Source organism: Flammeovirga aprica JL-4 (assembly GCF_012844305.1).
Taxonomy (GTDB): Bacteria; Bacteroidota; Bacteroidia; order Cytophagales; family Flammeovirgaceae; genus Flammeovirga; species Flammeovirga aprica.
The window spans coordinates 1-41,048 of the sequence record NZ_JABANE010000080.1; the positions used below are offsets into that span (position 1 = coordinate 1).

Here is a 41,048-nt window from a genome sequence, read left to right on the forward strand (position 1 = left end):
AATAATTTTACGTAAAACACAGAATACATGAAAGTTATAAATGATTAACATTCATTACGAGGAACTCAGGAAAAAGGCTGTACAGCTTCATGTTTTTGGGTATCAAAAAACAAGCTCAATTAAAGAAATAATCTTTTATATAGAGTAGTTCATGAAAAACAAAAACTTATAGATTTTCTCACTGATAAATTTGATCAATAATTCTAAAATAGCATACGATCTTTTGGTTGTGATTTATGGACTTTTAAATCTATAAGTACAAAAATATTTAATACTAATTCTGTTTATTGTTTTGCGATTACTTCCTTCAAAAAACTTTAAATAGAACCACTATTGATACGTTTTTCAGCATCGTCCTCACAAAAAATAATTCAGAATTAGTTATCATCTATTTTTGGCTTAGTACTTAGGTCAATTAGGTATTATATAAATTTTATAGGCTAGTTGCTTGTTTGTTTTTTACATGAACAATTCTAATAAATTTTGAAATCAATGTATATGAAAAATCTATTATTACTTTTGTTGTTTTTGCCTTTTTCATTAATGGCACAAACCAACTTAAAGCTTCAAAAAGGAGAAAAATATTATCAGAATACCTCCAATACTATTGCGCTTCAACAGACTATAAATGGTCAGGAAATGAACATTAATATAGATAATGAGAGTAAAACATCTTTTCTCTTAGAGGATGTAAAGGGAGACAATTATACTTTTAGAGTAACTTTTGAGAAGCTGATATTGGGACTGGAAATGGGACCGCAGATTCAGACGTTTACCTCAATTGATGGAGTTGATCCTCTCTCTAAATTTTTGAACTTACTGACCCAGCATCACTTTGTGATTGTAATGAGCGACAAAGGCAAACTGTTAGAGGTGAGAGATATGGACAAGCTTTGGGCTGAGATAGAAAAAGAACCTTTAGAGATTCCAGCAATGCAGAAAATGCAGATGATAAATCAATTGAAGCAATCTTATGGACAAGAACAGTTGAAATCGAATTTAGAATTGATGTTTGGAATTTACCCAGCAAAAGAAGTTGAAGGAAAACAAAAATGGGTAATCAACTCTACGCTTAAAGGTGGTATTACAGCAGATTTGTCAAGAACATTTATGATCACAGAAACGAATGATGAGACTGTTGTACTAAAGGAAGAATCAATTCTATCCACTGATCCAGAGAAAAAGGATTTCAACGAAGTGAACGGAGTACCCACTCGTTTTGAGGGAGAAGGAACTATGAATTCTACCTTTACATTAGATAAGACGACAGGATGGGTGAATAATGCCTTGATTAAGTTGAATGTTAAAGGGAAAAGTATTGTTCAGATGCAGGGGCAGGAAATGACTATTCCTATGGTTATGAAATCAATCACAGAGGTAAAAAATAATGAAAAGATCAAATAGGCTGTAACATATTTAAACACCCAAATTCTTTCTATTTCAATAGTAAACTTAATACATTAAAAAGTGGGGGAAGGTGATTCAAAAACAATTAGAACATGATTGGAATATATTTTTTACTAAAAGAGATGTTTCAAACATGTTCTTAAAATAAATGAAAACTAACTAGATTCGAAGTAGATGACTTTTCAAAAATAATATTGATAGTCTTGACGATAGTAACTTTTGTAATCACCCTTTCACCACTTTTTAATGTACATTTCAATCAATACTTAGTGGGTGCGTGTTATATTATTCTTTACTAATAAACAAAAAGACGAACAGGTAAATGTAAATTGTGTTTCAGGCAGTTGTACCGTTGAAATCCAACATCCCTCGGTTTTTAACACTCAACTGTTTTGAACAAAGTAAGATTCTTTACTCCCCGAAAGTCCAAGTAATGCCAGATTCAAAATGGTAGAGCTTGGACTTTTTTTAGAATAGGCTAAAATGTAAGGTGTCACGAAATGTCACTGTAAAAGTTAAACCTTAATTTTTCATTCACGTATATTAACGAAAACCAGAACTACTACTAAATTAAAATAATCAGTCTCCTAACATTCAAAAGAACAATTGCAGTCATTTAATATTTTACATTTATATTTCAACTAACTGTTTGATATATAGAGGTGAAAATTTAATGGGTAGGATTTTTTTTGTTTATTGTTTAGGTAGTCTGTTGAACCTTTGATATGATTAATAATAAATACACTATACTCTTCTTCTTTTTATTAGGCTTGTGCCTAGTCGTAAATGTTGCAAACGCTCAAGTCGATTCATTTACACAAATTGGAAGTTCTCCTACTCAAAGTGTCATTCTCTCATGGGACCTTGAAGTGACATCGCTTTCACCTACTTCTTCTGACTTTACAGTGACAGAAGATGTAGGAGGTACGGTTACTGATGTTACATCAAGTTGTGAAATTACGGTTGTAGAAGTAAATCCAAGTTCGGATTATAGAATTTATGTGAATGTTGGTGATAATTATGCTGATGGTACAATATTCACTTTAGAATACCACCTTATGCCACATGCTGCCACTTCTTCTGATACCTATACTATAGATACAAGTGCAGGATTAGAATCGGATGTAACAACATTTTCTATGAGTTCTGCCTCAGATTTAGGTGAATTGAATAACGATGGAGTGACGAGTTTAAACAATATATTATTTACAATTAACTCTACAGCAACTAACATCATTTATTTAAAATCAGGGCTGACAACAATAGGAACTACAATCGCAACAGGGTCTGCAGATTTATTAGTTACTTCTACATTATCAGATGGAGATCATCAAATTTATGCCTACGGTGTAGATACAAATGGAGATTTAACCTTTACAAGCGAACCGGTGAGTGTGACCATTGATACTTCAACACCTGCTACACCTAACACTTTAGATTTACTAGCAACAAGTGATACAGGTGATGATGATGAAGATGAGATAACTAATGACAATACACCAGAAATCAATGTGGCATCACTTACTGTAGAAGCCGGAAATGAATTGGTTTTTGAAAGTGATATAGATGGTGAAGTAGGCCGTTTTAATTATAGTGCTACCCCTGCCGATTTTACATTAAATGCTTTAACCAATGGTACCCACAGTATCACGTGTATGGTTATTGATTCAGCCGGAAATGAGGGTGCTTCTTCTTCTGCATTATCGATCACAATTGATACAAGTGCACCATCAGATCCTGTATTAACTTTTAAATCAACTTCTGATTCAGGACGTGATGATTCTGATGGGAAAACGACAGATGATACGCCAGTCTTAAATGTAGTGGGTGAAGCAGGGACAACCATTGAACTGTTTGTGGGAATGAGTTCAGAAGGTACTTTTAGTAATGGATCAGGTGATACAGACGTAACAGCGACTACATTAACTTCAAATGCTGTTTATACCTATTCTGCAACTGTCACAGATGTAGCTGGAAATGTTTCTAACCCATCCAATGATGTTGATGTAGATTATAAAGTAGTATCAATTAGTACTCTTACAACTCCTACATTAGATGCCGGATCTGATTCAGGTACTACAGGTGATAATAAAACCAATGATGAAACACCTACCTATTCTTTTACGAGTTTGGATGATTCTGATGATAAAGAACTTATTGTGAGTAGTAGTTTAGATGGAGAAGTGGCAAGGGTTACAGTTAGCGGTACCACAGCAAGTGTGACTTTAAGTACTTTATCAGAAGGAACACATACTTTAACGTACAATGTGGTTGATGTTTATGGAAATGTAGGAGCTACTGCAAATGTGAGTTTAGAAATTGATATTACGCCACCAACTTTAACTAGTGTTACTATCGTTTCTGATAATTCAGATAACACGGCAATGGTGTCTAATGGAGACGAATCTACATTGACTTTTGTGAGTGATGAAGATTTACAGGCTTCCTTTAATGTTACATTAGGGGGTGTGACAGTAACACCATCAAAATCAGGATTGACTTATACGGCATCCAATACATTTTCAACACCAGGAGCCTATACCAATGTCGGTTTTTCAATACCTGTAGTGGATGAAGCGGGGAATGCAGCCTCAGCCGTGACAACAACAACCAACAGTTCAACCAATACGTTTTTCCCTACCTTGACCAATACTATTACTGCTCCAGGTACTGTAAATTACTGTAATTCAGAAAGCTACACATATAACGTTTCGGGTGTTACAGCATCAGGAGGATCAGGGACCTATTCTTATTCATGGCAAAGGAAAAAAGATGCAGGGACTTATTCTGATTTAAATTCTTACGGCGAAAGCTATACAGAAACATCTGGCCTTTCAAGTGGTGTCTATACCTATAGAAGAGTTGTGACGAGTGAAGGGATTCCTTTAAATTCAAATGAAATTTCAGTCAATATTAACCCAGATATTGCCAATAACTCCATAAGTTCAGGAAGTGCTACGGGCTATTGTGCCTCCATTAGTGGAAGTACTTTAGTATTTACAGGCACAACACCAACGGGAGGAAATTCATCTTATAGCTATCAATGGCAGATGAGCTCCAATGGAGGAAGTTCTTGGTCCAACCTTTCCACTGCATCCAACGCCTACACACATACACCAACAATATCTTCAACAGGCACATACCTTTTTAGAAGAAGAGTGACATCAGGAGGATGTACTGATTTTTCGAATGAACTGACTTTTGAGGTAACACCATCAATAACTAGTAATACGGTGACGAACTCCACAGGAACTTTAGTTTGTATCAACGAGCCTCTAATTGTAGCAGGTTCATTGCCTTCAGGAGGGGATGCATCCTATACTTATCAATGGCAACAAAGTTTAAATGGAGGCAGCTACACCAATATATCAGGAGGTACATCACAAAACTACTTCTTGACTAGTGTGACAACCGCGGGTAATTACACCTTTAGGAGAGTAGTAACATCGGGAAATTGTACTTCTACATCTTCTGCAACACCAACAATCACTGTGCCTTCAGTACCTAGTGGTTATACACTTTCGCCAACCACTACTAACTATAGTGATCAGCAATCAACAGGTGTAGCATTGGCGGCTTCAGGTTTAGGAGCAGGAGAAGATTTTTATTGTTCAGGTCCTGGTGTAGTGAGCACAGGAAGCGGAGCAGGCGAAAATACATTCTATCCCAATTTAGCAGGGCAGGGTACGCACGTTGTCAATTATCATATTACAAAAGGCGGTTGTGAAATTGTTGACCCTGTTTCTTTTACAGTATATGATGGTTCAAGTGTAATCAATCTTAACCCATTGTATTGTGAAGATGATCCAGCAGTTGCTCTATCTATCCCTGGTGGAACACCTTTATTTGTGGGTGGACTTCCTCCTTATACATTAATTCGTTTTGAAGGAACAGGTACATCTGGAGGGGGAGTGCCTTCTGGATCTACTTTTACGCCATCAACCGTAGTGACTTCTACCGCAGATGGACAAGATGAAACCGTGACAATTACAGCGGTTTATAGAGATAATACACTTCCAGTACCTTTGGAATTTAGTGTTTCACAAGCAGTAACTGTTACAAAAAATCACGTGGCTGATATCAATATGAGTCAGTTGAATTATTGTATTGATGCGGCTGATTTTAATGTTGATGCCAATGTAGATGGATCATTGACTACCGATGGTACATTCCAGCTTGATTCCAATGTGCCCACTTCTAGTCCTATCACAATATCACCTTCAAGTTTATCTTTAGGAAATCATACATTGACCTATACTTACACAGATGGTAATGGATGTTCCGCTTCTGATATGTTAAGTTTTTCAGTAAATCCATTACCTACAGTGAGTTTTGATTATATAGAACCTACTGATGATGGAGATTTCTGTTTTGATGCCGACACCGTTTTTCTACAAGGAAAATCAGGTGGTTCCAATGTCACATCAGGTGTTTTCTCTTCACCTGACGCGATGGCAGGGGCAATTATCAGTTATGGAAATGGTAAAGGTGCTTTTATTCCCTCAATGGGGAATGGAAATGAATTTGATTTGAATAAAGATTTCACGATTACATTTACCTATACAGATGGCAATTCATGTGTGAATTCTGTAGACTCAACAGTCTCAGTTTATGGATATGATGAAGTGGAATTAGCACGAAGTTCGGCCTCTGATTCTGTATGTTATAGTGATGGAGATGTGAGAATTACACCAATGCAAATGGGAGTACTTTACAGTGGTACAGGCGTATCATGGAGTGTGGATACTGGTGCAAGCAGTTTTGCAGTCCAAGGGGATGGAACCATACTTTTCCGTCCTTCAGTTGCCGCAACAAATGCAGGAGAAACAAGTACAAGTGATTACTCTACACACGTCATTACTTATTCTTATGAAAATACAGAAGGTTGTACAAGAGAGGTGAAAGATACATTATATGTAAAGCCCCTGCCTATAGCTCCAACTTTGATTTCTACAGTGCCGTCTTATTGTTCTCAAGATACAGGACTGAGTGATTTAGAGGTTTCAGGTGTAACAGGAGCACAGTTTGCATGGTCTGCAGATGCCTCTTTTTCTACCATATTGAGTTCTACAAATACACTCACTCCAGCCGATGCACCAACGGTGTCTACGGTGACAACAGTATCTTATTGGGTAAGACAGACCAATGCAGAGTCTTGTACTTCTGCTCCATTAAAAATTGATATTACGATTTATCCAAAAGCACCCGCTCCAAGTTTATCAGCATCTAATCAGACTACTTATTGTTCAGGGACCTCAATATCCGCACTGTCAGTGGCTACTCCAGGCAATAGTATAAAATGGTATTCTGATGCAGGGTTGACCACTCAAGTAGGTTTTGGTGATAGTTTTACCCCTGCCATCAACACAAATGTATCGGCAGATTCAACAGTCACTTTCTACGTTACAGAAACTACAAATGGCTGTGAAGGGTTGCCAACTTCCACTACTTTGACCATTTATAAAACACCAGATCCACCAACATTCAATCCTGTAGCATTATTATGTTCAGGTGATGCTTTATCAAGTTTAAGTATCGCCTCAGGTTCTAATGTAAGATGGTATTCTGATGCTTCAGCCACTACCTTATTAGGTACGGGAAATAACTATTTACCTTCTTTTGCTACTGATGTTGTCAATGATTCTACAGTTACAATTTATGCTACAAGTAGATTGAACGGTTGTGAAAGTGTCACTTCATCTGTTGATATTAATATTAATGCACTCCCTTCTCCACCTACAGTTCCTGCCATTTCACCTTATTGTGAAGGAGATGTGATAACATCCATGACGGCAAGTGGTGAAACAGGAGCAACCTTTGAGTGGTATTCTGATGAAACACTGTCCACTTTGGAAGCTACTACCGCTTCTTATGACCCTATGATGAATGCACCAAGCTTCCCAACTTTAGATACTTTGAATTTCTGGGTGATTCAGATTGCAACAGATGGATGCGAAAGTGAACCTTTAGAAGTGGATATTCCAGTTTATCCAAGGCCAGTGGCACCTACCTTATCCGCAAGTAATCAGTTGGTTTATTGTTCCGGTGAAGTGATTAATCAATTATCGGTTGCTACAGCTGGTAATAGCATAAAATGGTATTCTGATGCAGGATTAACAAATCAAGTAGGTTTTGGAGATAATTTCACACCTGCGGTTAATACAAATGTATCAGCAGATTCAACAGTGACCTATTATGTCACAGAAACCACAAATGGTTGTGAAGGAGCATCAACATCTACCACATTAACGATTTACAAAACACCTGACGCTCCAACATACAATCCAGTAACATTAGTATGTTCAGGCGATGCACTGTCAAGTATTTCTGTGGCTACAGGCTCTAATGTACGATGGTATGCGGATGCTTCAAAAACGACATTATTGGGAACAGGAAACAACTATTTGCCTTCATTTGGTACAACTGTAGTCAATGATTCTACAGTCACTATTTATGCAACTAGTACATTGAATGGCTGTGAAAGTGTGGTTTCATCCGTTGATATCAATATCAATGCATTACCTGCAGAACCAACTGTCCCGGCGGTATCTCCTTATTGTGAAGGTGTGACATTAGCGGCAATTACAGCCTCAGGTGAAACAGATGCCAATTTTGAATGGTATTCTGATGAAAGTTTAACGACAAGAGTAGCCACTACAGCCACTTTCGACCCAATGCAAAATGCACCAAGTTATCCTACTTTAGATACCTTGAATTATTGGGTACTTCAAATTGCAACAGACGGCTGTATCAGCCCAGCCTATAAAGTGGATATTCCAGTTTACCCAAGGCCTTTAGCTCCTTCACTTGATGTCAATAATCAATTAATTTATTGTTCTGGAGATATCATTGCATCATTATCAGTAGGCGCTCCGGGAAATAATATCAAGTGGTATTCAGATGCTGGGCTTACCAATCAGGTGGGTTTTGGTGATAGTTTTACCCCTGCAATAAATACCAATGTAGCGGCGGATTCAACGGTCACTTATTATGTCACAGAAACTACCAACGGCTGTGAAGGAGGAGCAACATCAACCACCTTGACCATTTTCAAAACACCTGATGCTCCAACTTTCAATCCGGTTGCACTTATTTGTAGTGGAGATCCATTGCCAAATTTGAGTATAGCTACTGGTGTAAATATCAGATGGTATTCTGATGCTTCAAAAACAACACAACTTGGATTGGGAAATAATTATCTACCTACATTCTCTTCAGTAGTGTCAGAAGATTCTGTGGCTAGTTTGTATGCAACAAGTACCCTGAATGGTTGTGAAAGTGCAGTAGGTCAGGTAGATATATCCATTAATGCATTGCCGGAAGCTCCAGTAGTCCCAACGATTGCACCTTATTGTGAAGACGATATGATCCAGTCCATTACAGCTTCAGGGGAAAGTAATGCGAACTTTGAGTGGTATACAGATGAAGGTTTGACATTAAGAATTTCTACTGATCAAGTTTTTGACCCAGGCATCAACGCACCTAGCTTCGCAACGCTTGACACCATTAATTACTGGGTGGTTCAAATCACACCTGACGGTTGTAGTAGTTTAGCCACAAAAGTGGATATTCCTGTCTACCCAACTCCATCAAAACCAATCGTTGATAACAGAAGCCCTGTATATTGTTCAGGCGATGAAATTCAGCCGATCACAGTAACATCAGGAAGTAATATAAGATGGTATGATGATGATCAATTGTCAAGTATTGTATCTACCAACACTTCTTTTACACCTCCTGACCCTAACAGTTTACAGGACTATACCAAAACATATTATATTACTCAAACCGTAAATGGCTGTGAGAGTGATACCACAGAAGTGACCATGACCATCAATAGAAGACCTGATATTCCTACAGTGGCAGCAACTCTAAGTTATTGTTCTGGAGATGTGTTGCAGCCCATGATTGTATCAAGTATAGCTGAAGATGTGACTTGGTATTCTGATGCGTCTCTAACGAATGTTGTTGGAAATACCAACTCTTTTACACCGACAGATTCTACAGTGGTCACTGAAACCACAACCTATACCTATTATGTCACAGATGCACATTTAGGTTGTGAAGGACAGCCACTTCAGTTGGATATTGTCATTCATCCTTTGCCAATTTTTGATTTATTCGGTATTGAAGAAGGGCAGGTGTTTTGTCAGAGTGATGATAATCCATTGGTGATTACCACAGTTTCGGGAGGCGTGCTAACCTCTTCAACAGGGGCATTAATACGATCAAATAATGAAGTAGTATTAGAAAATTCACCTTTAGGAAACCACACCGTACGCTATACTTATACCAATGAAAATAGCTGTGTGAATTATGTGGAAAGAAACTTTACCATTGTCGATATCCCAGAAGTAGACTTTGATTATGAAGTGTTCTGTGATACCAAAGTGGTGCAGTTCAGAGATTTGACGACTACCGAAGATTCAACATTTATTACAAGTTGGTTCTTTGATTTTGGTGCAGGTGAAGGCTCTAAATTTATTACAAGTGCTGATTCAGCTGCATCATATGAACATACGTTCACTACTAGTGGCTTTAAAACGGTGACTTTAACAGTAGAAACCAATGCAGGTTGTACAACAATTTCTACTTCTAAAAGTGTGTTTATAGGTACACCTCCTCAAGCTGACTTTGAATGGAAAATATCAGAATTTGGAACTGATATGGAATTTGAAGAAATGTCATCTGCGGTAGATTTTGATACTTTATCATCATGGGAGTGGGATTTTGGAGATGGAACCAATGTAATGATTGATGCGAATTCTAATTCTAACGGAAATATCACACATAGATACAATCAGATAGGTTCTTATAATGTTGATTTGACTGTTACCACAAAAAGAGGTTGTTCTAAAGTAGTTTCCAAATCAGTTTACGTTATTCCAAGAGTTTATCTTACCAATGAAGAAGATCAGTACTTTGAAGACTTCAATGGTACCGATGGAGGCTGGGTGCCAAGAGGTACAGCGTCAAGTTGGGAACACGGCGTAGCACAAGGTGAAAATATTATCACTGATACCAAAGTGTGGGTTACCAATCTTACCACCAACTATAATGTAAGTGAAGATTCTTACCTCAATACCCCTTCTTTTGATATATCAGGTTTAAGTCGCCCTGCCATAATTTTTGATATGCAGTTGGATGCAGAAGCCCATATTGATGGTGTGACCTTACAGTATTCACTTGATTCAGGCCAAACATGGAATGTACTCGGAGATGTAAATGATCCTATTAATTGGTACAACAGTTCAAATATCCTTTCAGACCCTGGTAGTCAGGTAGGCGGAAGTAGTACAGATTCAAAAGGATGGACCGGTAATACTGCAGAATCGGGAGGTATATTTAGAGAAAATAGATCTATCCGTCACAATTTAGATCAGTTTATTGGAGAAGAGCATCTAAGATTGAGATTTGCATTTAAATCAAACTCAGACCTTGAAGATGAAGGGGTATCTATTGATAATGTATTTATAGGAAACCGTCAGAAAGTAGTGGTTGTGGAAACGATGACCAATGCTGGGCAACAAGAAGATAGTAGAGAATTACCAGATTTAGATTCCGTACTGAATACGATTGATTTAGACGTCTTAGCCATTAATTACCATATTAAAGTGGATGGAAGAAGTGATTCTTTAAATATTGATAATCCAGAGCCATCAAGTGGGCGAAGATTTTATTATGGTATCACTGATGCTCCAAGTACTATTATAGACGGTAATGGCTTTAACGGACATACCGAAGACTTTATCAATGACTATCAGAATATTATTGCCAAAAGAGCATTGTTAGACCCTGAATTTGATATCAGTATTAGTTTGCCCAACCCTTCAGAGCCAGATGAAATTCAAGTTACGTTAACCTCAAATGGTAGTTTCTCGGCAGATTCATCAGAAATTGTAGTCCATGTGGTCACTGTTGAAACGGAGATATTTGGGGTAGAAGTAAGTGAGGGTGTATTTACACATCATAGTGTAATGAAGTCGATGAGTCCTGCACCTGGAGCAGAAGGAACCAGTTTCTTTGGTAGAAGTTGGTCGCCGGGAAGTCAGGAGATCTTCACCGTGGCTTGGGACAATCCTCAAGTTTATGACACCGATAAGGCAGAAGTAATCGTCTTTGTACAGGATAATAACACCAAAGAAATTTTCCAAGCCATAAGAAGGGATGTCTCTCATTTAGTATCAACCGACCCTAAAAACGTGACAAGTAATGACCCTTCTACTGATATTGAAATGAAAGTCTACCCGAACCCAACATCCGGTTTAATCACTGTGAGTTGCCCTACAACATTGCTGAATTGCCAATGGGTGCTGACAACACTGGAAGGAAGACAAGTAGGAGAAGGATCATTTACTGGAAATAAGTACACTGTAGATTTGAAACATCTTCCTTCAGGAATTTATTATCTGAACCATTTTGATGAAAAGGGACAGGTTGGTAAAGCACAGAAAATAGTGGTGAATTATTAGTCTATTGACAAAGCATTTAATTGTTCTGGAGAAATAATTTTTAATAGGAGGCACTGTAGATGTTCAATGAGAACCTTCTATAAATGCCTCCTAAAAAACATCTAAAAACCTTATAATGAAAAGTAAGGTTGTTGCATTTAGTGTTACTAACTGTATTATATATCTGATATTGTGTTGGCTATAACATTGAACATCGATGGGTTTTTAAATATTAAAATGTGTTAAAATTAATTTAATGATAACTCCCTAAAATTGAAACATCATTTTATAACAGTTTTAATAAATTATAAGAATGAAAGAGATGATAAGAATATTAAATAACCATTGTTTATTGTGTTAAATTGTACTATTCTTAGATTTATACTTTGTGGTAGCTCTATTTTTTGAATGGAAGTAAAACCCAATGATTTTTTAATTTGAAAATATTATCATAACATTGCTGGCACAACAATCTCATTACTAACTTCCATATTCTAAAACACAATTAAATGATTAATTCAATTATTAAACGCAGTTACATGTTACTCATTGGCATGTATATGATTTCTTGTACAACCAGCGAAGAAATCACTCTAAATGAAACTAACGACCAAGATTTGCTTAGTATTGTCGAAGACAACTATGTCGTTTTTTTAAAGGAAAGTCCAAATTCCAATCTTCGAAAATCCCAATTCACGTATCTTGAAAGACAAGAAATGATGACGGTAGAAGCAAACAGTTTTGCTATGGAATACAAGATTCCAAACCTTGATGTTCATAACATCTATGGTGGCGTTCTTAATGCTTTTTCTATTAAAATCTATAACAAGTCGACATTGGATCAAATTAGTAATGATCCAAGAGTGTTAAGAGTTATAAAAGATGAAATAATCACGCTTGACAAGCCAAGTACAAACCAAGTTACAGTCTCTTCTTCTCAAACTACCCCTTGGGGAATCAACCGTGTAAACGGAGGAGTAAGTTATAATGGTAACAGTGTAGCTTATGTTTTGGATACAGGTATCGACCTTGATCACCCAGACTTAAATGTGAATGCATCTTTAGGGTTTAACGCATTTTGGTATGGAAGAGATGGTCGTTCTTTGGATGATTATAACAGTCACGGTACACACGTTGCCGGAACAATTGGTGCAATCAATAACAGTATCGGTGTAATCGGTGTAGCAGCAGGCGCTACAGTTGTCCCTGTAAAAGTGTTGAATTCTAGAGGAAGCGGTTCTTACTCTGGTATCATTGCAGGTATTGATTTTGTTGGTGCCAACGGTCGACCTGGAGATGTTGCGAACTTAAGCTTAGGCGGAGGCGGTAATACAGACCTCGATCAAACGGTACAAGCAGCAGCTCAATCTTCAGGAGTAAAGTTTATTTTAGCTGCAGGAAACGAATCTCAAAACGCAAATAATGTTTCGCCTGCAAGAGCAAATGGCCCTAATGTCTATACAATTTCAGCTTCAGACGTCAACGATAACTTTGCTTCATTTTCTAACTATGGATCACCAGTTGATTGGTGTGCACCAGGGGTAAATATCTTATCCACAGTTCCTGGCGGACGTTACGCGTCTTATAATGGTACATCAATGGCAGCTCCACATGCTGCAGGCGTCTATCTACTAGGAAGTGCAAAAACTTCTGGCACTGTAAATAACGACCCTGATGGTAATCCAGATCCAATAATCAGTAGATAAGTACTTGAAAAAAAGTTATTCAACTTTTTTAATGAAGAATTAAGAATGTAGAAAAATGGACCGTGTCGTGGTTCTTAAAGTGCTTTTTTTATGATGCTTCAGCGGACGTTGCAATGCAACATCCCTCTAACGGTATCCATCATAAATGATATTCTACAAAAAATTGAAAGTAGAATATAGAAACGTTGTAATACAACGTCCACTAAACTGCAACTAGAACCTTAATTTTCCATTCTTCATTAGAAAGTTCGTTTATTCTTGTATTGGTACTTCAATATTAAATAACCTATTAGTTAGTAATGAGGAGTAAAGGCAGCATTTCGCTGCCTTTATTTTTTGTAAGCAATAGAATAAAAAAATGATTCGTAGACCCATAATTGAAATAATAGGCTTTTGGGAGGATTTTTCCCACTGTTCCAAGTGTTAAGCACTAGTGTCACTCGGAACTAGTCAATTGAATAAGTTTTCAACTTATAACTAGAAACCAAAAGAAGAGTAGGTAAAGGTTCGTTATTCAGAACTTGTCAATTGTTGAAATTACCAACTTAAAACAAACTTTACATTCAATCAAGCAGGTTTATAAGAAAAATCACTTTCCTTTTTTCGAGTAAATATTATTTTCTTGACAAGAAATAGAAGTATTTTTATGCTTAACTTTGCGTTTGGAAATACAATCATTTCCTCAAAAAAGATGAGCTATTATGAAGAATGATTTAATACGTTTTGATTGGGCGATGAAACGCCTTTTAAGAAATAAGGCAGATCATATAGTTTTAGAAGGTTTTCTTTCTGAATTAATGCAGGAAGACATCACTATTGATAGTATTTTGGAGAGTGAAGGAAACCAAGAAACGGCTTCAGATAAATTCAATCGAGTCGATATTTTAGTGAAAAACCAAAAAGGAGAATACGTTATTATTGAGGTTCAAAACCAATTGGAATACAATTATTTCCAACGTATGCTTTATGGTACATCGAAAGTCCTCACCGAATACATATCTGTTGGCGAACCCTATCATCATGTCAAGAAAATTTATTCTGTCAATATTGTATATTTTGATTTAGGGCAAGGTGCTGATTATATCTATCATGGCAAAACCAATTTTAAAGGTATTCATCAGAATGACGGTTTAGAATTATCAGGCAAACAGAAAGTCTTTTTAGGAGAAGATAAGACACCATCAGATTTATTTCCAGAATACTATATTATCAAAGTCAATCAATTTGATGATATAGCCAGAAATACCCTTGATGAGTGGATATACTACTTTAAAAACAACGAAATTAAAGATAATTTTAAAGCGAAGGGACTAGAACAAGCCAAAGAAATTTTGAAAGTAGATAAGATGTCAAAATCTGAGCAAGTGAGTTACAAAAAACACATTGTCAACCTTATGGAAGAAGCAAGCCGAGAGCGAACTTTAGAGATGGAAGCGATTTTGAAAGAAAGAGAAATTGGGGAGAAAAAAGGCAAGGAAATAGGGAAGGAAGAAGGAAAAAAAGAGCAGGCTATTGAAACCGCTAAAAATTTGATCCAGATGGGCTTGTCCTTAGAGCAAGTAGTCAAAGCTACAGGATTATCTATCCTTGAAGTTGAGAAATTGAAATAAAATCAATTTCTTCTCTAAATTAATTCTATTTTCTTATTCCCTCTAAATTCAATAATCCTTAATTCCCTCCAAATAATTTCCCAATTCTTCACCTCATTCCTAACCAAACCATTAACTTTGCCAAAATTTCAAGATTTAAAATGACAGCAGAATTTACTCCTGAGCAAGTGAAACTTCAAAAACGCTTGCATAGAAATGTTTGGAAAGCTATTGATGATTATAAATTGATAGAAGACGGTGATAAAGTGATGGTTTGCTTATCGGGTGGAAAAGATAGTTATACTATGTTGGATATTCTGATGCATATTCAAAGTACAAAAAAGTATGACTTTGAGATTATCGCTGTTAATTTAGATCAGAAGCAACCTGGGTTTCCAGAGCATATTTTACCGGAATACTTAGAGAAGGTAGGGGTTAATTATAAAATTCTGAATAAAGATACTTACTCCATCGTAACTGAGAAGTTGGGTGAAGGGAAGACGATGTGTAGTTTATGTTCACGCCTAAGAAGAGGTACATTATATACAGCTGCGGAAGAATTAGGAGTTACAAAGATTGCATTAGGGCATCACCGAGATGATATTGTAGAAACATTTTTGCTAAATATGTTTTTCAGTGGAAAGCTGGAAGCAATGCCGCCTATTTATAAGACAGATGATCAAAAGCATGTTGTCATCCGTCCATTGGCGTATTGTAAAGAATCTGATATTGAAGTTTTCTCAGAATTAAGAGAATACCCTATTATACCTTGTAACTTATGTGGTTCACAGCCCAAGTTGCAAAGGAAGATGGTCAAAAGTATGCTGAGGGAGTGGGAAGAGAATTACCCAGATAGAACAGAGATTATTTTTAACTCTATTAAAAATGTCTCACCATCCCATCTGATGGATAAAGAACTTTACGATTATGAGCTCTTTAAGATGATAGAGCCACCAATCAAATCATAGATCATAAAAAGGTAGTCAGTTATATTTGAAACGGCTACCTTTTTTTGTACTTTATTATAAAGAGAAAGTAATCACAAGTAATAAGAGTAGTCTTTTATATTGTAAGTTTTTACTTATTATTACGACTAATAAAAACGATTACTTAAGTACTTAGTACATAGAAATAAAAAATGAGCTTCTTTATTAAAGGTAAGAGTGAAGGTGGTATGTGTTGTGGATCAAGAACCATAACAAAAACCATTTTTCTTAAATCTTACTTGAAAAAAGTCTCATTACTTATCTGAATTCAATCAATTAACAATATGCAAGAATTTTGGGAAATGCATAATTTTGATCTCTATTCAATCTTATGCCCAACTAAAATAGACAACTATTTTAAGAAAAACGGTTTACTCTTTAAAAAAGGCGATATTATATATTTTCCAGAGGATGAAGAACAGAAACTATTTCTAGTGAGCAGAGGGAAGGTGAAGCTTTGTAAATACAATGCCGATGGAGAAGAAATGGTGAAGATGATTTTATCTAAGGGGGAAATCTTTGGGGAGAAAGTATTATTAGGACAAGATAAAAGAGAAGAATATGCCATAGCAGAAGGAAATGATACTGCTTTATGTCTGTTGTCAATAGATAAAATGCAAAACCTAATGCGAAAAAATGAACGCTTTGGACTCTATATCTATAAGCTGATTGGCCTTAGAGTAAAGAAGATTGAAAGACGTTTGGAGATTCTTGTTTGCAAAGATGCGGAGTTACGATTATTGGAATTTGTGAAAGATCTTTTTGAAGGTAACTTTAAAGATGAACAAACAGTAAAGCATCATTATTCTCAAAATGATATAGCTAAACTAATAGGCACTTCAAGAGAAACGGTATCAAAATCTATGAGCAAATATAAAAAAATGAATATACTGGATTATACCCGATCTACTATTACGCTTTTAGATAAGGATAATTATGTTGCATTGTTAGAAGAAGAGGGGTAATTAATAAAGTTAATATTTGAAAATATAGCGTAAAAAGTACAATTTTTTATTCATAGCGTTTGCTGTTATATATATAACGCCAATACGTTCTTTTGTGAAAGAATAATCAATTAATGATAAATTTTCATAGAAAAGCCACTTTTTTTGATGAATTAATAAAATATACTCTTATATTTGAAAGTGTTGTGAACGGAAAACTTTGATACGATTGTCGGAATTACTTGAATGTATCAATACTGTTAGTCTTGATATATTGCAATATTTTATTCTACAGCTAACAAACCGACTATCAAAGACCAACAATTATCGAAAATCGGAAGACGCTTTATTATGGAACACAGATTAACCGCCTTTAAGGACAATTGTGGTTTTGGTATGATTGCCAACTACAAAGGGAATCCTTCGAGGCAAATGACTTTAGACGCTATTGAAGCTTTGTCACGTATGATTCACCGTGGTGCGATTGCAGCAGATGGTGTGAGTGGTGACGGTAGTGGATTCTTATTTTCAATGCCTGATCGCTTCATGCGTAAAGAAGCAGAATTAAACGGTATTGATCTACCGCAACGTTATGCAGTGGCAATGATGTTCCTTACGGAACCTGAAAAGCAAAAGGAAGTATTTGCAGAATACTGTGAAAGAAACGATTTAAAAGTACTATTCTTTAGAAAGGTACCTTTAAATACAGAGGTTTTAGGAAAGCAAGCATTTGAACTATTACCGGAGATTGTTCAAGCATTTGTAGTACCAAATGCATTGATGTCTACCAAAAGATTCTCAGCGCTTTTATATCTAACAAGAAAAGAAGTAGAGCACGCTTTAAAATTGGATGAAGGATTCTATATCCCTTCTTTCTCAGAAAAAGTGATCTCTTACAAAGGTTTGGTAATGCCGACGCATATTAAAGAACTTTTCGAAGACTTAGGTCAAGAAGAATTCGAAGTGTCGTTTGCAGTATTCCACCAACGTTTCTCTACAAACACATTACCTCAATGGAGATTGGCACAGCCATTCAGATGCCTTGCGCACAATGGTGAGATTAACTCCATCCAAGCCAACCGCTTCAACTTCTCTATTAAGCAAGAAGTATTGAAGTCTGAGGTATTTACAGAAGAAGAATTAGACAGAATTTTCCCTATCCTAGTACCAGGTGGTTCAGATAGTGCATCTTTAGATAATGCATTTGAATTCCTTGTTACTTCAGGAATGGACTTTTTCCAAGCGGCTCGTTCATTAGTGCCTGCACCTTGGCAAAACGTTCCAAACTTGGATGCTAAATTAAGATCATTCTACGAGTATGCGGCAAGCAACTTCGAAGCATGGGATGGTCCAGCGGCCTTGAACCTTTGTGATGGTCGTCACTTAGCATGTATTTTGGATAGAAATGGTCTTAGACCAGCAAAATATATTGTGACTAATGACGATAGAATTGTTATCAGTTCTGAGTACGGTGTAATCGATTTAGAGGAGCCTAACATTAAAGAACAAGGTAAACTTCAGTCAGGTCAAATGATTGGTATTGACTTACGTTATGGAACTATCTTAAAGCATGACGAAATCAATACTTACTTGAAAGAAGCTCGCCCTTGGGGTAAGTGGATTCACGAAAACAGTGCTTATCTAATGGAGCACGTTGACAAGAACTTCTTGTCAATGGAAGACTACAGATATGATGACATTGTAGACAAGCAAAGATACCACAACTACACAAATGAGGTATTAGAGCAAGTGATTCGTCCAATGATTGAAACTGGTAAAGAAGATACTGGTTCAATGGGTGATGATACGCCACTAGCTTGTTTCAGTAAAGTACAAAGAAACTTCACGGATTACTTCCGTCAAAAATTTGCCCAAGTAACGAACCCACCGATTGACCCACTTCGTGAGAAGATGGTAATGTCAACTTCAGTTACTTTCGGTAGAAATAATAACGTATTGATTGATGGACCGATGAACGCTCATCGTTTGAAGTCAATGTCTCCAATCTTAAGTTACGAACACTTCGACGTATTAAGAAGATTCGGTACTGAAGGAGATTCATTGTATGACTATCAATACAACTCAAAATCATTCAGCACGGCATTCACTTCTGACTTAGAAGCTTCATTACACCGTTTAGGTGAAGAAATTGAAGTAGCAGTTAGAGACGAGGATGTTGCGAATGTAATGTTAGATGATCGTTCTTTATCTAAAGAACAATTCTTAATCCCTATGCCAATGGCAGTAGGTTATGTAAGTAATTACTTAGCGAAAAAAGGATTAAGATCTAAAGTGTCTATCATCGCAATTACAGGTGAAGCACATGATTCACACTCTTGTGCAGTATTACTTGCAATGGGTGCTACAGGTATTTATCCTTACTTATTATTTGGTACTGCTCTTCAAATTGCAGAAAACATTGGTGCTAACTCTTACATGTCACGTAAGAAAGCATTGATCAAAGTGCAAAAAGCCTTAAACGCTGGTTTATTGAAGATCATGTCTAAAATGGGTATTGCAACTATTGAGTCTTACCAAAACTCATCGTTATTCGATTCAATTGGTTTAAGTAACGCAATCGTTGAGCAATGTTTCGTTAGATCTGAAGCGTTGATCCCAGGTTTAGATTTTGCAGATATCGAAGAAAGAATCAAGTCTTACCATAAGGCGGCTTTCAAAACAAGATATATCAAGAAGATGTATCCGTTGGAAGTGGGGTCATTCTACAAGTATGCTGAAAATGGTGAATACCATGACTTTGCTCCAACAGTAGCAAAATCAATCCGTAAGTTTGCTGTAACAGGTAGAGAAGAGGATTACAACGATCTGAAGAATCAAATCAACAATAGAGGTTTACGTATGATTCGTGACTTCTTTGAATTCAAATCAGATCGTCAACCAATAGATATCTCTGAAGTAGAGCCAATCGAGGCAATTACAAAGAGATTTACTTCTGCTGCGATGTCATTAGGTTCAATTTCACCTGAGGCACACGAAGCATTAGCACAAGCAATGAACCAAATCGGTGGTCAATCTAACTCTGGTGAGGGTGGTGAAGATCCAGCTCGTTTTGGTACAATCAAAAACTCTAAGATCAAGCAAGTCGCTTCTGGTCGTTTTGGTGTAACTCCACACTACTTAAGAAATGCTGAAGAAATTCAGATCAAAGTAGCACAAGGAGCGAAGCCAGGTGAGGGTGGACAGTTGCCAGGTTCTAAAGTTACTCCATTGATTGCATCACTAAGATGTACAATTCCAGGTGTGACATTGATCTCGCCTCCTCCACACCACGATATCTACTCAATTGAGGATTTAGCACAGCTAATCTTCGACTTAAAGCAAGTGAACCCTAAAGCACGTATTTGTGTGAAATTGGTATCAACTGCCGGTGTAGGTACGATTGCAGTAGGTGTTGCTAAAGCATATGCAGATAAGATCATTATCTCAGGTGCTGACGGTGGTACTGGTGCAGCGCAATTAGGTTCAATCAAATTCGCAGGTAACCCTTGGGAACTTGGTTTAGCTGAGGCACACAATGCATTGAAAGTAAACGGTCTTCGTGACTTTGTAGAAGTACAAACAGATGGTGGTTTGAAAACAGGTCTTGACCTTGTAAAAGGTGCAATGATCGGTGCAGAAAGCTTTGCATTTGGTACTTCATTATTAACGACGATCGGTTGTAAAATCTTAAGAGTTTGTCACTTGAACAAATGTTCTGTGGGTATCGCAACTCAATCTGAGCAATTGAGAGCTTACTACATGGGTACTGTTAAAGGTGTGGTTTCATACCTACAAGCAATGGCTCAGGAAGTAAGAGAGATCTTAGCAGAATTAGGATATAAATCAATGGATGAAATCATCGGTCAAACTCACTTATTAAAAGTGGTTGAAGATGAGTTCGCTCAGAAGTTCGACTTCAAAGATGTTCTTTACTATGCAGAAGGTAAAAACATCAGAGAAAAAGCTTCTAACGATCCATTTGATCCAAACGAATTCGAGCAAAACATTCTAGAGGAATTAATGCCAGTCATTAAAGGACCTCATTATAGAACTGTCTTGAACAAAGAGATTGTGAACACTAACCGTAGTTTCGGTGCTAGAATTTCTGGTCAGATTGCGGAATTCCACGGTAAGAAAGGTTTACCAAAAGAATTGATCACAATCAACTTAAAAGGTACTGCAGGACAATCATTTGGTTGTTTATTGAGTCATGGTATGTTGCTTTCATTAAGAGGTACAGGTAATGACTATGTAGGTAAAGGTATGAGTGGAGGACAAATCATCATCACACCAAGAGATGGTGAGTCTGAAGGTCGCTCATTAGCAGGTAACACTTGTTTATATGGTGCAACAGGTGGTAAGTTGTTCGTAAGAGGTAAAGTTGGTGAAAGATTCGCCGTAAGAAACTCTGGAGCCCTTGCTGTTGTTGAAGGTACAGGTGATCACCCATGTGAATACATGACAGGTGGTACTGTAGTTATCCTTGGTGAAACAGGTAACAACTTCGGTGCTGGTATGACAGGTGGTGTCGCGTTTGTTTATGACAAGACGAACCGCTTTATCGACAAGATGAACCAAGAGTTGATCAAAGCTACTCGTATCGATACGGATGAGGGAGACGAAGGACGTTTCTACTTACAGCGTATCTTACGTAGCTACTTGTTCCGTACAGGTTCTACGAAAGCAAAACATATCCTAGATCACTTCCGTGAAGAAGTACGTTACTTCTACATGGTGACTTCAAAAGATATGAAATCTCCATTGAACCCAATGGAGGGCAACTAAGAGCAAGGCTGAACGTAGTCGGACGTTTTATGTTTCTATTTTGACCTTTCGATCAATTTCAGATTGAATTAAAATAAAAACAATTACTTAGAATCATCCGTTTACTTTTTGCCTAGTACTTAAATGATTTGGTGGTCTGAAAAGGCCACCACATTCTGATACCTTTTAAAAGAAAACGATATGTACGAATTCACTAAAATAGAAAGAATTACACCTACACTTCGTCCTGCAGATGAAAGAGTAGGGAACTTTAATGAAATCAGTGAGGTGTACTCTACATCTGAAACTGCTTCACAAGCAAGTAGATGTGTGCAATGTGGTAACCCATATTGTTCATCAGTAGGTTGCCCTCTAAGTAACTATATTCCTCAATGGCTTCGTTTTATTGCTGAGAAAGACTTAGAACAAGCTTTCAAAATTTCAAACGAAAGTTCACCGTTCCCAGAGATCTTAGGTCGTATCTGTCCTCAAGACCGTTTGTGTGAAGGTGCTTGTACTTTGAATGACGGTAACGAAGAAGAGACAATTGGAGCAATCACAATTGGTTCTATTGAGGTGGCAATCTCTGAGAAAGGATTCAAAAAAGGATTCAAGCCCGAGTTTGCTGAGAAAATGACAGGTAAGAAAGTAGCTATCGTAGGATCAGGTCCTGCAGGTCTTTCTTGTGCAACATTCTTGTTAAGAGCAGGAGTGAAGCCAGTTGTTTTTGATAAAGCGGATAGAGCAGGTGGTTTATTGACGTATGGTATCCCAGGTTTCAAACTAGAGAAAGCAGCAGTTGAGCGTAGAGTTGAATTGTTACAAGAAGCTGGTATGGAATTGAAATTGGGTGTGGACATCGGAAATGATGTAACATTAGAGCAATTAAACCAAGACTACGATGCGGTATTCTTAGGAATCGGAGCAATGGCAGGTCGTCAATTAGACGATGAGGCTTACAACTCTGACAACATTTATATGGCAGTACCTTTCTTGACTAACATCCAAAAGAAAATCGATGAGCAACAATTCGATAAGAAATACGATGTAACTGGAAAGCGTGTAGTAGTAATCGGTGGTGGTGATACAGCAATGGACTGTGTACGTTCATCAATCCGTGAAAAAGCTGCGAAGGTAACATGTTTCTATCGTCGTGACGAAGAAAACATGCCAGGTAGCCGTAAAGAAGTAAGAGCCGCAAAAGACGAAGGTGTAGAATTCAATTTCTTAAAATCACCTAAGAATTTTGTAGCAGATGATAAAGGAAATGTTTACGGAGCGAAATTCGTAGACATGGAGCTTTCTGAGCCAGATGCATCGGGCCGTCAAGCTGTGACTGAAGTTGCAGGTTCAGAAGCAATTGTTGAAGCTGACGTGTTTATTTTAGCATTAGGTTTCAGCAATGAAAAACTAGGATGGATCACTGACGCAGGTGTGAAGACGAACCAATGGGGTGCGATTGAAACAGATGCGAAAGGCGAAACATCTGTGCCAGGTGTATTTGCAGGTGGAGACTCTGTTCGTGGTGCTGACCTTGTGGTTACTGCAGCATTGGACGGTAGAGAGGCTGCCATGTCAATCTTAGAATCGATTTTCGAGAAAGAGCCGGCTACAGTATAGTTCCTATACAAGTTGGTTCTATATACTCCCACTGAGAAAAGCGTCTCTCAGTGGGTTTTTTTATGCCTAAATGCTGAATAAGTACCAAGACAAAATTATTTAATACTAATTCTTATTATTATTTTGCGATTACTTCTTTCAAAAAACTTTAAATAGAACCATTATTTATACGTTTTTTAGCATCGTACTCACAAAAAATAATTAAGAAATAATTATCAATTATTTTTGGCTTAGTACTTATGAAAAAATAGGTGCTTAATTTTACCTCACGGAAATAAATAAAATAATTCAATGGGAAACAGAAACTTAATTCGATTTGATTGGGCTATGAAACGCCTTTTAAGAAATAAAGCAGATTATTCTGTTTTAGAAGGTTTTTTATCTGAACTCATGAAAGAGGATATTAAGATTGAAAGTATCTTGGAAAGTGAGAGTAATCAGCAAATTGAAATTGATAAATACAATCGAGTTGATATTCTGGTGAAAAATGAGAATGGAGAATTGGTAATTATAGAGGTCCAAAACCAATTAGAACATGATTATTTCCAAAGGATGATCTACGGTACATCAAAGGCCGTAACAGAGTATATAACAGTAGGAGATTCTTACAAACAAGTTAAGAAAGTATATTCTGTAAATATCGTTTATTTTGACTTAGGTCAGGGAGAGGATTATGTATATCACGGTAGGACTCATTTTGAAGGTATTCATCAAAAAGATGTTTTAGAATTATCAGCAAAACAAAAAATGCTATTAGGTGGAAAAACAACTCCTTCAGATTTATTTCCTGAATATTATGTTGTGAAAGTAAATCAATTTGATGACATCGCTAGAGATACATTGGATGAATGGATTTATTATTTTAAGAACAATGAAATTAAAGAGGATTTTAAGGCTAAAGGATTACTACAAGCAAAAGAAATATTGAGAGTAGACAACCTTTCAGCAGATGAACAGGCAAAATATAAAATCCACTTGAAGAATCTTAGAGACGAAGCAAGCCGACTTTTTACATTAAAAGCAGAGGCAGAATTTAAGGTAAGGGAAGATGAAGCAAGAAAAAAAGCATTAGAAATCGCCATAGAATCTAAAAAAGAAGGAATATCTCTAACCACCATTTCTAAGATTACAGGTATTCCTGTAGAGGACTTGGAGAAGTTATAAATTCTTTCTTCCCCTAAGCTAAACGATTAGAAAGTAACCACAATCACTGACTCTGATTTTTCAGAAGCAGATTTATAGAAATTGATCAGCCAATTGAGATTATTTTTTAAACTATTAATAACGCTCTCATTTTCCCAAAGGTCAGTCGGATAGACATTATTGCTTTTTAACTCCTGAAGTGTGACTTGATTTTTTAATTTCTCAATATCAAGTTGTTTCAAATAATTATAAGCTAGCTTTACTTCATTAGAGTGAGAATAACTCATATCTATAAACCCTAAATCAGGATCGATCTTTAAATTATTGTGTCCAAGCAGACCATAAAGTGGGAGAATTTCATCATTAAGACAAGAACGTAGATCTTTTTTAAATACAAAAAATATAACCCCTTGCCATAAGGTGTCCAAAGAAAGATCATTATAGTCGCTCATGTGATCTCTTAAGAGCTGAGGATCTTTGATGATTTGAGATAGTTCTTCTTCTTTAACATTATAAAGAACGGTGTTCATGCTCATAGTTTGCAGTTATTTATGTTTGCTAAAATTGATACTAAGAATGAAAAAAAATGGATCGTATTATGGTCCATAAAGTGGTTTTGAAAAAATGGTCCTTTATAGCATTTTAATTCAACGCCAAGTCAATATACGTTCAAATTTTGGTAGAATATCCTTTATGACGGATGCCATTGTAGGGATGTTGCATTGCAACGTCCACTGCACCACAACAAGAACCATTTTTCTTCACTCTTAATTCTTACCAAAAGAAGAATTCTCTTCTTCCTGCTAGTACTTAAATATAGGGTTAAATATTCACTTTTTCATATATCCTCTTCACCTAAGATTATATAATTGGAACTGGTATTTCGTAGACCCATAATTGAAATTATGGGCTTTTGGGAAGGTAATTCATTTATCAACTTTTGATTAAAATATTTTACTTACCCACATATTAATGGATGACAAACCTGTAAATCTTTGAGACACACTAAGTTTATAATGAAAGTTGAAAAATGTGGAGTGTTTTATTGTCCGTAAAATGGTTTTTATGATGGTTCAGTGAACGTCGCTATGAAACAATCCCTACAGCCTACGTTCAAATTTAGGTAGAATATCCTTTTTGATGGATACTGTGTAGGGATGTTGCATCGCAACGTCCACTGAACCACAACAAGAATCATTTTCTTCCCTCTTAAAGTCGCCTAATTCTTTCCTCCACCAAAATGAATTGCAGTACCTAAACTCAAGGTAGAGATATTATTACTTCCTTGAAGATTTAATGATTCCCATTCCATTCTGATTTCAAAAGTATCACCCAAGAGAACACCAGCGCCAAGGCCCCACATAAATGAAGTATCTTTCTGCATGCTACTTACCTCAGGGTATCTGTTGTCATATTGCCCAAAAAAGGCACCTGCTTTAGCAAAACCGAAAACTGGTCCAATATGAATTGTACCTTTAGCCGCTACATCCCAACCCGTAATCGATGTTTCGTAAGACACATCATTTGCTACTGTCGAAGCCGTACCTACGCTTCTGTAACCACCTTCAACGCCAAGGAACTTATTACCTAAACCACCATAGATTTTCCAGCTTCCAGTATTATCATCCACTTTGAAACTATTGCCATTAATATCGTTTAAGCTTTGGTTGATAAAAGAGTTACCGCCAGATGCACCCACATAAAATTGAGCTTGTGCATTAACAGTGAAAAATAATAATGTACCTAGTAAAAATAATAAATGCTTTTTCATGAACTTATATGATTTAAATTGAAATTATAACCTCTTTAACGGGGGGAGAGAGAGGTGTTTTATATAAATTTCAACTGTAAATCATTAAAATTCGACTATTGTTATTTAAGAGCTTAAGAAGAAATAGTATCAGCCAAACTACCCTGAGCTACCAATTTTATCTCCTCGATTTTACGAAGAAGTAATTGCTGTTTGTCACTAATCACTAAAAAGAGTCCCTGAGCCTTATCCTTCAAATGTAGAAGTAGTTTTTGCTTTTCCTTTAAATCATCAATAACCCGTTGTATCTGCTCAAGAGCATCGTCGTCAATATTAATTTCCCTCACCTGATCCTTAATAAAGTTATTTTTACGAAGAGTAGTATACATACTTTCAATCTCTTTCAAAAGGTCATCATGAGAAGAAGACATTTCCTTATTCAACCTTAATTTTCTCGTAAGTAGCCCATCATTCTCATAAAATGAAGTAAGCGATTCCCGATGTATATTATAATAATTAATGAGCTGACACCTTCTTACTTTCGTTAATTCCTCTAACCTTTTCAGTTCCTCCCGAACAGCACTAAATTGATTATACAGACTTTCTGTTTCAGAAGAAATCAACAACCCCTCTTCAATTTGAGATTTATGATAACCGTTCAACTCCAGCAACTGACGAATTTTTGGTGTATTTAAAGCATTAGAAAAAGTAGTATGAGCACGTTCCAGAATTTCTTTCTCATTTTTTTTAGCAATAGACATGATTTAGTGGTTTTACGTTTTGCTTACGCACTACAATTCATCATTGACATTTAATTCAACTACAATAAATAACTGATTTTTTAATAGGGGATATGAATAATATTTGTTGCATCAAGTATGAATCTAGAGCAGTGAGAATAAGCTTAGTTTTTGAATAAATTAACCACACTGATGATAGTCAGTGTATTGTAAGGTTAGGTGTTTTTTTGGAGAATGTCAAATTAAAAATGGATTTTGTATATTTTAGAAGTGAAATTATTTTGAGTAACTGTAATAAGAGAATGAATTTCAAATAGTATTCTTTCTTGCAAAATGAAATATAAACATGGACACCCTCAACGAATCCCAACGCTCCTACAACATGTCTCAAATTAAATCCAAGGACACCAAACCCGAGATGATTTTGAGAAAGTTTTTACATGCGGAAGGGATTCGTTTTCGGTTACATGGAAAAAGCAAAGGGGAGAAGTTACCGGGAACTCCTGATATTGTACTTCCAAAGTATAAAACCGTGATCAATGTAAATGGATGTTTTTGGCATGGGCACCAAGGTTGCAAGTACTTTCGATTACCCAAAAGTAGGGTAGATTATTGGGAATGGAAGATCAGTAGAAATAGAGCAAACGATATTTTGAATAAGCACAAGCTGACAGAAATGGGGTGGAATGTGATAACGGTTTGGGAATGTGAAATTAAAGAGAAAAGAAGAGAAACTTTTCACAATTTATTATTACTTTTAGCCAATATTAAAACTAAAGCAAAACAAACTTAATTCAAGAAATGAACTACTTAGATCAATTATTCAAAGCAACTGTAAACTCTATTTCATCGACTTCAACTATACCTTTTGTCAATCCAACAGAAATCTACAATGAGGGATGGATGACACGGTTTTTAGTTCATTATTCTCTCCAACAAAAAATAAAAATAGGGAGTTTGATAGATTTTGGTAAAATCAAAAATGCCACCTCAGAAGGATTGATATCTAGTCCTTTTGTAAAGGCAGAAATTAATCGTGAGGGGTATACACATGCTGATATGGCACTTGGTGATTTTAGTGTAAATTATGAAGAAAGAGGAGAAATAACAGTGGAGAAAAATGCTTCAATTTTTGGAATTATAGAAGCCAAAATGAAAAGTAATTTGAGTAAAGGAACAACTCATGCTCCTGATTATAATCAAGCAAGCAGAAATATTGTATGCATTGCTCATAATACACCAAGGGAAGACTGTGATACTTTCTTCATTGTAGTGGCTCCTGAAAAGATGATTAAGCATCATCAGACTAAAGAGCAGCTCAAAGCCTCAGTTGTCAATAGTCAAATAGAAAATAGGTTCGAAATATCAGAGTTAGATGTTGATGAGCAAATTATGCAAAGCGTTTCAAGATGTAAAACTGCAGTTTTATCTTATGAGGAATGGATTGAATACTTCAAGGATAAAGATCTGAAAGATGAGTTAGGAGCTTTTTATAAAGAGTGCTTAAAATGGAATCGTGTGTAGTAATCAACCTACATATACAATGCTTGTAAAAGTTTTTTGCTATTGAAAGCAATTTAAAAACTACCATTCCTCCATTCCCAACTCATCAATCAAATACTCCACTTTTTCAATCAACTTCTCAAAGATTTTCTCATAAGAGAAGTCGTGCTTTGGAATGTTCAAGGTAAGAGCGACTTCTCTTTCAAATTGGTCTTTGTATTCAGAGTGAGTTTGTTGCCAGATATTGATTAGTTCTTTTTTTCGAGAACGGAGTAATTTTACAGAAGGTATTTTAGCTCTTTTGTTATTATTGACATCTTTTTGAGAAGGGATAAGATTCCAGATATCGTTATTTTTCCAAAATGACCAAGGGATGATATGGTCGGTTTCAAAATTTTCTTTTAATGGTTTAAGCGTCCATAAACAGAAAAGCTCTCCTTTACTTTGGACTTTTTCATAATAACTTCTAGGGGGATCAACACTTCTGATATTATTGGAATGATAGAGCAACTCAACAATTTCATTTTTCTCGAAAGGAAGTGATTTATTTTTCTTGAAATTTAGTGTTAAGTCTGCCCAGTTATTGATAATGGAATTTTCTCCAATAAGGAATGAACCGAAAAGTTCTAAGCCATGTCTTACATGTGCCCTAAAAGAGATAAAGCCTAAATGCTCATGAATGTCATTTCTATATATTTTATGACTAACATCTAATTTTTTTAGAGAAGGAAGTTCCTCTCTTTTCTGATAAAATTGATACTCACTTTTGAAATACTGATTCAATGTATATCTCATAGGGTTTTTGTAAATACATTGAGCTATTTCATGTATGCAATTTTGATATTTTTCTCTTCTATTGGGGTTAGGAAAACCTTTTTTTATGTCCCTCAGAATACTTTTTTCTATGTCTAACAATTCCCCTTTATAACATTGTTGTAACTCTTTTAGATGTTGGTAAAAAACGATGGGTCTTCCAGAGTTTTGATGTACTTCATGATAGACAAAAGGTAAATAATAGAATAACCATTTTTCAGCAAGGGGACCTAATGGAATAAAACAGTAATCTTCTTCTTCGTAGACTAATGCTTGATTTTCAGTGAGTATTTCAATTATTCCTCTGAGTAAAGCTAATTTGTAAGACGAAGATTTACTATCTTTCTGAAGAATATGGCTTATCAATTGGAAAGCCTCATTACTATTACTACTCAAACGGTTCATTATGCTAAAAAATACAACAGTTAAACATCACCCCGAACTTACTGCAATTCATCGTAAAAGCATATCATTTCCCTCACGTTTTTTACACGAAAAGAAATTTCTGAAAGGAGAGGTTCTTGATTTTGGCTCCGGACATGGGAAAGATACAGAAGCTTTAGCTTTACTAGGAGTGGAAATAGAGCAGTATGATAAGTTTTATGCTCCCGTTTTTCCTAATAAAAAGTACGATACTATTATTTGTCATTATGTGTTGAATGTCGTGGAAAAAGAAGAGCAGACAAGGGTACTTGCAGAGGTTTCTTATTTATTAAAACCCGGAGGGAAAGCTTATTTTACGGTACGACGAGATTTGAACAAAGAGGGAATTAGGATTCATGCTATACATAAATTGCCTACTTATCAGTGTAATGTAAAACTGCCATTTCGTTCGCTTCTGATCACAAAGCATTGTGAGGTTTATGAGTATCAAAAGCCCATGGAAGAGGATTTATTGATGGAGACCGTCAGTATAAAAGTATATGCTCGTAAATACGGAATAGAATTGATGGAGAAGAAGAAATACAATCATAAGTTTGAACAGGCAAAAATGATTATAAAAGACTTACTGAAGTCAGGAAAATATCAATAAAATAACTCTCTCTTTCTCTCTAAAAATAAAACCCAAAGTTAATATTAAATCTCAAGTGCCAGTCTGCGTCTTTCACACCATAAGCCAGAGCAGTATTAAAGTTGGGATCAAGCCAAGGTTGATTTTTACCAAAGGCGGCATCTACATAAATATACATCAGTCCTGCAGACACTAAACAGCCTGTTACGTTTTGGTAGGAATCATAGAAAGAGGCTTCGACTTTGTCGACCATCCCGAAGTCATTGTAAAACTCCAATGAGGAAATCGGTCCCCATTCTACGGGTTGAGTGAAACTAACGCCTAGTGTATAGGTAGAAGCTTCAGCGGCAACAAGGTAAGGAGCACCGTAAGCGGTTAGTGCTACTACATCTGTTCTTTCTCCATCGGGAGCATTAGGTGATTTTTTGTAGTGGGATGCTTGTGCTTTGAGGTTCCATTTTTTATAGTTGAACTCATAGTGAAGGGCTAGTGCATAATGTGTTCCTGTCTTTTTGGTGTCTAGGTTATAAAGTCCCCCAAACAAACCAGAAAGTCCTAACTCATGCGTAAAATCATCACTGCCTAATTTACGGAGTATTTTTGCGTTCAATTGGTTGACCTCTTTGTTTCTGTATTGTAACTGACCGTCTCCATTTTCATCCATTGATGCCACATCGTAGGCATAACGGCTATTGGAAAGGTCTGAGTTTCCTCCGAAATCAAGTTCTTCTGCATTTTTGAAGAAGGCAAGGTTATAAGTCCACTTATCGTCGTCATGGGTGAATTTCAGCCCCATATCATGATCGTCCTCTAGTCCAACGTAATAATTGATGCTGAAAAACCAGTTGTGAGAGTTATAGGTCGTAATGCCGAAAGGGACTTGAGTGAGGCCAAGTTGAATCTGATTTTTATCAGAGAAGTCATAGTCAAACCAGCCTTGTTTTAAGAAGATACCTCCAAAGGATTGGGAATAGAGGCGTACTTCAGCATTTAGACCAATGCCTTTGAAAGAAGCGGTGGGCTTGATGGCAAACATATCATAACCAAATTCACCTCCTGTGTTTTGATGGGTTTCTTTCCAAGAAGAATTATTATAGTTGAAACGGAGTGCACCTCCCACGTTTATTTCCGGTTTATCTTGTGCATTGATAGAGATAGAAATAGAGAAAAGTAATATAATGAAAGAGTAGAGAGATTTCATCTGAAATGATATTTTGAATGAAGAGTTAAGAATTAAGAATGTAGAATGAAGAAATATGGTACTGATACCTATCAAATTTAGTAGTTCATTGATTTGAAAGTAGAACCCCTGTAGAGACGAAATGCTTTGCGTCTCACGAACCACTACAAGAACCATTTTACGAACTGTTTTTCTTCATTTTACATTCTTAATTCTTCATTCAAAAAAAAGTTGCTTAACTTTTTTTTGTCCTAGTAAATGTTTTGAGAGCGCATTATTTTTTCTTTTGATAATGCTCGTTATAATAATCAGAAAGTGCTTTGTAGAAACTAAAACACATAATGATAATGATGATTGAAAATGGAAGTCCCGTCAAGATGGAGGCTGTTTGCAATGCTGTTAAACCACCGCCCATTAATAAAACGCCTGCAATAAGACCTTCCATGGAAGCCCAGAATATTTTTTGACCTACAGGTGCATCGTGTCTTCCTCCTGAGGTTAATGTATCTACCACAAATGAACCTGAGTCAGATGAAGTCACAAAGAAACTTGTGACTAGAATGACGGTTAGGATGGAAGCAAAAGTGGTAAATGGATATTGTTCCAACAGGAAATAAATTGCTGTAGCAATATTTTTATTTACCGCCTCAGTGATGCTGTGGTTACCGATTAATTCTTGGTATAAGGCACTTCCGCCAAATACACTCAACCAAAGGAATGTGAGTAATGAGGGAACGATCAATACACCCAAAACAAATTCTTTGATGGTTCTGCCTTTTGAAATACGAGCAATGAAAATGCCTACGAATGGGGACCATGAAATCCACCATGCCCAGTAAAATACAGTCCAGGAGTTTTGCCAGTTTTTATCTGTACCGACTCCTTTGTATGAATTGGTCCAGAAACTTAATTCAAAAAACTCATAGACATAGTAGCCAAGGTTTTGAACAAAAGATTTTAATATAAATAGGGTAGGGCCGACTAATAAAACCATAAGCATTAGCCCTAAAGCTAAACGCATATTCCATTCACTTAGCATTCTGATTCCTTTGTCAAGGCCCAATACCAATGATAAAGTGGCAAAGAGCGTGATGATCACAATCAGAATCAATTCTACTGTGTTAGTAGTAGGAATATCGAAAAGGTAATTTAAACCGGCATTGACTTGCTGTACACCAAAGCCTAGTGAAGTAGCGAGTCCAAATAAGGTGGCAATCACAGCAATTATATCAATTACATCTCCAATGGGACCGTATATTTTTTTACCCAATAATGGAAAGAATATAGACCGGACGGTAAGCGGAAGTTTCAGATTAAAAGTAAAAAAGGCCAATGCCAATCCTACTACTGCATACAATGCCCAAGCGTGCACTCCCCAGTGTAAAAAGGTAATACCCATTGCTTTTTCAGCCGCGACAGCCGGTGATCCTCCTTCTTTCAAAAAAGGATTCCCATTAAAGTGAAAAACGGGTTCTGCTACTGACCAAAACAACAGGCCAATTCCCATTCCAGCACTGAAAAGCATAGCAAACCAGGCTGTTTGAGAAAACTCAGGTTCGGCATCTTTTCCTCCAATTTTTACTTTTCCGTATTTACTAAAACCTAAATAGATAGCATAAAATAAAAGACCATTGACCAGTAAAATAAATAGCCACCCGACATTATTGGCTACAGTTGTTTGTGTTTTTTTGAACCATTCTTCCATGGGATCACCAACTATTAAGGTGCTGATAACCAATATGGCGATAATAAGTATGGACGTAATGGAAACGGTGGCATTTGCTTTAATGCCCCAAAAGGTTTTTTGATCACTTCTTAGGTGACTCATAAAGTTTATTTTTTCTGTTCTAAAAGCGAATATGCTTTTATGATACAATGAGACTATTTCATCCTCAGTGAGAGGGAATAGCTACCTGTTCAAAGGTGATAATGTAAGACAACCAAAATCATATATTATTGATTTCAAAAATGAAAAAAATAATACCTCATAATATCCAATCAATTGTTTTAAAAATAGTGATAATCATATCAAAAATAAAGATTGTGGGGTTTTATTAAGAAATAACCTCCATGAGTGTAGTTAATTGTTGAGATAATCACTTTTTGAATGAAGGTGTGCGTGTTGTGGATCTGTGATTTTGTAGGGATGTTGCATTGCAGCGTCCATAGTACCATGATTAAAACCATATTGCTTTGTATTTTAAGGATCATTACACGAACCATCTTTCTTCATTCATCATTCTTAATTCTTCATTATAAACTCTGTTAACTTTTGTCCTAGTACTTAATTTTTTTTCTTAACTTGAAATGAATTTTTTAATGTAAGCTAACTTGGAAAAACATCGTGCCTTATATTGTGCTTTTGACTTGTTCCCCACAAGTAAAGGAGCCGCCACACATATCACTCATTTCGCCAATGCACTATTCGATTTTTTTGGTGGAGGAATGCTGTACACTTTAGGAAATCAAGAATATTTGAGCGAAGAGTGGGAAGGGAATGTGCAACTGAAAAGAATGCAACAGCAAATCCCTAATTTCTGGGAGCGTACTCAATATTATGGGAAGTTACTTTATCAAGAAATACAGTCTATGCCTGAGCTTGAGGTGGTGCATTATAGGGATATTTGGTCTGCACAAGCTGTTTTAAAAGGAGAGAAAAGGTATAAGACCGTTTTTGAGGTGAATAGTTTTCCTTCTATTGAATTGCCCTACCGCTATCCTTTGCTTTCAAAGGCATCAATTGATAAAATTAGAAAAATAGAAAAGTACTGTCTTGAGGAAAGTGATATGATTGTGGTTCCCTCTTTACTGATACAAGAGCGTATACTTCAGAATTATGGCATTGAAAAAGCAAAAATAATTGTAATACCTAATGGTGCCAATGTGAATGAGGCAGACTATCCAAAGATAATTGATGAAGATTATATCATTTATTTTGGAGCCGTTCAAAAATGGCAGGGGGTTGATATTCTGATCAAAAGTATGCCTTACCTCTTAAAAATGAAGCCTGATTTGAAGTTGGTGATTTGCAGTTCTACAAGACCTAAAGAAGCAAAACTATTGCATAAGGTCGTAAGCCGTCTTGGTCTAGAGGAAAATATCCAATGGTTTTATCAACAAAGCAAGGAAGATTTGTCACAGTTATTACAGCATGCTATGATATCCGTGGCTCCATTAAAAGAAGATGCTAGAAATATAGAACAAGGGTGTTCACCACTGAAAATACTGGAATCCATGGCTCATCAAGTACCTGTAATAGCATCTAATTTGCAGGTGACAAGAGAGATCATTCAGCATGATCACGATGGTATTTTATTGCAGTCAGAACGCCCCAATGAATTAGGGAGAAGTATTTATCTGTTACTCTCAGATCCTGCAAAAAGAAAGGAATTGGCTAAAAATGCTTATCAAAAAATTCAGTCTCAGTATTTATGGGAACTACAAATACAAAAACTCCAAAATGTCTATCATGAACTAATTGAAGAAGAAACAATATGCAAACAATAACGAAGTACCCTCTGAGTATATCCTACAGAAGGGCAAAAGAAAAATACGGAAGCCATAGTGTTTTTAAAAGCAAACTTACGAACGCTGATCATGAATTTCTGAACAGCAATAAACTACAAGGCAACTTTACATTAAAGCAGATTTATAATATTCTTTATAAGACATCACTGTATAATTCACTGCGTAAAGGTTTAAGAGAAGAACTCTCGCTGAAGGTAGCAATTACTCTTTTTTCCCTCTTTATGATTGGTATAATTACAATGATGACGAGTTATACCAAATTAGGAATAGGGATTTTTGCTTTACTTTTTGTGAGTGCAATCATCTCTATAGGTATTGTTACGAGTATTACGGAATACTCTAAATTTCAATTAGAAAATGAAATCGCCTTAAAAGGGATTATCTATGCTTTAATGAAAGATTTCGGACCTAAGCAGAAGGTGTATATTAATTTGAACTTTAATGAAATAGAACAAAGCAAAGTGAATTTGCTGAAAAAATACCAAGCTGGAGCTAAAAAAATTAAAGTCTATAATAAACATCTTTTTACGCTGAAGTTAAATGTTGGAGAGCATATGAAACTACAGCTTGAAGATCAGTTTTTCTTAAAAGTCCAAAATTGGAAAACCACTAATAGAAGGGCTGGAAGGGTAAAAACAAAGTATAAGTCTAAGGAAAAAGGTGTTCATAAATTATATTACAAGGTACTTTTAGATAGTCGACACTATACTATTGCTGATAATGAAAATAGACTTCACTTTAATCAAATGTATATCGAAAGACATCAGACTTTTGAAAATAAGGTATTTGAACTAAAAGAAGGAATGTGGGAACATAAAAGCAAATTTAAAATAAGAGAAGTGGAGGAATCCGATATTAATGAATTATTGGATGAAGTATTGGAGCATTTACAACAACCATTTTTACAGATCAAAACGAAAGAATCATGGCAACTTGCGAACAAAAAATAGGAATTTTCACTTTAAAACAATGTAATAAGGAAGGAGAGTATCATTGTGATGAATGTGGTAAATATTTTTGTGATACACATTTTACAAATTTAGGTGTTTGTAGATCTTGTTATTCTCAAAGGCAAAATAGTTCACAGTTGATGGAAAGTGATGGATGGTATTGGGCGACGGCTAGAAGAAGACACAGATATGATGCAGGTGATTTGGAGTTGCTGACTTATTCTGAGCTGATGCTGGATGAGGTAGAAATGATGAGAGATGAATTTGATCAGGATGGAATGGATGCCGATGAGTTTGACGAAGGAGATGTTTCTTATTTTGATAGTTAAGGGGAGAGAGTTAAGAATTAAGAATGAAGAGTTAAGAAAAGTGGATCGTGTTGTGGTCTTTTACGATCTAATTTTCTTAACTCTTATTTCAATTTTAAATGTAAGAATAAATTGAAGCCAATGCAGAAAATGATACAATATCCTTTAAGAATAACGTATGCTGAAGCAAAAGGAGAATATGGTGATCACAATACATTTAAGGGGACTTTGACCTCAAATGAACTCCAATTTATTGAGGATAGAAAAATAGAAGGAAGGTTTTCTTTGGGAGAACTCTATCACCTCATTCATAAGTCATCTTTGTATTATACCCTGATCAAAGGTAAAAGAGATCATATTAATGGATATGGAATATTTGGATCATTGGCTTTAGCTGCTGCAGCATTTTTAGCTTATGTAAAAGAGGTGGATTGGCTGCTTATTGTCTTAATTGTCGCTTTAATAGGAAGCATCATATTAACGATTCAATTAAGGAAAAGAACAAAATATGAACCTTTTGAAATGAATAATGATGAGGTGTTGAAAGGTCTTATTTATGTTTTAATACAAGATTTTGGCCCTAAACTAAAAGTAAATTTAAGTATGGACTGTACACCTCTTGAGGTAAAAGACAAGATAGTTGATAAGTTTAGAAGACGAGGTCGAAATTTTGTGATTTACAAAAAAGAATATTTAAGATTGAAATTCAGTCTTGGTAATAGTGTGAAAGTAATTTTACAGGATGATTACTTTTGCAGAAAACAAAGTTGGACAAAAAGAAGTAGATCTGGAAAAACGAAACATAAATCCAAGGAAAACCAATTCAATAAAGTTGCTTATAATATCCTTTTTGACAGCCAAAAATACGAACCTAAACCTAATGTAGAAGAGAACGGAATGAGCTTAGAAGCTGGAATGTGGGTGTTTAAAGGTAAATTCAAAACAGACAATGGGAGGCATAAGACAAGTCATTTATTAAATGAGCAGTTAAAGCATTTACAGCAACCATTTTTACAAATGAAAAGGAAATAACAATGGGAAATTGTGAACAAAAAATTGGGATTTTCACCCTGAAAAGATGTGAAAATAGGGCAGAACATCAATGCGGGGATTGTAATAAATATTTTTGTGCTACTCATTTTACTGAACATGGATTTTGTAAATCTTGCTACAGTAAGAGACAAGATGATGGAGAACTGTATGACGATGACAGCTGGTATTGGTTTGTGCACAGGAGAAGAGAATATGAGGCAGAAGACCTAGAATTGTTGATGTACTCTGAGATGATGCTCGATGAGATAGATCTTATGAAGGAAGAGTTCGAAGAGCAGGGAATAGATGCATATGAATTTGATGAAGGGGACGTTTCTTATTTTGATAGTTAAGAGGAGAGTTAAGAATGAAGAATGAAGAGTTAAGAAAAGTGGACCGTGTTGTGGTCTGTAAAGTGATTCAATGGATGTATTAATATGAGTCTTGTAGGGATGTTGCATTGCAACGTCCACTGAACCACAAGAAGAACCATTATTCTTAACTCAAAAAGTCAGAAAGTGGGAAAAGTAAAACAAGAATAAGATTAATGAAAAAAATACTTTGGCTTACAGAAAACTATCCACCACAGCAAGGAGGAATGTCTGAGTCATGTGATCGAATTATCGAAGGGTTGAAATCAAAGGGTTTTTACATTCATGTAGTACATTTTTATAGAAAGGGGAAGCCCTTTAAAACGTTGACAAAACAGAATGGGACCTATACTTATATTCCAGTGACCCATTCAAAAGCTCACACGCTTCATCTTACAGCCACTTATTTAGAAAATAATTTTGAGGGTGAGGCTGACCTGATTATGGGGTGGGGCGGTAATATTGTGAAAGAAGGGATTTATGTTATTCATAAATTATTAGGTGTGCCATACTATTTTTGTTTTAGAGGAAATGATTTTGATGTTTCCTTATTCAATGCCAAAGACGTATTTAATTTAGAGCGGTTAATTAACAATGCTTCTGGAATATTTACCAATAGCAATGATAAAATACAGCGCATGCAGAGGGTGTTTGATTACACAAAAGCGTATTTTACACCTAACAGCATTGATCTAAATTTCTGGAGAAAAACACCTCAAGAAGTACAGCAGGCAATGGATTTTAGGAGTATGCATCAAGGTAAAATCATTATTGGCCTTTTTGGTTTTATAAAAGAGAAAAAGGGTTTTACATTTTTTCTGAATGCATTGAGACGTTCACTGGTTGCTGATCGTTTTCTTTTTCTTTTTACAGGAGAAATCACAGCTACAGAACAGACTTTACTTGACGAGGTAGGAGTGAGTTATGAAGCACTGGAAAATGTAAGCCGTTATGAATTAATACCTTATTATTTGTATTGTGATTGGCTCACAATTCCTTCTTTTTATGAGGGCATGCCTAATGTTTTATTAGAGGCAGGAGGACTTGGTATTCCAGTTGTAACGAGTGCAGTAGATGGTATGAAAGATGTGATTACAGATGGTGAAAATGGGTTGCTTTTTGAGAATTTGAATGAAGAAGATTGTGCTTTAAAACTAAAACAAATCGCTAAAATGGATGAAGAAGAAAGGACGTTATTAGGGACAAATCTTTACCAGGATATCAAAGAAAACTATACATTGGAAAATGAATTACAATCATTTGTAGAAATTCTTTAGTTATGAAACTGTTTTATGTATTAGGAGGTGGTTTGGGGCATCTTACCCGTGTGAAAAGACTGATAAGTACGTTAGGAATAGAAAGTGACTTTCTTATTTTTTCAACTGCTTGGGCTACTAAAGTATTTCCTTCCGATCAATGTATTATCATAGATACAGAAGTGGTAAATGATAAGGGAAAATTGTTTGACTACTTATTGCATCAGCTAATAAAACACGCTGTCACTGATCTTTACATTGATACTTTTCCACTTGGTTTATTTAAAGAAATTGATTTCAATCTTATTCCAAAACAGTGCCGAACACATTATATAGCACGCTATCTGAAATGGAACACATACATTCAAAAATCATCATTTCAAAATGTAAAATTTGATACTTCGTACATTATAGATTTTATGAATCAAGAGCAATTCCGTTTTATAAAATCTAATTCTAACACTGTACATCATTATCAGTTAAAACCTTCTAAAGTAAAGGCAGGTCAACAAAATCAAGAACAAAAATATTATCTCATCAATCATTCCGGGTCCCAAGAAGAGGTGCTCCAACTCCTTGAATTATTGAAAAAACACCCTGGTTATAAGCAATCCAATCTTCCTATTTTGATCAATTCCCCAAAGGATTTTTCGGGAGTAATTGCAGATAATGTTGAAATGATCCATCAATACCCTGCTCACTCATTATTTGACCAAGCGAAATTAATAGTGACAGGCTGTGGGTATAATAGTATGATAGAGACACTTCCTTTTTTCGAAAAACATATTTTTACACCCTTTGAACGAAAATTTGATAATCAATTTGAAAGGGCAAAGAGAAGAAATGATTTTGTATTAAGTAATACAAGATAGAGATTGTTAGTAATGTGCTTCGCTGTTTTTATTCTTCTATTTTTCTTTGTTACTTTCGCCTAAGTACTAGGACAAAAGTAAACGAGTGTTTCGTGCACCATAGTTAAAATGGAATAGCTACATTTACCCGGAGAGTAAGTTAAGCCCCTTTAATCAAAAAAAAGTATTTTTGCATTATGGGAAAACGACGTACAAGAAAAAGCTACGACAAAGAATTCAAATTGATGATAGTTAACTTAGTTCAAAGTGGTAGACCAGCAAAGACAGTTGCTGAAGAGAACAACCTAGATGATCATATGATTAGAAGATGGGTACGTGAATATGATAAATATGAGCGTAATTCTTTTCAGGGCAATGGAAATGTTGTACAAACACCAGAAGAAGCTAGAATAGCAGAGTTGGAAAAGGAGCTTCAAAAGGTAAAAACAGAACGTGATATATTAAAAAAGGCCATAGGCATATTCTCCAAGAGCGACAGTTAACCTATAAATTCATTAAAGAACATAGTCATGAGTTTTCTGTTGAGAGTATGTGTGAAGTTCTAGAAATAAGTAGTTCAGCCTATTACAGTTGGCGTCAGGAAAAAGTGTCGAAGCGTAAAATAGCTTTCGAGAGAGATACAAAGCATGTTTTAAAGGAATATCACCTTTCAAAAAAGAGGTATGGAAGCTATAAGATCACTTCCTCATTAAAAGAGAAAGGTATCCAGACCTCTCGTAATCGAGTAGCTAGAATAATGAAAAAAGAAAACATAAAAAGCTGCATTTGTAAAAGTTACAAACCTCAGACGACACAGTCCAACCATGGAAAGAAGGTAGCACCTAATATACTGAACCGTAATTTTAAAACAGATGCACCAGCAAAAGCATGGGTATCAGACCTTACTTATATTCCAACAGACCAAGGTTGGTTATATTTAACAATGATCTTAGACCTATTTGACCATTCTATTGTAGGATGGTCAATGTCTGAAGATATGACAGCAGAAAACACAGTTTTAAAGGCTTGGAAAATGGCTAAAATAAATCGTAAACCTGAAAAGGGTATGATCTTCCATTCTGATCAAGGGGTACAATATATTGCAGAGAATTTTCAAAAAGATTTAAGAAAAAATCATGTTATC

27 protein-coding genes are annotated in these 41,048 nt (G+C 35.9%); 21 read left to right on the forward strand and 6 right to left on the reverse strand.

Features of this window, described 5'->3' with window-relative positions; translation table 11 throughout:
* Positions 1-498 precede the first annotated feature (498 nt).
* The 9 genes from HHU12_RS23335 to HHU12_RS23375 all read left to right on the forward strand — a co-directional run bounded on the left by HHU12_RS23335 (position 499) and on the right by HHU12_RS23375 (position 24,631).
* On the forward strand, positions 499-1,404 hold the full coding sequence (locus tag HHU12_RS23335; protein ID WP_169659155.1) for a DUF6263 family protein: 906 nt from the start codon (positions 499-501) through the stop codon (positions 1,402-1,404).
* A gap of 728 nt (positions 1,405-2,132) precedes the next feature.
* Positions 2,133-11,879: an Ig-like domain-containing protein gene (locus tag HHU12_RS23340; protein WP_169659156.1), complete on the forward strand. Its 9,747-nt coding sequence runs from the start codon at positions 2,133-2,135 to the stop codon at positions 11,877-11,879.
* A 518-nt stretch (positions 11,880-12,397) separates the two neighbouring features.
* Positions 12,398-13,564: a S8 family peptidase gene (locus HHU12_RS23345; protein WP_169659157.1), complete on the forward strand. Its 1,167-nt coding sequence runs from the start codon at positions 12,398-12,400 to the stop codon at positions 13,562-13,564.
* A gap of 701 nt (positions 13,565-14,265) precedes the next feature.
* Complete coding sequence (locus HHU12_RS23350) at positions 14,266-15,174, forward strand: Rpn family recombination-promoting nuclease/putative transposase (RefSeq protein ID WP_169659158.1); 909 nt, start codon at positions 14,266-14,268, stop codon at positions 15,172-15,174.
* Between the two features lie 140 nt (positions 15,175-15,314).
* Positions 15,315-16,121 carry a tRNA 2-thiocytidine(32) synthetase TtcA gene (gene ttcA, locus HHU12_RS23355; RefSeq protein ID WP_062617997.1) on the forward strand — a complete coding sequence of 269 codons (807 nt, stop codon included), beginning with the start codon at positions 15,315-15,317 and terminating at the stop codon, positions 16,119-16,121.
* 302 nt (positions 16,122-16,423) lie between these two features.
* Complete coding sequence (locus HHU12_RS23360; protein ID WP_169659159.1) at positions 16,424-17,104, forward strand: Crp/Fnr family transcriptional regulator; 681 nt, start codon at positions 16,424-16,426, stop codon at positions 17,102-17,104.
* Between the two features lie 330 nt (positions 17,105-17,434).
* Positions 17,435-21,868, forward strand: a complete 4,434-nt coding sequence (gene gltB, locus HHU12_RS23365) for a glutamate synthase large subunit (RefSeq protein ID WP_169659160.1) — start codon at positions 17,435-17,437, stop codon at positions 21,866-21,868.
* 180 nt (positions 21,869-22,048) lie between these two features.
* Positions 22,049-23,467, forward strand: coding sequence for a glutamate synthase subunit beta (locus HHU12_RS23370; protein ID WP_169659161.1), 1,419 nt, complete (start codon positions 22,049-22,051; stop codon positions 23,465-23,467).
* Positions 23,468-23,758: 291 nt separating this feature from the next.
* On the forward strand, positions 23,759-24,631 hold the full coding sequence (locus HHU12_RS23375; RefSeq protein WP_169659162.1) for an Rpn family recombination-promoting nuclease/putative transposase: 873 nt from the start codon (positions 23,759-23,761) through the stop codon (positions 24,629-24,631).
* Positions 24,632-24,657: 26 nt separating this feature from the next.
* Here HHU12_RS23375 and HHU12_RS23380 read toward each other — a convergent pair whose 3' ends face one another.
* From HHU12_RS23380 to HHU12_RS23390, 3 genes are all read right to left on the reverse strand, one after another.
* Positions 24,658-25,140 carry a DUF1877 family protein gene (locus tag HHU12_RS23380; protein WP_169659163.1) on the reverse strand — a complete coding sequence of 161 codons (483 nt, stop codon included), beginning with the start codon at positions 25,138-25,140 and terminating at the stop codon, positions 24,658-24,660.
* Positions 25,141-25,829: 689 nt separating this feature from the next.
* The gene (locus tag HHU12_RS23385) at positions 25,830-26,381 is read right to left on the reverse strand and encodes an outer membrane beta-barrel protein (RefSeq protein WP_169659164.1); all 552 of its coding nucleotides are present in this window, start codon (positions 26,379-26,381) and stop codon (positions 25,830-25,832) included.
* A gap of 113 nt (positions 26,382-26,494) precedes the next feature.
* Positions 26,495-27,121 (reverse strand): hypothetical protein, encoded by a 627-nt coding sequence (locus HHU12_RS23390; RefSeq protein ID WP_169659165.1) that lies wholly within the window; start codon positions 27,119-27,121, stop codon positions 26,495-26,497.
* A gap of 325 nt (positions 27,122-27,446) precedes the next feature.
* On the opposite strand from HHU12_RS23390, the gene HHU12_RS23395 reads away from it, so the two are divergent.
* Together HHU12_RS23395 and HHU12_RS23400 are read left to right on the forward strand one after the other, a co-directional pair.
* Complete coding sequence (locus HHU12_RS23395) at positions 27,447-27,893, forward strand: very short patch repair endonuclease (protein ID WP_169659166.1); 447 nt, start codon at positions 27,447-27,449, stop codon at positions 27,891-27,893.
* Between the two features lie 8 nt (positions 27,894-27,901).
* Positions 27,902-28,624 (forward strand): hypothetical protein, encoded by a 723-nt coding sequence (locus tag HHU12_RS23400; protein ID WP_169659167.1) that lies wholly within the window; start codon positions 27,902-27,904, stop codon positions 28,622-28,624.
* Between the two features lie 60 nt (positions 28,625-28,684).
* Here HHU12_RS23400 and HHU12_RS23405 read toward each other — a convergent pair whose 3' ends face one another.
* The gene (locus tag HHU12_RS23405; RefSeq protein WP_169659168.1) at positions 28,685-29,821 is read right to left on the reverse strand and encodes an HNH endonuclease domain-containing protein; all 1,137 of its coding nucleotides are present in this window, start codon (positions 29,819-29,821) and stop codon (positions 28,685-28,687) included.
* A 1-nt stretch (position 29,822) separates the two neighbouring features.
* On the opposite strand from HHU12_RS23405, the gene HHU12_RS23410 reads away from it, so the two are divergent.
* Positions 29,823-30,449, forward strand: a complete 627-nt coding sequence (locus HHU12_RS23410; protein WP_169659169.1) for a class I SAM-dependent methyltransferase — start codon at positions 29,823-29,825, stop codon at positions 30,447-30,449.
* 19 nt (positions 30,450-30,468) lie between these two features.
* Here HHU12_RS23410 and HHU12_RS23415 read toward each other — a convergent pair whose 3' ends face one another.
* Positions 30,469-31,629 (reverse strand): hypothetical protein, encoded by a 1,161-nt coding sequence (locus HHU12_RS23415; protein ID WP_169659170.1) that lies wholly within the window; start codon positions 31,627-31,629, stop codon positions 30,469-30,471.
* Between the two features lie 253 nt (positions 31,630-31,882).
* Positions 31,883-33,436: a BCCT family transporter gene (locus tag HHU12_RS23420; RefSeq protein WP_169659171.1), complete on the reverse strand. Its 1,554-nt coding sequence runs from the start codon at positions 33,434-33,436 to the stop codon at positions 31,883-31,885.
* 503 nt (positions 33,437-33,939) lie between these two features.
* Between HHU12_RS23420 and HHU12_RS23425 the strand changes: the two genes are divergently transcribed.
* The 9 genes from HHU12_RS23425 to HHU12_RS23465 form a co-directional block, all read left to right on the forward strand.
* Positions 33,940-35,115 carry a glycosyltransferase family 4 protein gene (locus tag HHU12_RS23425; RefSeq protein ID WP_169659172.1) on the forward strand — a complete coding sequence of 392 codons (1,176 nt, stop codon included), beginning with the start codon at positions 33,940-33,942 and terminating at the stop codon, positions 35,113-35,115.
* Entirely contained in the window at positions 35,103-36,086 is a 984-nt protein-coding gene (locus HHU12_RS23430) for a hypothetical protein (protein ID WP_169659173.1), read from the forward strand. The genes HHU12_RS23425 and HHU12_RS23430 overlap by 13 nt, the downstream gene beginning before the upstream one ends.
* Positions 36,062-36,415 (forward strand): hypothetical protein, encoded by a 354-nt coding sequence (locus HHU12_RS23435; protein WP_169659174.1) that lies wholly within the window; start codon positions 36,062-36,064, stop codon positions 36,413-36,415. Before HHU12_RS23430 ends, HHU12_RS23435 begins: the two co-directional genes overlap by 25 nt.
* Positions 36,416-36,535: 120 nt before the next feature.
* Complete coding sequence (locus HHU12_RS23440; protein WP_169659175.1) at positions 36,536-37,426, forward strand: hypothetical protein; 891 nt, start codon at positions 36,536-36,538, stop codon at positions 37,424-37,426.
* Between the two features lie 2 nt (positions 37,427-37,428).
* Positions 37,429-37,779 carry a hypothetical protein gene (locus tag HHU12_RS23445; protein WP_169659176.1) on the forward strand — a complete coding sequence of 117 codons (351 nt, stop codon included), beginning with the start codon at positions 37,429-37,431 and terminating at the stop codon, positions 37,777-37,779.
* A gap of 194 nt (positions 37,780-37,973) precedes the next feature.
* Positions 37,974-39,074 (forward strand): glycosyltransferase family 4 protein, encoded by a 1,101-nt coding sequence (locus HHU12_RS23450; protein ID WP_169659177.1) that lies wholly within the window; start codon positions 37,974-37,976, stop codon positions 39,072-39,074.
* Between the two features lie 2 nt (positions 39,075-39,076).
* Positions 39,077-39,925: a hypothetical protein gene (locus HHU12_RS23455; protein ID WP_169659178.1), complete on the forward strand. Its 849-nt coding sequence runs from the start codon at positions 39,077-39,079 to the stop codon at positions 39,923-39,925.
* 176 nt (positions 39,926-40,101) lie between these two features.
* Complete coding sequence (locus tag HHU12_RS23460; RefSeq protein WP_169659179.1) at positions 40,102-40,407, forward strand: transposase; 306 nt, start codon at positions 40,102-40,104, stop codon at positions 40,405-40,407.
* Positions 40,408-40,418: 11 nt separating this feature from the next.
* Positions 40,419-41,048 (forward strand): IS3 family transposase (locus tag HHU12_RS23465; RefSeq protein WP_317170530.1); only part of this gene is annotated, 630 nt, incomplete at its 3' end.

Coding starts and splice junctions, on each gene's coding strand:
- HHU12_RS23335 (WP_169659155.1), top strand. CDS start 499: ATGAAAAATCTATTATTACTTTTGTTGTTTTTGCCTTTTTCATTAATG.
- HHU12_RS23340 (WP_169659156.1), top strand. CDS start 2,133: ATGATTAATAATAAATACACTATACTCTTCTTCTTTTTATTAGGCTTG.
- HHU12_RS23345 (WP_169659157.1), top strand. CDS start 12,398: ATGTTACTCATTGGCATGTATATGATTTCTTGTACAACCAGCGAAGAA.
- HHU12_RS23350 (WP_169659158.1), top strand. CDS start 14,266: ATGAAGAATGATTTAATACGTTTTGATTGGGCGATGAAACGCCTTTTA.
- ttcA (WP_062617997.1), top strand. CDS start 15,315: ATGACAGCAGAATTTACTCCTGAGCAAGTGAAACTTCAAAAACGCTTG.
- HHU12_RS23360 (WP_169659159.1), top strand. CDS start 16,424: ATGCAAGAATTTTGGGAAATGCATAATTTTGATCTCTATTCAATCTTA.
- gltB (WP_169659160.1), top strand. CDS start 17,435: ATGGAACACAGATTAACCGCCTTTAAGGACAATTGTGGTTTTGGTATG.
- HHU12_RS23370 (WP_169659161.1), top strand. CDS start 22,049: ATGTACGAATTCACTAAAATAGAAAGAATTACACCTACACTTCGTCCT.
- HHU12_RS23375 (WP_169659162.1), top strand. CDS start 23,759: ATGGGAAACAGAAACTTAATTCGATTTGATTGGGCTATGAAACGCCTT.
- HHU12_RS23380 (WP_169659163.1), bottom strand. CDS start 25,140: ATGAACACCGTTCTTTATAATGTTAAAGAAGAAGAACTATCTCAAATC.
- HHU12_RS23385 (WP_169659164.1), bottom strand. CDS start 26,381: ATGAAAAAGCATTTATTATTTTTACTAGGTACATTATTATTTTTCACT.
- HHU12_RS23390 (WP_169659165.1), bottom strand. CDS start 27,121: ATGTCTATTGCTAAAAAAAATGAGAAAGAAATTCTGGAACGTGCTCAT.
- HHU12_RS23395 (WP_169659166.1), top strand. CDS start 27,447: ATGGACACCCTCAACGAATCCCAACGCTCCTACAACATGTCTCAAATT.
- HHU12_RS23400 (WP_169659167.1), top strand. CDS start 27,902: ATGAACTACTTAGATCAATTATTCAAAGCAACTGTAAACTCTATTTCA.
- HHU12_RS23405 (WP_169659168.1), bottom strand. CDS start 29,821: ATGAACCGTTTGAGTAGTAATAGTAATGAGGCTTTCCAATTGATAAGC.
- HHU12_RS23410 (WP_169659169.1), top strand. CDS start 29,823: ATGCTAAAAAATACAACAGTTAAACATCACCCCGAACTTACTGCAATT.
- HHU12_RS23415 (WP_169659170.1), bottom strand. CDS start 31,629: ATGAAATCTCTCTACTCTTTCATTATATTACTTTTCTCTATTTCTATC.
- HHU12_RS23420 (WP_169659171.1), bottom strand. CDS start 33,436: ATGAGTCACCTAAGAAGTGATCAAAAAACCTTTTGGGGCATTAAAGCA.
- HHU12_RS23430 (WP_169659173.1), top strand. CDS start 35,103: ATGCAAACAATAACGAAGTACCCTCTGAGTATATCCTACAGAAGGGCA.
- HHU12_RS23435 (WP_169659174.1), top strand. CDS start 36,062: ATGGCAACTTGCGAACAAAAAATAGGAATTTTCACTTTAAAACAATGT.
- HHU12_RS23440 (WP_169659175.1), top strand. CDS start 36,536: ATGCAGAAAATGATACAATATCCTTTAAGAATAACGTATGCTGAAGCA.
- HHU12_RS23445 (WP_169659176.1), top strand. CDS start 37,429: ATGGGAAATTGTGAACAAAAAATTGGGATTTTCACCCTGAAAAGATGT.
- HHU12_RS23450 (WP_169659177.1), top strand. CDS start 37,974: ATGAAAAAAATACTTTGGCTTACAGAAAACTATCCACCACAGCAAGGA.
- HHU12_RS23455 (WP_169659178.1), top strand. CDS start 39,077: ATGAAACTGTTTTATGTATTAGGAGGTGGTTTGGGGCATCTTACCCGT.
- HHU12_RS23460 (WP_169659179.1), top strand. CDS start 40,102: ATGGGAAAACGACGTACAAGAAAAAGCTACGACAAAGAATTCAAATTG.